Consider the following 45,492-nt stretch of genomic DNA (forward strand, 5'->3'; position numbering starts at 1 on the left):
AGCTCGCTTTGATACTCACAACGAACGGTAAGCACGTTTAACATCGTATCCTCTCCCTGTTCTCGGATCTGATTCCTGATCTGTTCTGATCTGCTCTCCGCTTCGTTACCCTTTAACAGCCCCTGCGGTCATACCTGCGACAATGCGCTTGTTGAAAAAAATGAACAGCACAAGCGGCGGAATCGTGATGAGCAAGATGTTCGTAAACAATAGATTAAACTGTGAGATGTACTGGCTCTGGAAGTTATAAAGCGTAAGCTGCACCGTTACATTGCTGGAGCCCGGCAGAAAATAAAGCGGATTGGTGAAATCGTTAAAAATCGTAACCGCCTGAAGCACGATGACGGTCGCGGTGACAGGCTGCAGCAGCGGCAAAATGATCGAGAAAAACAAGCGTGCGCCCCCGCTGCCGTCAATTACCGCCGCTTCATCCACCTCGCGTGGAATGGCCGCCATAAAGCCCTTATACAACAGCACAACAAATGGAAAACCGAGCGCTACCTCAACCATAATAAGTCCAAACATCGTTTTAAAAATGCCCAGACCGTCCATGACCCAAATGGTCGGCACGATCGCCGGGGGAATGATCAGGCCCGCCAAAATCAGAAAATTAAACAGCGGCGACAGCCTTCCCGTCCGGCGCTGAAGCACGTAAGCCGCCATCGCGCACAAAACGATCAAAATGACAATCGACACGACGGTCAGCACGGTGCTGTTCACGAAGGCGCGAAGGAGCATGTAGTCCCGGGCGGCAACGACCGTTTTCATATTTTCCCAGTAGTGCAGGGTAGAAGGCCAGGAAAGGCTGAGCAGCGACGACTCCTTCGTATCCTTGCCTGCGTTGACGATAATGAAATAAAACGGAATCCAGAACACGACAATCGACAGCAGCACGGCGACGACCTCAAGACTCCAGCTTCTGAGCGCTCTCATAGGTCTACCTCCCTGCGATTCAAGTAGGTATACAGCGGGAAAGCCAACGCGGATACGACGAGGAACAAAATGACGTTGCCGGCCGTCGCCAAGCCGTAGAAGCCGCCCTGGTATTGCTTGTAAATGATGGAGGCGATCAAGTCGGTTGTAAAGCCGGGCCCGCCCTTCGTCATCGCCCAGACGAGATCAAACGAGCGCAGCCCGCCGATAAACGCCAGCATAATGACCGTATTCGTCGCCGGGCGGCTCAACGGCACGATAATGTTCCAGAACTTGTGCCAGCTGCTGCCGCCGTCAATTTGCAGCGCCTCGTAATACTCGTCCGGTATGGACAAAATACCCGCAATATAGATGACCGTAGCAAACCCGACGCCCTTCCATACGTCGACCAAAGCGACTGAAAGCAACGCAATTCTCGGATCGCCAAGCCAATCCGGACCTTCGATCCCGAGGGCGGCAAGCGCCGTATTGATAACGCCCTGCGTCGGGTGCATCATCATGCTGAACGCGATGCCGACGGCGATTGTACTGACCAGCGTAGGAAAAAATATAACAGACCGCAAATAGCTTTTGGTCCTGATTTTCGAGGTTAGCAGCACGCCAAGCAGCAGCCCGAGCACCACCTTCAGCGAGCAAGTGACGATCGCGTAGATTAGCGTGTTTTTGAAGCCGATGCTTAACGACTGCTCCTGAAAAAACGTAATAAAGTTCTCCAGCCCGATAAACTGCCAGTCCGTCAGCGTCCATCTCGTCATGCTGAAGAAAAATGACATCGTCGTTGGCAATATAAAAATAACAACATAAATAACAGCGGCAGGCAGCAGAAACCAGTAGGAATAGGTTCGCTTGAAAATGCTGTTCATCCGGCATCTCTCCTTAACAGATTCGGCCCTGCGGGGCAGCAGGGCCGAGCTTTATAGCCTACCAGCCTGGCAGTCCAAGCTGCTTCGCCTGCTTCTCCACATCCTTGTCGTAAGCGGCCGCGCCTTCCTGCGCGTTTTTAATGCCTGCGCCAACTTCAACGGTAATCTGCTCCAGGCTTGGTCCTTTGACCGGAGACACAAATTCAAGCGCCGGCGCTGTGTGGTTATTTTTAAAGTACGGCAGCATATCCTTCACGAAGCCCGGCACATTGTCAGGAATGGCGGAGCCATTAACCAAATACGGACCGGTTGGGCTTGTGACCTTAGAAGCGATTTCAGTTCCTTCCACGGAGGCAATAAACGCCAGCAGCAGCTTGGCTTCCTCAATATGCTTGCTTTCCTTGTAAATATAGCCCGCTCCCGGCATCCAGATCGTCAAGCCGTTTTTGCCCGCATCGTCCCCCGGCTGAGCGAAGAAGCCGATGTCGTCCACCTTGTCAGGATAATTCTGGACAATGGCCGGGACAGCAAACGACAGCATCGGATAGTGGGCCCCCTTGCCTTCAGCCAGCATTTTCAACCCCGCGTCATAAGTCGTGGCCAGCATATCCTTATTCATGAAGCCTTTGTCGTACAGCTCCTTCAGCTTCTCGAAGCTGCGCAGCGTAGCCGGCGTACCGGCAATCGTCGCCTTGTGGGCGGTGAAGTCCTGCGCAAAGCCGGGAACCTGCGCCTGTACGTTGTAGTAATCCGCAAGCACGACGAGCTGTGACGTCCAGGTGTCCTTATACGTGCCAATGACCGGCGTAGCTTTGCCTGCCGCTTTTATTTTTTCGTTGTTGGCGATCAGCTCATTCCAGGTAAGCGGCACCTTCAGGCCAAGCTCGGCATATATCTTTTTGTTGTAAAACCAGCCGCCTGCGTTCGTTGAGCCGGTCGGCACGCCGAATACTTTGCCGTTGTAGCTGACGGTTGATTTGAACGAATCCATAATATTCGCCTGAAACGGCTCCTTCGTCAAATCAAGCATATTTTTTTCCGGCGTCAACGCCTGCATCAGGGAACCGGAATTATAGAAAAAGACGTCCGCCATGTCGCCTGTAGCCAGCCTCGTTTTGACGATGTTATCGCCTTCTGCGCCGCCTGGACGCGTCTCCAGCTCAACCGTAATGTTCGGATGCTTGCTCTGGAATGCCTTGATATACGCATTGGACAAATTAACCGTATCCTGCACGTTATCGACGAGCATCGAGATCTTTACTTTTTTGCCAGCTTCATTCGTTCCGCTCTGTGACGTCGAACTCGTCCCTTCGGTAGTGCCCGCTCCCCCGCTGCATGCGGCGAGCGAGCCGCTGAGCACAACTGTACCGAGCACCGCAGCAAATGATTTCCAGCTTTTCTGTTTCATTTTGTTACTTCCCCCTTTGCTGTTCTCGCTTGAGAAAGCTGCTGCCTTCTTCTGTGTTTATTGTAGATGCCGGAGGATCAACATGTAAGCGCTCTATTTTTTGGGTAAATGTCTGATTTTTTCAGGTTCGGTTAGGCGGCATAAACCGCAGCGTAATTCGGGTACCCGCGCCAGGCTCGCTCCAAACCCCAAGCGTGCTGTCCGGGCCGTAGTAGAGCGCCAGCCGCTCCTTCACATTACGCATGCCATAGCCGTGCTCCGTTTGCTCCACATTCGCCATGCCGACGCCGTCATCCTCGACGGTGAAGACAACATAAGGGCCTTCAAAGCGTCCCGTCAAACGAATCGTTCCGGCGCCTATCTTGGGCTCCAGTCCGTGATAAATCGCGTTCTCAACGAGCGGCTGCAGCAGCAGCTTCATCATTTCAAGCGGCTTGATCGACTCCTCCACGTCTTCGATGTACTGGAACCGATTGTTGAAGCGAATATTTTGAATCGTAAGATAACGCTCGATATGCTTGAGCTCGTTATAGACGAGGATCGTCTCCTTGCCCTTGTTCAAGCTGAGCTTGAAGCTCTCGGAGAGCGACACCGCCATCTGGGCCACATCGTGATTATTTTGCAGCAGCGCCATCCAATAGATCGAATCCAGCGTATTGTACAGAAAATGCGGCTTGATCTGCGATTGCAGCGCGCGAAGCTCCGCTTCCCGCTCCTTCAGCTCCGCATGCATAAGCCTGGCATTTAATTCCTCGTTTTCATGGGCAATCCGCTGAAATGTCTCGCCGATGACGCCCACCTCGTCCTGCGCAAATCGGGCCGGCACGTCCCGCTTGCCAAGCGTCCAGTCAATCATCATTTTCTTGAGCTGTAGCAGCGGCCGCGTGATGGAGCCGGACATCATATAGGAGAGCGCCAGCGCGATAGCCGCGAACACAGCGGCAATGACCGTTGTCGCCCAGCGAATGTTTTCGGTTTGTTTGAGCAGCTCCTTGGCTTTGACCAGATGGACAAAGGTCCAGTTTGTTGTCTGATTCAGAAACGGATTAACCAGAAACCCCGCTTCGCGCAGCTCGCTTAGCGTTTCCACGGTCGACCCGAACGCCGGCACGACCGCTTCCGTCTCGTTATAAACCGCCGCCGAGTGATTTTCCGAGCCGCTCAGCACCATAAAGGAGCCGCTTGCATTGCCGCTGCCGAACACCTTGTCGAAGATCGACTTGGATACGTTCACGACCAGCAGGCCGATCGGCTCCCCGCTGGAATCCCCTGCATCCCGAAACAGCTTCACCGTCGAGAAAGATTTATCCGTTTCCTGAAAAATATCCTTCGCATAAAAAACGACCTTGCCGTTGTTCTCGTACGCCTGCTTGTACCAGTCCGACCCGGCGATCGCCGCCGCCTTATCGGCTCCCTCATAGACGCCCGCGTCATCGGAGCGGCCGAAGCAGTACGTGCGCTGCTTCAGATCGAACAGGCAGACCGAGGTTACATATCTCGTATCCGCCGAGCTGCTGCTGATCAAATTTTGCAGCCTGTTCGAGGTGAGCCTCACCAGCTCCGGCTGCAGCTCGGCTGCCTCCCCGCTAAGCCGTAAATTATGCCTGATCTCATCGTTCACCACGATGGAGAAATGAAAGTTCGCAATATTGCGGAACAGCAGATCGGCTACCTCGCTGGAGGTGCGCAGATGGTCAAGATTCGTTTTTTCGTTCATATCGGTCAGCGTCGTTTTCGTCACGTTAAACGAGATATAGCCAAGCAGCATGATCGAGGGCAGCGTCAGTAAAATCATCGCCGCCAGAAATCGGCTTCGGATTCGCTTGAAGCGCAGCTTGCTGAGCCAGCGTCTATGATTCATAGGCTTCATCCTTAGGGCCCGTCTCCAAGCAGCTAACCTCCCGGTACTGCTTGGGCGTCATACCGACCTGCTTCTTGAACGTTTCCGTAAAATGCCGGTAGGTCAGATAGCCGACCCGCTCGCTGACATCGCCGACCAGCATGCCGCCCCGCAGCAGCACCTTGGCCTGCTCCATACGCCGGTTCGTCAAATGCTTGATGTAGGAAACGCCCATCTGCTCCTTGAACAGCAGGCTGAAATAAGTCGGATTCAGTCCTACCTGGCCTGCAATTTCCTGCAGCGAAATATCTTGCCCGTAATGATGTTCCATATAGGCAAGCGCCTGCTCCACCGCTGCATGCTTGGTCGACCGCCGCGCTTCGCTTAGCCGGAGCAGCATCGCCGTAAGCTTGCTGTTCAGCCAGCTGAACATTTCCTCGTACGTCTGCATGCCGCCAAGCTCCTGATGCGCGATCGTGCCCAGCTCGCCCAAGGCTCCAGTCGCTTCCTTGAGCACCTCCAGACTAAGGTAAAGCAGCCGCACCAGCTCCTGCTCGGCCTTGTCGGGATCAAGCTTCCGCTCCTCCATCCAGCTCTGCAGCTCTGCGAGCAGCCTGTCCAGCTCCGCCTTGTTGCCTGTGCGCAACGCAAATACAACCGCTTCCTCCTGCCCGGTCAAATTATTCGGAAGCCCGTCGTCACCGCCGATGTCCTCGATGCGCACCCAGCCGCTTTCCTCCAGAAACTTGCCGTACCTCAGAGCCCGCCGCGCCTCCGTGGTGCTTTTGGGCGCATCCCCCGGTGAAGGGTAGGTGCCTCCTGACGCAAATACGCTGCCCTGCCTATCCGCCGCCGCGAGCATTCCCCACAGCTCGTCCAGGCTCTGCTGATGCTGAAAGACGACGGAAAACCATTCTTCGCCGTGCGTCAGGTTGACGATCCGGAACGATTCATTTTCCGGCCATGCGAGCTGCCTCTCGGTAAAGGCCAGCACCGTAACGCCGCATACACGGCTCCACTGCGGCCCGTAGCACTGCTTCCATCGATCCAGCGCCTTATCGCCCGCCAGCAGCAAATCCAGCGTCGCCTTCTCCAGCAATTGCTCGCGGCTTGCCTCCAAGTCCGACTTCATCTCGCTGAACGCTCGCTGCTTCCGAATCCGCTCCAGCGTCTTGTCCATCGCTTGTTCGACTTTCTGCACCGTAATCGGCTTCTCCAAATAATCGACCACGCCAAGCCCGATCGCCCGCCGCACGTATTCAAACTCGTTAAATCCGCTGAGCACGATAAACATCGTATCCTTGGCCTCATCGGCCACCGTTTCGATCAACTGCAGCCCGTCCATGCCCGGCATCCGAATATCCGTCAGCACAATATCGGGACGCTGTTCCCGAAATAATTGCAGCGCGGCAAGCCCGTCGCCTGCCGTACCGACCAGCTCCACGCCATAGCGCTTCCAGTCAATCATTTTGCCAAGACCTTGGCAGACAATAAATTCATCATCAAATACAACCGCTCTCAACATAGCAAGGTCCCCTTCGTTAGATGATCGCAAGCACCTGTTAGCTCGTCTTGTATTCGACTCAGGAACCGACCTGAGCCTGACCTTCACTTGCTGTATGCAAACGGAATCGGGCAGCAACCAGAACGAGGATGAAAAGCAGCGCGTACAAGGAGACAAGCACGATGAGCGTCAGCCGGAGCGGCAGATGGTCCATGCACCAGCCCGTCAGCAGGGGGATCAAGGCACCTCCAACGCCGCCGGATGCAATCAGAATGCTGGTCACCCGCTCCTCGCGGCCGGGAAAGAACGAATTGGCGAATATAAGCGCTATGGCAAACATCCCGGACATGAGAAGACCCAGCAGCACGATAATTCCGAAGCCGATTCCGATGCTGAACGTGGAAGCAAGCATCGCCAACGCCAGCGTTCCCCCGGCACAACTTATGATCATGTACCGTACGTTTCCCCACTTGCCTGCGAGCCGAGCCGCAAACAGCCGACCGACCGCCATCGCTCCCCAGAAGCAGGTAACCGACAAAGCGCCGAGCTCCGGCCGGACACCCGACTGCTCCAGCAGGATCGAGGGCAGAAAGTTCGCAATGCTCATCTCGGAGCCTACATACAAAGCGAAGATCGCAATAAAAAGCAGCAGGCCAGACAAGTGCCGGCCTCTCCACAGCTCATCCGGCTTCCTGTCAGGCGCGGCGGCCAATGCCGGTTCATTCGTTTGCTTGTTCATAATCGCAGACATCCGGCCCATCGGCAGCAGGAGCCACAGCAGCAGCGCAGCGGCCGACAACGAGGCCAGCGTCAGGAAAGAGCCGCGCCACCAGCCCGCCGAGATCAGCCCTGATACGATTAGTGGCATCGCCAACGCTCCGACGCCAAAAAACACCTCCAGACGAGTCATCGCAGATGTTTTGCGGGACTCCTCCATAAAGCCGATCACGATGCCGCCGATAATCGTCTCTACCATCCCGAAGCCGAAGCCCGCGAGCGGCGCCGTCAGCAGCACCGCCGTCCACGGCGGCAGCGTAAAGAAAACGGTTTCGGCCGCAGTCAGGCATAACAGGCAAAGCAGCAGCGCTCCGCGTCTGCCAAGTTTGGCGGAGCACCAGGGACCGGCCAATACCCCTACCAGAAACCCGGAAAACTGCAAAGCCACAAGCTGTCCTCCGTCGCTATAATCTTTGCCGTAGTGAGCCAGCAGCTCCGGCAGCAGCGAACCGATGATGACATGCGCCAGTCCGATCAACAAATAAGAAAAACAACCTGTCCAAATAAATGCTCTCACGTCGGCGTCAACCTCCATTATCAAGCTGTGCATGCGCCAAGCGGCGCTTCATCCCGAATTCACTTTACGGGAACAGGCCGGAGATTGCAACAAGTAATAAGAAAGGCCCGTCTCAGGCATGCTATAGAAGCATCAGCTTGCTTCTATCCGAATTTACTTCCGGAAAGGGACGTGATCACGATGAGCCATGCCAAACGCCGACAGGAAAATGAATGGAAAATCCGCAAGCAGTCCCCGCATCCGCACGGCAAGGTCAAATCGCTTGCCGAATATTCGGATGAATACGATGCCCAGCATCGGAACAAGTGAATGCGCGAAGACCCTGCCGCACCCGGCAGGGTCTTCGCTTGCCTGCAGCACGGCTGCAGGGCTGTCCAAGAGGCTTGGCAGAGCTTGCCAATGGCTTTCATAATTTGCAGAGCTTTCAGAACTAATTACCGCTCCGTCTCCGCCCGGCCCTGTGCTATCAGACGACGGGCGCGCTCCACCTCGTGATCGGTTGGCGCAGGCACGTCCTCCAGCGGATAGCGGCGTCCGAGCTGCTGCCATTTGTACACGCCCATCCGGTGATATGGCAGCACCTCCAGCTTCTCCACTGCTCGCAGGGAGCCGATAAACCGGCCCAGCTCCAGCAGATCATGGGCGTCGTCAGTAATGCCGGGGATCAGCACATGCCTGATCCACATCGGCTTGCCCAGCTCGGACAGCTTGCGCGCAAAGCGCAAAATACGGTCATTCGGCTGGCTGGTCAGCGCCTCATGTTTGGTCCGGTCGATGTGCTTGAGATCCAGCAGCACCAGATCGGTTTGCGCGAGCAGCGCTTCCGCATGCTCCGGCTCGCAGAAGCCCGAAGAATCGAGGGCGGTGGGCAAGCCCCAGCGCTGCTTGACCTCCCGGAACAGCTCGGCGACAAAGGGAGCCTGGAGCGTAGGTTCGCCGCCGGTGACGGTCAGGCCGCCGCCGGAGCTCCGGTAATACGGGAGAAACGACTCGATTTCCTTCAGCACCGCAGGCACATCCACGATGCGGCCGCCGCCGGTATCCCACGTATCAGGGTTGTGGCAGAAGGCGCACTGCAGCGCGCAGCCCTGCATGAACAGCACAAACCGGATACCGGGACCGTCTACGGTGCCGAACGTATCGAGCGAGTGAATCCGTCCCTTCATCCGATCGAACCGTGGAAGGTCCGATTGACGACATCAAGCTGCTGCTCCCGAGTCAGCTTAATGAAGTTGACAGCATAGCCGGAAACACGTACGGTCAGCTGCGGGTATTGCTCCGGATGCTCCATTGCATCCAGCAGCTGCTCGCGGTTAAAGACGTTGACGTTCAGATGATGTCCGCCGCTCTCCGCGTAGCCGTCCAGCAGCGCGACCAGATTTTGCGCCCGCACCTCTTCCTCGCGGCCCAGCGCCTTCGGAATGATCGAGAACGTATTGGATACCCCGTCGAGGCAATGCTCATACGGAATTTTGGCGACCGAGCTAAGCGATGCAAGCGCGCCCTTCGTATCGCGCCCGTGCATCGGGTTCGCGCCCGGCGCAAACGGCTCTCCCGCCTTGCGGCCGTCCGGCGTTGTGCCTGTTTTCTTCCCGTACACGACGTTCGACGTAATCGTCAGCACCGACATGGTCGGCAGCGCGTTGCGGTACGTCCGGTGCTTGCGCAGCTTGTTCATGAACGCTTCGGCCAGCTGGACGGCAATTTGGTCGACGCGGTCGTCATTATTGCCGTATTTCGGATAATCGCCGATGATCTCAAAGTCCACCGCGATGCCCTTGTCATTGCGAATCGGCTTCACCTCGGCGTAGCGGATCGCGCTCAAACTATCGGCGACGACCGACAGACCGGCGATGCCGCAAGCCATCGTCCGTAAAATTTCCCGGTCATGCAGCGCCATCTCGATGCGCTCGTAGCTGTATTTATCATGCATGAAATGAATGACATTCAACGTGTTCATATACAGTCCGGCCAGCCACTCCATCACCTGATCGAACTTGGCGTACACGTCCTCGTACACGAGCCGGTCGCCCGTAATCGGAGCCGACGCCGGTCCGACCTGAACGCCGAGCTTCTCATCCACGCCGCCGTTGATCGCATACAGCAGCGCCTTGGCGAGATTCGCCCGCGCCCCGAAAAACTGCATCTGCTTGCCGATCCGCATCGCGGATACGCAGCAGGCGATCCCGTAATCGTCGCCGTAATGCGGCAGCATCAGGTCATCGGATTCGTATTGAATCGAGCTCGTTTCGATGGACACCTTGGCGCAGTAACGCTTGAAGCCGTCCGGCAGCTTCCGGGACCAGAGCACGGTCAAATTCGGCTCCGGCGCAGGACCGAGATTGTACAAGGTGTGCAGGAAGCGGAACGAAGACTTCGTTACCCGTGTCGTACCGTTCAGGGCCATGCCGCCGATCGACTCGGTTACCCACGTCGGGTCGCCGCTGAACAGCTCGTTATAATCCGGCGTACGCAGAAACTTCACGATCCGCAGCTTCATGACGAAGTGGTCCACCAGCTCCTGCGCCTGAGCCTCCGTAAGCGTCCCTTCCGCCAGATCCCGGTCGATGAAAATATCAAGGAAGCTGGAGACGCGGCCGAGACTCATCGCAGCGCCGTTCTGCTCCTTGATCGCCGCGAGGTACGCGAAGTATACCCACTGGATCGCTTCCTTCGCGTTGCCTGCCGGCTTGGAAATGTCCGCGCCATAGGAGCGCGCCATCGCCTTCAGCTCAGCCAGGCTGCGAATTTGCTCGGACAGCTCCTCGCGGTCGCGGATCACTTCCTCGGTCATCGGAGCGACCTCAAGCTGGAGCAGATCCTGCTGCTTGCCTGCGATCAGCCGATCCACGCCGTACAGCGCGACGCGGCGGTAGTCGCCGATGATCCGGCCGCGGCCGTACGCATCGGGCAGCCCGGTAATAATGCCTGCCTTGCGGGCAAGCTTCATCCCGGTCGTATACGCATCGAATACGCCCTGGTTATGCGTTTTGCGAATATCTGTGAACAGCTTGACGATCTCGTCAGGCACCTTGAAGCCGTAAGCCTCGCAGGCGTCAACCGCCATCCGGATGCCGCCGAACGGCTGGATGGACCGTTTGAACGGCGCATCGGTCTGCAAGCCGACAATTTGCTCCAGCCCCTGCTCGATATAACCGGGACCGTGCGAGGTAATCGTCGAGACCGTTTGCACGTCTACGTCCAGCACGCCTCCATTGGCCCGTTCCTTGAGCATCAGCTCGCGGATATGCTGCCATAGCTGCTCTGTCGCTTCAGTCGGCCCTGCCAGGAAGCTCTCGTTGCCTGTATAGGGCTTCAGGTTCCGGTCGATAAAATCCTTCACGTCGATATGGGATTGCCATTTGCCTGCCGAAAAGCTGCGCCATGAAGCCAAGTCTGCAACCCCCGCGCCAGCCGCAGCTGCCGTTTCCTGAATAGCCATCGTTACCCCTCCTGTCAGGTTGTACCTGAATGATGATGTTTGGACTTAAAATTTGCCGTAAAACGCGTTGCGGTAGACGTCAGCCAGCTCCTTGACCAGCGGCATGCGAGGATTCGCCGTTGTACACTGATCCTCGAATGCCCGATCCGCGAGATAGTCGACCTTCGACTCGAAGTCAGCCGGATCAAAGCCGATCGCCTGGAAGCTCTCCGGAATGCCGAGCGATTTGTTCAGCTTGCGGATCGCGTCGATCAGGCTGTTCACCCCTTCCTCCGTCGTGCGAGCCGGCAAGCCGAGCATCCGGGCAATTTCGGCATAGCGCACATCGGCGATAAAGTGGTCGTATTTCGGGAAGGAAGCAAATTTCGTCGGCTTTTGAGCGTTATAGCGAATGACATGCGGCATCAGAATCGCGTTGGTGCGGCCGTGCGCCGTATGGTATTGCCCGCCCCATTTATGCGCCAGACTATGGTTGATGCCGAGGAACGCATTGGCAAACGCCATGCCTGCGATCGTTGAGGCATTGTGCATCTTCTCCCGCGCCAGCGGATCGCCCGTCTGATACGAAGCCTCCAGGTACTGGAACACCAGCTGAATAGCTTTCATCGCCAGCCCGTCGGTGTAGTCATTGGCCATCACGGACACGTAAGCTTCAATCGCATGCGTCAGCACATCCATGCCGGTATCGGCGACCGCCGTTTTGGGCAGCGTGTACACGTATTCCGGGTCGATAATCGCCACATCCGGCGTCAGCTCGTAATCGGCCAGCGGGTATTTCGTGTTGCCTTGATTTTTATCGGTGATGACCGCGAAGCTGGTCACCTCCGAGCCTGTGCCCGAGGTCGTCGGAATGGCGACGAAGGTCGCTTTCTGGCCGAGACGCGGGTATTTGTACACGCGCTTGCGGATGTCCATAAACTTTTGCTTGAGCGCCTGGAAGTCGGTGTCCGGGTATTCGTAGAACAGCCACATCGCCTTCGCCGCATCCATCGGCGAGCCGCCGCCGAGCGCAATAATGCAGTCCGGCTGGAAGGAACGCATCATCGCAGTGCCGCGATTCACCGTATCCACGGACGGATCGGGCTCCACATCGCTGAACACCTCAATATGAACCGGCGTCCGGCGCTTGCGCAAGTAATATTCGACCCGCTCGACATAGCCCAGCTTGACCATCATCGGGTCGGTTACGATCATGACGCGGGTGATGTCCGGCATTTTCTCCAAATATTGCGTGGAGCCCTTCTCGAAATACACCTTGGGCGGCATCTTGAACCATTGCATATTGACCGTCCGCTCCGCGACCCGCTTCAGGTTCAACAGGTTGACCGCCGTGACGTTCGCCGTCGTCGAGTTATGTCCGTACGAGCCGCAACCGAGCGTCAGCGACGGCAGGTTGGTGTTGTAAATGTCGCCGATGGCGCCGTGCGTCGAAGGCGAATTGACAATAACGCGGCCGGTCTGGAGCTTCGCGGCAAAGGCTTGCACGACCTGATCGTTTTTGGAATGAATGACCGAGGAGTGGCCCATTCCTCCGAAAGCAACGACCTCGGCTGCCCGGGCGATGCCCTGCTCGGCGTTCTTCACCTTGTAGCAAGCAAGCACGGGACTAAGCTTCTCGGCCGACAGCGGATGCGCTTCGCCTACGCCCTGCAGCTCGGCGACGAGAATTTTCGTTTGCTCCGGCACCGTCAGACCGGCCATTTTGGCGATGGCGGCAGCCGGCTGGCCGACAATCACCGCGTTGACCGCACATTTCTCCGGATTAATGACCAGCTTGGAGACGGCTTCGGTTTCTTCCTTGTTCAGGAAGTAGCAGCCAAATTCGATCATCAGCTTCTTCGCCTGCTCGTAGATCGGCTCCTCCAAAATAACCGCCTGCTCCGAAGCGCAAATCATGCCGTTGTCAAACGTTTTGGACAAAATCAGGTCGGTGACCGCCTGCTTCAAATCCGCCGTCTTCTCAATAAAGCAAGGCACATTGCCCGGCCCTACGCCTAGCGCCGGCTTGCCGGTGCTGTAAGCCGCCTTCACCATGGAGGAGCCGCCGGTCGCCAGCACAAGCGCAACGTCCGGATGGTTCATCAGCAGTTGGGTCGCTTCGACGGAAGGATGCTCAATCCACTGGACGCACGCGGCCGGAGCGCCCGCAAGCACCGCTGCGTCGCGCAGCGTGCGCGCCGCAGCCACACTTGATTTTTGTGCGGACGGGTGAAAGGCGAAAATGATCGGGTTGCGGGTTTTGGCCGCAATGAGCGACTTAAACATCGTCGTTGACGTCGGATTGGTCACTGGCGTCACGCCGGCGATCACGCCGACAGGCTCGGCGACAAGCCGGTAATTCTCATAACGGTTTTCCTCAATCGTGCCGACGGTTTTCGCCGCCTTGATGCTGTGGTAAATATATTCCGTTGCGAAAATGTTCTTCGTAATTTTATCCTCGTACACGCCGCGCCCCGTCTCTTCAAACGCGAGCTTCGCCAGCTCCATGTGTCGATCCAGACCGGCCAGCGCCATCTGCTGCACAAGTTGGTCAACCTGCTGCTGATCCAGCTGCAAGTACGCCTGCTGCGCCTGCAAAGCTTGACTGACCAGGCGGTTCACTTCCTCTTGCGCCGAAATCGGATGTACCTGAGCCTTCGTTTCTTTCACAGCCATCGTTAATCTCCTCCTGAAATGGTTCGATTTCGAATTGAAGCTCGCCTCAGATTGCCGGATCGGGCTCCATGTTGCTTGCGGACTTGAGATGAAGCTGCGGGTCGTCTATGCAGGCTTGCAGCTTAGCCCTTACAGCCGGACAGGCTTGCCGAGGCTTCCGCCCCAGTTAGCGCAGTCCGTCCGACGTTCCGGGATCGGCTTCTTCTGCCGGAGAAACGCGGCAATCCTCGCAAATCCAGGCGGTGCCGGTATCTCCATGGCCGTGTACGTTGCCGCAGCAGGTACAAGTAATCGTGTTTTGAGGTTCGGATGTCATACGGATCGCCTCCAGATCGGGTTTGCGGGCCTAAGCCCGGACTTGGTTACAGGGCTATGAAAACAAATGGTCGATATCCTGCAAAATCTGATCGGCCATCGGGTAAACAACCTCTTCCTCCAAATTCAAATGCTCGCTCAAAATAAGGCAAGCCTGAACGAGATGTGAAGCCGCCGCCTTTATGTGAATTTTTTCACCTTCTAGGACAAGCTGATCCACTGCCTCGTAGAAAGACGTAACAAACATGTGCGCAAGCTCATGATCCTTCTCCATCACCCAGATTGACGGCATGATCGACGGCCCCTGCACTTTATTGAAATAACGGGTCAGCAGCGGGAATAGCTCCTGTTCCTCCCACCCGGCGTGACAGTCCAGCGCATCCATCAGCTGCCCCATGGAGCCGCGCAGCTCCTTGAGTCTGGTCACAGCCTCGGCGGTGGATCTCAGCCTGGTTACTCCCTCACCCTGCCGACGGATGTCAGTCAGTCGCACACGCAGGTTGTCGTGCTCTTCCTTCAACCGCTCTATCATCTCCATAAACTGAGTCGGGCGGGCGCTTTGCATCATTTCCACAGTCGGTAGCTCCATGCCGGAATCCTCCTTGATTTGGAATTATCTTTATTGTAATCCTGCGCTGCCGAATTCACTGTGAAAAATGTCACTCGTCGCAAATTCGACATATCCTTTCGGCGTCCATTCGGCGTCCGGCTCCGGCGCCGCTGGAAAACGGCGCCGGAGCTTGCGGATTCAAGCGACGGCATCGGCTGCAATCAGCCGCAAATCGGCGGTAAACCGCAGCTTGTGGCTCAGCCAGCTCAGCAATATGGCCGTCAGCGCCGCCGACGCCGCAAGAATAAACATAATGAGCAGCTGATAACGGACCGTTTCAATAGGGTCGGCGCCTGCAACGATCATGCCGGGCAGTCGCGCCGAGCGGTCTGCTCCAGCAGCCGTCCTTCGCCCATAAACCAGACCGTATCGCTGAGTAGCCGGCGCTTCATAACGCCGCTTGACTACCTGATCTAACGCTAGCAACAGGGTCACCTTCCCCGGACCTCCTCATCAAACTCCCGCTCTATTATATCGGGAATTCGCTGTCGCTGGAAAGCCCGCGTCCGATGATGAAGCTCACATTCGGTCATCGTTCCCGCCGCGCTCGACCGCTTTCATTTGGCGCAGCCGAAGCCGGTAGCCGAGCATAACAACGCCGAGAAACGCAGAATAAATCAGCAGCACAGCAGCGGCCTGACCCGGCTCGGCTGCCACGGTGTCGCCCACAATGGCAAATACGAGCATCACCGGCACCTTGCCGAGCACCGTCGCCGCGGCAAACAGCCAAACCGGAATAAGGCTCAACGCCGAATAAATATTGACGACCGGAGCGGGAACAAATGGCAGCAGACGCGCTACCAGCACCCCGATAAACGGATGACGCTCAAACATCACGGTAAATCGTTCCACCTGCCGAAACCTGGCCAAGTAGCTCCGTCCCTGCTCGCGAAACAAGAGGCGGACGAGCAGCAGCATCAGCACAGCGGCAATCGAGGACCCGGCTACGTTCAGCAGAGACCCGACCGCCACGCCGTACTTGGCTCCCATCACGCCGCCCACAACGCCAAACGGAATGACCGGCACAAGAGCAAGCAGCACCGACAACAGCAGCAGCAGCGGCAGGTCAGCGCTGTCGCCGGCCGCTAGCCAGGCCGCAAGCTCCTGCTTATACAGCAGGCCGGCGGCGATCAGCAGCACATAACCGAGCAGCAGCAGCACAGGCTTCACAAGCAGGGCTCCTTTCCGCCGCACTACAGCTTCATGCGCTGCAGCCGCAGCGCGTTCAGCACTACGGACACCGAGCTGAGCGCCATCGCTGCGCCTGCAAGCCACGGAGCCAGGAAACCCAGCGCCGCAATCGGGATGCCGACGACGTTGTAGGCGAGCGCCCAAAATAAATTTTGACGAATGTTCCGCATCGTCCTGCGGCTCAGGCCAATCGCATCGGAAATGCCTGTCAGGTCGCCGCGCATCAAGGTCACATCGGCCGCTTCCATCGCGATATCCGTCCCGGTGCCGATCGCCATGCCGATATCCGCCGTCGCCAGCGCTGGCGCATCATTGATGCCGTCCCCGACCATCGCCACCTTGCGCCCGGCGTCCTGCAGCTTCTTCACCTCCAGCGCCTTGCCCTCCGGCAGCACCTCAGCCAGCACATGCGCTATGCCCGCTTGCGCCGCAATCGCCCGCGCCGTCCGCTCATTGTCGCCGGTCATCATCAGTACCTCGATGCCTTCGCGCTGCAAGCGCGCCACGGCTTCACGCGAGGTATCGCGGATCGTATCCGCAACGCCAACCATCCCGGCATAATCGCCATCGACGGCAATCAGCATGACGGTCCGCCCTTCTTCCTCCAAAGCGCTCATGTCCGTATAAGCCGGTTGCGCGTCAACGCCAGCCTTCTCCATCAGCCTGCGGGTGCCGATCAGCAGCTCCCGGCCCTCCACGACCGCCCGTACCCCATAGCCGGGGATCGCCTCGAACCCGTCCGTATGTGCCGCCAGTTGAATACCGCGCGCCATAATACCTGCGACAATCGCTTCGGCAAGCGGATGCTCCGAAGAGCGTTCCGCCGCTCCTACCCAGGACAGCAGCGTCTGCTCGTCCTGCCCGCGGCTGATGCGAACATCCGTTAAGGCCGGCTTGCCCTTCGTCACGGTTCCCGTCTTATCCACGACAACCGTGTCGATCCGGTGGGCTGCCTCCAGATGCTCTCCGCCCTTGAACAAAATGCCCAGCTCAGCCGCCCGCCCTGATCCGGCCATAATCGAGGTCGGTGTAGCCAGACCGAGGGCGCATGGGCATGCAATGACCAGCACGGCAATCGCCTTCTCCAGCGCATCCGCAAACCCGCCTGTTCCAATGACAAAATACCAGCTGACAAACGTCAGCGCCGCGATCCCGACCACAATCGGAACGAAGATGCCGGAAATGGCATCGGCTACCCGTTGAATCGGCGCTTTGGAGCTTTGCGCTTCTTCGACAACCCGGATAATTTGCGCCAGCGCCGTATCCTTGCCGACCTGCGTCGCACGAATGCGAAGCGAGCCGTTTTTGTTGATGGTCGCGCCGATCGCCTTGTCGCCGGGCTTCTTCTCCACCGGAAGGCTCTCGCCCGTCAGCATCGACTCATCAATGGAGGAGGCTCCCTCCTCCACGATGCCGTCCACCGGAATTTTTTCCCCCGGCTTGACAAGCAGCCTGTCACCGACCACGACGTCGCCGATCGGCAGCTGCAGCTCCTGTCCGTCGCGGATGACTCGCGCTGTTTTCGCCTGCAAGCCCATCAAGGTACGAATCGCTTCGGATGACCGGCCCTTGGCCAGCGCTTCAAACAGCTTACCAAGCAAAATCAGCGTAATGAGCACAGCGCTCGTTTCATAATAATACCCGGCGCCGTGTCCGTGACCTGCCAGTGCGTTTTCAAACGTCAAATACAAGCTGTACAAATAAGCAGCCGAAGTGCCAAGCGCAACCAGCACATCCATATTCGCACTGCCGTTGCGCAGTGCTTTATACGCGCCCACGTAGAAGGGCCAGCCGATGACAAACTGAACCGGCGTAGCCAGCACAAGCTGGAACCACGGGTTCATAAACAGCTCCGGCAGCCAAATAAACGAGGTGAAGGCGAAATGGCTCACCATGGCCCAGAGCAGCGGCAGAGAGAGCAGCGCGGAGACGAGCAGTCTGCGCCTCTGCCGCCCGATTTCCGCCGCCTTGCGCTGCTGCGGCTCCTGCTCCTCCTGCTTGGGAGCTGCCTCATAGCCGAGCTGGGCAACCTTCTTCACGACATCGGATACTCCTGTCTGCGCCGGATTGTATTCCACGTAAGCTGTTTCCAGCGCAAGGTTAACCGTCGCCCGGTTTACGCCCGGCAGCTTATGCAAGCCCTTTTCGATCCGGGTCGCGCAAGCGGCGCACGTCATCCCGCCGATCTGAAGCTCGGCGCTCTCCTGCACCGTGCCATAACCAAGCGCTTCGATTTTCCCTTCCACCCGGCTCCGATCCGTAAGCGCAGGATCATAAGTCACCGAGGCTTGCTCCAGAGCCAAATTTACCGTCGCGACGGAAACCCCCTCCAGCCTCGTTAAGCCTTTCTCAATCCGGGTCGCACACGCAGCGCAGGTCATGCCTGTTACTTGCCACGTCTCTTGACGCTGTCCGGCGGTTGTCATCACTACCACTCCTATTTGCCCGGCTTTACTTGAATGATGACTTCATCATATTATACCCCCCACCCGTATGTCAACCGAAACGGCGACCAGCCCGGTACGACACCATCAGCCCAGAATACGCACAAGTTTAAGTACGACGTCCGGAAAACAGGGCAGTTTTCCAGCGCACCGTCTCTCATCGCGATTAAACGGACCGCTCCGCCGCTAGCTGCTAGCCCCCCGCCTGCACCGAATAAGCATGCACCTCGCGGCCGCCGCCATACCGCATAAAGTCGGCAAACAGCCGGTATTCGCCTGCTGCAGGCAAGATCACCTCCAGCTCATAACGTCCATTGCCGCGCTCAGCCGGGTGCAGATGGTCGTAATAGCTCAGGTCTTTGCTGACCACAATCAGATGCAGCGGCAGCTCATGGCGCAGCTCAAGCCGCCTGAGCGGGCGCTGCTGCCCGTCAAGCAGCTGTATGGTCACCTTCACAGCTTGTCCCGCTATCGGCCGCTCCGGCGCTAAACCCCACTGTACAGCTGCTCCCGTCAAGGAGCCGGTATCCGGACGATACCCGGCCCCCTGACCTTGCCCGGGCGGGTCAGACGGTTCCGCCGCGCGGCGGCTGCCCGTTTCGACGGCTTGCGGCCGATTCCCCGCCAGCCAACCTGTCAGCAGCCCGGCCAGTAAGCTTGCCAGCAAGCCTGCCAGGAGCACCGCAATCGTCAGCCGACTCCATCCCCATTGCCTCATAACGCGCCCCCTCGTGAACATGGTCTACGCTCCCAGTGTCGGCCAAATACCGTCAGCTCCATACGCGGACCGGCTCCTGCCCAATTGCCGTCAGCCCCATACGCGGACCGGCGCTAGCCAAATTCCGTCAGCCGACAGCCTGAGCCTGAGCCACCATGCCTCCGCTTCCTTCACACGCACGACCCGCGCTTTCCCCGTATACGTACCTTCTGCTTATTCCACACGCACGTTCCGCGCTCTCCCCGTACACGTACCTTCTGCTTCTTTCACACGCACAACATGCTCACCCCTGCGCACGTATCCTCTGCTTATTTCACGCGCCGCTGCACGATCTGCATCGTCTGCCGGGCCGCGCGCAGCATGGACTTGCGTTCAGCAGCGCTCATGGACGCCGGGAGCTCGCGTCCTGCGGTGATCAGCTCGCGCACCGGCAGCACTTCATAAGCCGTTCCGGCCTTCGTACGGACGCGGCGCACCCAGGTCGGCACGTAATCCAGCTGACGCAGCCGGGTGCCGATTTCATCCTTTTCCAGCGTAGCCAGCAGCAGCAGCCCATGGCGCGTGGCGGGACGGCCCATTAGCGTCGTCGAGACGAAATTGCCGAGCGAATAGGCCGCCGCCTGTCCGCCGGGAGCATGCACGACCGGCTGCACGACATGCGGGTGCGCGCCCAGCACCAGATCGGCCCCGCCCCGCTGCAGCATACGGACAATCCGCTTCTGCACGGCTACCGGCTCATGGGTATATTCCTTGCCGAAATGCGGACATACAATCGTATAGTCCGCCTGCCGACGGACGGCTGCAAGATCACGCAGCATCTGCTCCTCGTTCAGCAGATTGACCATCCACGCTTGCTCGCGCGCCAGCGGCAGCTTGTTGGTGCTTTTCGAATAGGACAGTATCCCGATCCTTATACCCTTCACGTCGAGCAATAACGGCTGCCTGGCCTCCGCTTCGCTGCGAAAGGTTCCGGTATGCGCCACACCCGCCTGGTCCAGCACATTCAGCGTGCGGATCAAGCCCTCGGTTCCCCGGTCCAGACAATGATTATTGCCCGTCACAAGCACGTCAAAGCCCGCCTCCCGCAAATCGGAAGCGAGCCGCTCAGGCGCGTGAAACGTATAAAACCCGGTACGCGGATGGCGGTACGTAAACCGGCTCTGCTTCCCGCCGAGCGGCACCTCCAGATTGCCGATCGTCAAATCCGCCTGCCGCAGCAGCGGCGCGACATAACGGAACAGCGGAGCGAAATCGTAACCGTCCGCATCCGTGCGACGGGCCGCATTCACAATGGACGAAGAGATCAAAATATCGCCGACAGCGGCAATTTGCGCAATGGTGGACATCAGGCGTTCCTCCTCCCGGCTTTATCTTATTCCGTTTCGGCAGCTCCCGTTCCCGCCATAGGCAGCAGCGAACAGCACACCAGGAACGCGCTGAAAAGCGGCGCCGCGGAAGCAGAAACAGCTGAAACGCCAAACAGCCTTCATCTCCGTCTACCCTGGAAATGAAGGCTCCTTCCGTTACTTATGCGCCATTACGGCCTATACTCCCCGAAGCCCACTAGACATCGAATTCCAGCTGCTTTTTCGCCTGGGCGATAAACGCGATCGGCGTCGGGATCGTTTCCTTGTCGTATTCGATCGCGCCGATTTTCAACACCAGCTCCACCTTGTATTTCTGCGCGTATTCCGTCGTATTCAGCACATCGACGCGATTTTTCAGCCGGTCGATAACAAAGTTGGCTCCTTCGCGGTCGGTGAACAGCAGCATCCCCCAGGTTGGATTTTCGCGGTTCAGCATGTAAAGCGAATCATTCGTCCGGATGCTCGTCTGGTTAATTTGCGACAGATCGTGCACCGCCTCCATCAGCTTCTCCTCGCTGATCATCCGCCTGATCTCGTCCCAATACTTGACACTAAGCACCAGCAGCGTCAGCGGCATGTTGTAGCGGACGGACAGCGCCATAAATACGGTCGCATCGTTTTGGAAGGACAACGTATTTTTCAAGCTCGTCGTCTCATCTACCGTCGCCAGCGAGGCGTTCGCTTTTTTGAGCTCCTCATTTTCCGTTTGAAGCTGCTTGTTCGCCATTGTAAACAACCATGTCGCAATCGTAAACAAAGGCGTCATGATCAGCCAGAAGTAGTTTTGCGTCGCAATCGTTCCTCCGGCCACGACAGTTTGGTACAACGTGAACGTCCCGTAGCCGAACACAAACAAAATATTCAGAATCAAGCCTGTCGTCACGCTGGTGAAATAAGTGATGACGGCGATCAGAAACGCCAGATTCAGAAAAATAATGTTCTGGATGTACAAATTCGGGTCCGCCGCTATAAACACGATGCTGATAAAGCAGGCGATGAACAGCAGCAAAAATGCTCCGTCCGATACCGTGCCGCCTTGCAACCGTCTCATCGTCTCCGCCCCCGCCTCGTCGTCGTATTCGTGTCGGTATTCGTTTTCGTACCCGTCTTCGGCTTCGACCTCGAAGTTCGCTTCCTATGCTTGCGGATCATCATAATCAGAGACACAAGCACCAGCACCATGACCAGCGCCGCTGCAATCGTGAAGCCCAGTACATCCTTGCGCGCCAGCACATCGCTCATCAGCGAAGACGGCTCGGCCTCGGCCAGCTTTTTGAACCGGAACGCCTGTGTATTGCCATCCTTGTCCGTGACGACGCCATCGCCGAACACCTTCCACAGCGTCCCCTCGGTGGCGATCAGCTTGGAGGCCAAATACGTATATTCCGGGCTGCTGCCCGTAACCGCCAGCAGCCCGTAGCCATTTTCATACGGCGAGTCGATCAGCTGCAGCGACCCGATTCGCTTCCCGTATTCCGTCTCGATGCTCATCTTTTCATTCGACAGAAATCCGGCTCCGCCTGCGCCATACCGGAAGTACAGCTTGTCGTTGGCCTCCCGGATCACCTTGTTGTCCTGGTAGCTGCCGATGGCCACGACTTGTCTGCCCTTCAGCTCCGTGGCCCCGGCTTCATCCCCATAAAAACGGACCTCGCCTGTATTCGTCTGCGCATATTGGCCGAGCAGGTTAAACAGGCTGGTCAGCGTCTGGTACGTATAGGTCTCGCGTTTGCTTGGCAGCACAACGGCAATCTGGTTATAGCTGCCGTCCCGCAGAAACGGATACGGATAGTTATTAAACAGCAGATCCGCCCGGTCCTTCGTATTCAGCTGCAGCATCGAGTCCTTTTCGACGAAGGCCCACGGCATCTGGTCCTGATTTTCAATACAGCCGCTATTATTCGGAATTTCCAGGTCAAACGCAACGGTTACCGAGAAATTGCCGGAGATGTTCAAATTTTTCGGCACCGGCAATGTCAGATGGTCCCCATCCGCCAGCTCGGCAGACAGCTTCTTGCTGCCAATCGGCGTCCTGTCGATCAGCACCGTTACCATCGAACGGCTCATATCGAGATTTTTCGCATAGCGGAAATTAAGGCTGAGCTTGCTGGCGTCCGCAACGGAACGGTTGCCCGGCAGCGCAACGAAATAAGTCTTTTCCCTGTGCATCGAGCCGGTCAGCTTATCGCCGATTTCGGTCAATGTGACATTGCGGCTGACATTGACCGCAGGCGTCGCAACCTCAGTCGTCGCATCCACAAGCTTCGTATTCGCACTCATTTGCTCCAGCAGCGACTGATTGGCTACGAGCCGTCCCGCCTTCGCCAGCATCGCCGCATCACGCGATGTCACGACCAGCGTCGGCTGCGCGCCCGCGTTCACCAGTTGGATCAGCGCCTTGTCCTGCAGCTCGGACGTGCTCAGCGGCGCCTTCAGCTCATTCGGCAGGTTGTCATAGAGCGCAAACAGCACAACAGCCTGCTTGCCCTTCACCTGCTCAGCGCCGTATTGCACCAGCGGGATCGTTTTCCCCTTAAGCTTGTTGGCCTTGGCAAAGCCGGACAATGCGTAGGTAGCTGCCTCCAGCTCAGCCACATCGCCGCGCTCCGACACCGCAACTGCATTCAGCCCTTCATCCACCGTATCGAGTCCGATAAAATGGCGGTTAAAGTCCTGAATGCTGTCCTTCATCGCTTCATTGGCATATTGGACCGCAATACGCGACGTATCGAACACCTGCAGCCAATTGTTGCGCATATCGGTCGGTAAACAAGCAAGCTGCGTTGCCGGATTCGTCGTCTCCAGAGAGCCTTGGATCGTCAGCGTATTGCCGCCTTCGATCAGCAGCGAGGTCGGCGCGCTGATCGTCAGCTGCTGCTTGTCCGCATCCCCCATCACCGGTCGGAAGGAATGAAAGGGGGTGCCGTTCAGCAGCAGCGTCACGCTGGAGCGTTCTCCGTTCGTCAGCTGCGAAGCCTTGTAGTCCAGCTGAATCTGGACCGCCTCCACCTTCCAGTAATCTTCGACCTGGAAAAATTGTTGCGCCGAGCTGCCCCCGCCAATGAGCGAAGCGGTATTCAGCATCGTACCATACGTTTTCCGGACGGCGGCCCCTGCCTCTGCGCCTTCCGCACGAACGCCCGGCGGCAGCAGCAAAGCGAAGCAGAGCAGAGCAATGGTCAGCAATCGTTTGTTCACAAGTCTTCTCTCCTGCCTTGGAAGCGATTTAGAAGCGCTCGGTTTTATACCACTTGGCTTCCCGTTTGAATATAACATCCTTGAGGTAAGTATACATGCCGTAAGCGGCTACGACCATCCACATCTGGCAATAGGAAATATACATCAGCATAATGATCCATACATTGGACAGCCGCATCTCGCCCTTCTCGGTGACAAGCGTAATAAACGTGCCGACAATAAACAGCGTAATCGCCAGCAGCCACAGAAACGAGCTGAAGCTTGCAATGGTCGTCGTAATATACCCGAGCGCGTTCAGCACAAGCAGCAGGTCCGATGTAATAAGCGAGGTCAGCAGCAAAAAGTAAATGGACAGAAAATACAAAATATCAAACCGGATCAGCCTGGCCTTCGGATCAAACAGCCGCGGGATATTTTTGACGATCACATAGATGTTGCCCTTGGCCCACCGTGTCCGCTGCTTGAACCAAACCTTGAGCGTCTGCGGCTCCTGCTCCCAGGTGACCGACTTCGGCTGGAATTTGATTTTGTAGCCCATCATATAAATCCGGAAGCTGATCTCGGTATCCTCGGCGATCGCCTTCACGTCCCAGCCGCCGATCCGTTCAATAATCTCGCGCCGCATAATGAAATTCGTACCGGGAATCGTGCACAGCTTGAACAGCTTCCAGCGGCCTGCTTGCGCCATCCACTGGAACGATAACGTCTCAATGTTGATAAACCGGGTCAGCAGATTGGCGTCGCGATTCCGCGTCCGGAACTTGCCGATCACCGCGCCCAGCTTGGCATCATGCGCAATTTCCGAGACGAGGTACAGCAGCGCCTTGCGCTCCGGCGTATTGTCGGCATCGTAGATCGCGATCAGCTCACCGCGGCTCAGGCCGAAGCCCAGATTGAGCGCGTTGGACTTCCCTTTGCCTCCGGTAACCGCGTCCGTGTTCAGCACGATCAGATTGCGCTCCGGGTGCTTCGCCTGCAGCTTGCCGAGCAGCACGCTGCTGTCATCCGAGGAGTTGTCGTTGATGACGATAATTTCGTAGCGGTCCCGCGGATATTGCAGCGCCAGCAGCGACTCCACCGTCTTCACGATGACCTTCGCTTCGTTATGCGCCGGCACCATGATCGACACAAACGGCGCCTCCCCCTCCAGCTCGGGGACATCCTGATTTTCCAACTGAATGTAATACAAGTAACCGGCCACAATCAGCACAACATTCACAAGCAGCAGTGACCAGATACACATGACGGAAACAAGCATAAACAAATCGGCAAGAGTCATAGTTTTCGCTCCGAGTGGATATATTTGCGTTTGTACAGCCGGTATCCGATGACGAGGAAGCCGGCAAAAATAACTAATGTCGATGCAATTAATGCAATAAAAATGTTATTTTGCACGGTAAACAGCTCATCCAGCGTGCGCGGCCCCTCCTGAATGTAGGTATGCTGCGCGTCCACCTCGTTAAACGCCTTGTTCAGCACGAGCGTCCGTCCGTTGATCTGCAGCGCGCCCTGCCGGGAGCGAATCTCGTAGCTGTCGGTACGGACTTCATGAGCGGCAAGCTTGTAATCGGCATACGCCCTCCAATCGCCCTTGAGCGCCTCCAGCGTCTCCTTCAGCTGCTGCTCGTCCTGCGGCATGTCAAGCACAAGCGCAGTATTCATCGGCAGCGGCTCGATCCGCGTAGTCGTCTGCCCGAAGCGCTTCAGCTCTCCGAAGGGCAGCGTGTACAACGTAGACGCCATCGCGCTTGACTTGTCCGTCCGCGCCTGATATAAAATCCGCTCATTCGGAAACATCAGCATTGAGTCAAAAAAAGTAAGGCCCCGCGTCGCATAGTGCTCGTCATACGTCCAATACATCTCCGCCCCGACCCCCAGCGGCGCAATCCCGTAATCGGCCAGCACCTGGATAAAGGTCGCCATCAGGCTTTTCAGCGTCTTGATATCATGGTTCAGGCTCATCGCCACAAACGGCGCGTTCACCACGATGCTGCCATTGCGGGACTGCACATACTTGAGCGTTTCCAAATATCTCCTTACGGCCGGATAGTCGAAGTTTTCCAGCACCGGGGCGGCGCTGACGATAAACGGAATGCCCGCCTCATACAGCTGGTCGGCCATCCGCTTGAGCAGCCCGAGGTCCGAGAACGGATAGACTTCCCGGAACGCCGCATAATAGCGGCCCTGCCCTTCGACGGACAGCCAGTCCTTCAGCAGGTAAGCGATGGCCAGCTCGCTCAGATTGCCCTTCTCCATCTGGGGCACATAGGCAAAGCGGCCGTTCAGCACGCCGTACGGCGATGTCTGCGACCGCAGACCGGAGGTCCACGTCCCGTACGCTTGGCCCGCGAAATGCGTGATCGACGGCATCGCCTCGACGCCAATCCCCGCCTGCGACAGCTGACCGATCGTCAGCTTCGCCGTGTCGCGGCCGCCGGGCTCCTCCTGCAGCTCCAGCGCCTGCGCCGCCTGCTCGGGCAGAAAGGCTCCGATATGCAGGTACTTGCCTGCATAGGCGGCAAGCTCCTGCGCATAGCCTGCCGGCAGCTGCGGCAAATCCCGCCGGTTGCGCAGCTCGATCACGCCGTCGAAGCCGCCGAGCATCCCGGGCTTGTACTGGTCGAACGAGTGCAGCGTCACCTGGGCCTGGAACGACGCAAGCAGCCGCTGCAGCGCCTCGATATTGCCCTCGGCTTTCGTGCCTAACGCCAGACTGTCATAGATGACCAGCACCTGCTTGGGCTTCTTCGCTTCGCTCCCTGCGGCGGCGCTGCTATTCCCCGCATTCGCCGCACCGGCGAGTTCAGCCGCCTGCACGGTCCGGCCCGGAGCCATCGGAGCGATAAACAGGCCGCACGCGAGCAGCAGACAAAGCATCGTTATCGTTCTGCGCAGCATACGCTCCCCTCCTGTCTAGTTGTACGCCTCCTCCGCTTCCTCCTCGTCCTCCGGCAGCTCCTCCGCGACAGGCTCCAGCTCCTCCTTGCTCCAGAGCCGCAGTCCGCACACATCGGCAGCGGTGACATAGGAAACCAGATCAAAGCAGGTGGTGAACAAAAATTCATGCTTGGACAAATCCGCGTCTCCCGCCCCGATAATCGACACGACGATGCCCGACAATCCGACCAGCATCATCATAGCCATCAGCGATAGCCGCAGCATATGGCGGCTGTGCCGCGCGCGAACGCCGGCGAGAAAGGACGGCATGTACAGCCCGAGCACCAGCAGCATCCAGAGCAAGATGAAGCCGAACGTTTTCGGCGCCAGCGCGTCCTTCAGGAGGCTATAGCCGGAGAAAAAAGACGTTTGCGCCCCGAACGGCTTCCCCGCCTCCAGCTCGTAGTTGCCCATCGCGGGCGGACGGATCGTAAAGCCGTGCTGGGCGGCCAGATTGAGCATTTTCCCAGCCTGATCCGGATGCGTAATGTAATAAGCGAGTATCGAAACAAAGCCATACCGGCTGTAAAATTCCTTGTCCAGCAGCTCGGAGTCCATATCAACCGTTGCATACGACCGAAAGTAAATACTGCCATTCAGCATCGCATATTGCTTGTCAATTCCGAACGATTTCAGCGTCGCCTCCGGGTCGTGCGAATCCAGCAAAATCCCGCGCGTCATCGCATGGTATTGGTTCATATGAACAAATTCCTTCGGGATGAGCACATAGGTCGCGATTCCAGCCGCAAGCATACTCGTCAGCATGCAAGCCGCCAGCAGCCGGTACGTGCGGCTTGTGCGAATAAAGATCAGCAGCACGCCCATCACCGCAATGACCAGGCCGACCGGCGCATTTTGCTGCTTGCTCATCGTGAGGATCAACCCGCTGACCGCAAATACGGCAAGCATCGCATAATCATTGTAGCGTCTACGGTACAGCAGCAGCCCGGAAGCCAGGACAAGCAGCGCCATGATCAGCACAACGCTTTCACCGAAAAAGGAGTTGAAATACGACGTGTACGCCGTATCGGCAAACAGGAATACGGCCAAGGCAGCCAGCGGGTAGCCCACCTTCCAAGACAATTTCCAGGTTGCAGCCTCCACCAGCAAGTAAACCGCTATCGTGTACAGCATGGTGTAGACGAACGCCTGAAAGCGAATATCAAACGCCGTTGAGCTGTACAGCAGCTTGTTCAGCAGCAGCGATACATAAATAAACAAGCTCTGCGAGGAAAATAAAGCGTCTCCGTACTCGTCATAATATTGAACAATGCCATAATCCTTGACAAAATAACCAAGGAACCGGCTTTTATAATCCGGCAGGCTGAAATAAAGACCATTGCCATATAAAATCCGTGAAAAATCCCCGTTGTCGGCCATGCCGATATACGGAGGAACCAGCAGCGCCATGATCGTAATCAAGAACACCCCGGCAGCCGCAGCTGTCGCAGGCGACACCCTGCGGGCGAGGAAACGCAAAATCGAACCCGGTGACATGGAGCAAGCCCTCTTTCTCTTCCTTATCACAGATTAGACCATTTTACCATACACGCCGACTTTTCTCAGGTGCCAATATTTTGTTTCGCCAGCTGCGCATCCTCTTCATCTTCATAGTCCGCTTCAACCTCGTCCGGCTCCTCTTCGGGGACCGGCTCCAGCTCCTCCTTGCCCCAGAGCCTGCGCCCGAGCACATCGGCAGCAACGATGAAGGTGATCAGATCGAAGCAGGTCGTGAACAGAAATTCATGCTTGGACAAATCCGCGTCCCCCGCCCCGATGATCGACACCGCGATCCCCGACAGTCCGACCATCATCATCATCGCAACCAGCGACAGCCGCAGCATATGGCGCATATGCCGGGCGCGGAACCCCGCAAGAAAGGACGGGGTGTACAGCCCAAGCACCACCAGCATCCAGATGAGAATGAAGCCGAACGTTTTCGGCGCCAGCGCGTCCTTCAACAGGCTGTAGCCGGCGAAAAACGACGTTTGCGCCGCAAACGGCTTGCCCGCCGATTCCTCATAATTGCCCATGGCGGGAGGACGAATCGTGAAGCCCTGCTGCGCGGCCAGATTCAGCATTTTCCCTGCTTGATCCGGATGCGTTAAATAATAGGTCAAAATCGAGACAAAGCCGTACTGGCTGTAAAACTCCTTCTCCAGCAGCTCCGAATCGACATCAATTGTCGCATGCGGAGCAAAATAAATGCTGTGGTTCAGCACGGCGTACTGCTTGTCAATTCCGAACGTTTTCAGCGTCGCTTCCGGATCATGCGAATTCATCAAAACTCCGCGCGTCATCGCATGGTATTTATTGATATGTACAAACTCATGCGGAATCAGCGCATAGGTGCCAATACCTGCCGCCAGCAAGCTGGCCAGCACGCCGGAAGCCACGGCCCGGTAGGTGCGGCTCGACCGGATCAAGATCACCAGCACGCCCATCACCGCGATAATCAGGCCCACCGGAGCATTTTGCTGCTTGCTCGTCGTCAGGAGCAGACCGCTGACCGCAAATACCGCCAGCATCGCATAATCGTTGTACCGTTTGCGGTACAGCAGCAAGCCCGAGGCGATGACCAGCAGCGCCATGATCAGCACAACGCTTTCGCTGAAAAACGAGTTAAAAAACGCCGTATACGCCGTATCCGCAAACATAAACACCGCCAGCGCTGCGATCGGATAGCCGAGCTTTGCAGGCAGCTTCCAGGTCGCAGCCTCCACCAGCAAATAGACAGCCGCTGTATACAGCAGCGTATAAATGAAGCCCTGGAAGCGGATATCAAACACCGTCGTACTGTACAGCAGCTTATTCAGCAGCAGCCCCAGATGGAGAAACAAGCTTTGGGAGGAAAACAACGCCGCCGCGTTTTCATCATAATATTGAAGAATGCCGTATTCCTTGATAAAGTAGCCCAAATACTTGCTCATATAGGCCGGATCACTGAAATAAAGCCCGTTGCCGTATAAAATCCGAAAATAGTCTCCGTTGTCGGCCATACCGATATACGGAGGCACGAACAATGCCATAACCGTAATCAAGAACACCCCGGCAGCCGCAGCTGCCGCAGGCGACACCCATCGGGCGATCAAACGAAAAACCGTACCCGGTGACATGCGGCAAGCCCTCTTTTCTCTTAATATGCAAATGCCAGCGAAGCCATGAGATTATCGAAGGAATACGCCTGGCCGGAGACCGGATCAGCGAAGCCGCCATACAATGGACTCGCGTCGTCCAGCACCTGAAGCTCGCCCATCCGGCGAATGCTGTCCTCATATAAAGCCCGGTCCTCCAGCTCCGCGCCGATCATCGCCGTGATCGCATAGATGGCCGTTGAACGAATATCCGTCGCCGGCTTGCCCTCGCGCGTGTACTTTCCGTACAGCGTACCGGCGCTCACCTGCTCCTTCACAAACCGGATGCTGGCCGGCTCATGTCCCCTCACCTCAGCCAAAGCAAGGATCGTCAGCAGCGATTCAACCGTATTGATTTGCTCTGACGCATACCGCTCCGTCTTATAATCATAACGGGTTTCATAGAACGGAAAGCTGTCGCCCAGATACCCTCCCTTACTAATACCCAACATACGGGACATCAACGCAGCCTTGGACTTGGCGTTTGCCGGCAGCAGTTCAAGCGACCTCAAATCAATGTAACACAACGTAATAAATGAATTGGTCACCTGCGCCTGGTAGTCATGAAAATCAACAAGCCGCCCGTCCTTCACATTGTGCGCATAGAAACGCTGTCCGTAAGTCTCCGCTTCCGCCGTGTAGGCCGCATCCTGAAACTTGCTGCCCGCCTCATGCAGGCTGCGGATGATTCGCAGGTCATCCACGGCCGCGTTGACGGGATACGTTTTGTTATGCAGCGGGCTGTAGCGGTAGCTGAACCCGCTCGGCAGGTCAAAAATCCGCTTCGCGCGCGCCCACTCCGCATCAAACCTCTGCCGCTGCCCGGTCCGTGCATAATAGCGCATCCGGAAGCCCGCCGATTCACTGAGCACCTCATGCCCGGTCGCCGCCTCTGCCGACTGATCCGTCTCCAGCAGGTTCGTATAGACCCCGTAAGGTCCTGTCAGCCTCCCTTGGATAAATGCTTCCAGCGCATCGCGACGCGTCTGCAGCAGAGGGTCGTTTCCATACGACTGACCGGGGAGGAGCGGCCTGACCTCCGTCCCGGATTTCTCTATCTCAGGCTTCTCTATCTCAGGTTTCTCTATCCCGGACTTGCCGGTACCGGCCGCCTCGCACGCCGCCAGCGTGAGTACCAGCAGCACGCTGCACAAGCCGGCTACGATCCGTTTGCCCATGTTCGGCCTAGCTCCTCCTGGACATCCTCATTTTGTCGAAATATAGATCTTTAGTCCTACAAATACAGAATACACCAAGTTTCGAATTTTATCGATTTGTCGATTATTATTTTAGAGTCAACTTTTCAGCGCATGTATGTTATGTTTAAATACACCTAATATCCAGTTTACCATACATTCCGGATTTTCTCAGGTGCTAATATTAGGCATGGGAAAGCGAACCCGCCAATTCACGCATTTTGTCGAATTTTATCCATCTCATTCATCCAAAGGAGCATTTGTCGCTGTGCTGATCTCATTTTTCACATCGAGTTTATTCCGCTTTCTGCTCGTCGGCTTGCTGAATACTGCCGTTGGTTTGTCCGTGACGCTGCTGCTGCTTCATCTCGCCAAGCTTGATTACTGGACCTCAACACTGATCGGCACCGTCTTCGGCGCATGCGTCAGCTATGTGCTGAACCGGGCCTTCACCTTCCGCAGCCAGGCTCCGCACGCTACAGGCATCGTGACATTTGCCGCAGTTCTGTCGTGCTGTTACCTGCTTGCCTACTCCGGCAGCAGCCTGCTGACCGGCTGGCTGGAGGAAGGGCTGCCAGCCTGGGCGGCCATCCACAGCCACACCGTCGCCGTGATTCTGGGGAATGTGCTGTATACCGTGCTGAATTATGCGGGGCAGCGGTATGTGGTGTTTCGGGTGGGGAAATGACGCGGGGGAACTCATGATCTACTCTCCCGGTAAGGGACCCTTCGGCTCCTGCATGGAACGCCTAAGCTCCGGAACCAGCTCCTCGTAACGATCTTGAGCCGACAGGCAGGTATCCATCAAGTACCCTTTCTCTGAACGGTATTCCTTCAAACCACGGTAGTAAAACAATTTGTGCTCATGGTCAATAATAAAGGGCACCAGGTTATGCTTCAGACATTCCTTAAACATGATGATCCGGCCGACCCGGCCGTTGCCGTCCATATCATTTCCTCCGACAAATCTTCATGTGCAAGTTTCAACATATAGTCAAAGCATGCAAAGTGGTTTACCGTCTCTACAATACCGTCAACACTTGCTGCTTCTTCTTGCCTTACATTTATCGTGTTGGTTTCAAAAATGTAACGTGTCTGTTCCTCCGATAACCGACTGCCTTCGATGCGGTTGGAATTATAAGCCAGCTTAATTTGGGTCTGATGATACAGCCCCCCCCTTAAGCCCCATGTTCATCTCTTCAGATAGAAGACTCAATAGTGTTTGGTTGATCATCGCACTTCTCCTGTTCATAAGCAATTACACTTCTATTCCTCTATAAGTGCCATGATCGGCGTTTCCGTAGTCAATTCGTTCCCCGTATAGTCGTGTAAGCACCACCGCTAAAATTATACCATGGCTGCTTCCTTATTACCCAGTTGGTGAATGAAACGGCAGCAGGGGGCATTCCGTTTGTACCATTACACCCCCTTACCCGTCCCCTTTACTTCCTCTCTTCCCCGCCCCGATGATACTGCTCGACCAGTTTGTCCAGCCGGCCGATCTGGTAGCTGTAATCATACAAGGCTGAAGCGACGATATGCAGTCGCAGCCTGTCGTCCGGCTGCTCGGCGGAGCTGTGCAATTGCTCGCGCAAAAAGCGGGAGCTTTCGGCTTCCATCAGCTGGGCCTCGGGCGGATCGGTTTCCTTGAGCTTCTCGTCAAATTTCAGGAGCACATGCTCATGGAATTTGCTTAGCCGCTCCATCTGGCGGTCGAACTCGGCGTCATCCTGCTTGTCGCGATCGGCCTGGAAATAGTGCTCCTCCACGGCATTCAGCACATCCACGCCTTTCCGCAGCGCGATAAGCATCTGGTGGTAAACGACGAGGTCGCGGATTTTGCTGAACTGGTTGCCCTTCAGCTTCTTGTACTCCTCCTCCACAAGCTTGAACTTCTCGCCGAGCGACTTCAAGGAATCCTCCAGCTCTTTTTTCTCATCCCGGAAAATATTTTCCTTGATTTCATTCGAAATCGCGGTGCGCAGCAGCAGCGACAGCTTGGTAAAGACGCTCTGAATCTGGGTGACGAACTGCTCGCGGGGACGCGGCGGCAGGAAAAAAATGTTAACGACCGACGCCGTGGCGATCCCGATGAGAATTTGCACGAAACGGCTCAGCGCAAATTCCCACTGCCCCGACGCCTCCATGACCGCAATGACGGTGACCAAGGTCAAGCCGATGCTGTCCCGCATCTTCAGCTTCAAGCAGATCATAATGACCAGAATACAGACCAGGCCGATCGCAAACGGGTCCTTGGAGAAATACATCCCCGCCACCATCGCCAGCACCGCGCCAAGTGTATTCGCCTGAAGCTGCTCCAGGAAATGCCGCCACGAGCGGTAAATCGTCGGCTGCATCGCGAACATGGCTGCGACCGCCGCGATGACCGGAGACGGGAAGTGAAGAAAAAAAGAATTAAAATATAAGGTCAAGGTAACGGCCAAGCCGGTCTTGAGCATACGTGCGCCGAACGCCACGCCCATCTCCTCCTGCGTCTACATCGTTGAGCCGGCATCGCTGCAATCGTAAGGATTACGCAGCGTCTGTCGGTATTCGGACGGTGAAAGTCCGTAGCTTTTTTTGAATTGCTTGGAAAAATACAGCGGGTCGGTAAACCCGGTAGAGGATGCTACCTGCTCAATCGGCAGCGCCTCCTGCAGCAGCAGCTTGGCCCGCTCCATCCGCACCTTCAACAAATATTGCATCGGCGACAGGCCGGTATGCTGCTTGAACATTTTGGACAAATGGGTGCGGTGATAGCCCAAGGAACGGGCCATGTGCTCGATGGAGATCGGCTGGTAATATTGCATCGTCAGCCAGCGGATTGCCTGCTCGATTTGCCGCTCCATCACGGAGCCTTCTTCCTTACGCACCTCGCCCATCGAAGAAGCCGACAAATATTCAGCCAAGATCAGGCGCAGCACGCCACCGGACGCCAGCTCCTTCTGCATCTGCCCCTCCGTCCGCAGCGATTGCTCCAGCCGCCGGTACAACCCCAGCATCCTTCGGGGCCGCGCCGACAAAGCCGTAGGCGCATGGCGGGTCAAGCCGCAGGAGCTGAGCAGCTCCTCCGCGCGCGGACCTTTAAATGCAATCCAGTGGTACTTCCACGGATTTTCATCCACGCAATCGTATCGAACCAGCTCGCCGGGGAAAATAACAAAGCTATGTCCGGGTCCGAGCAAATAGTCCGTATGCCGGCAGCGAAACGTCCCCTGCCCGGCTGCAACCGTGTGAACCAGGTAATAGTCCAGCACCTGGGGACCGACCCGATGGCCGGGCTGCGTCTGGGCATGTCCGCTGAACAGCACCGTCAGCTCGCCCTTGCCTGGCGAGGGGTTAAAGGCTACATCGTATTCGATATGGGACATGTGCAGAAAACCTCCTTTTGTCCATAAGAATCCTCCAACTGTCTCTTGCGATTATACCTGCCTTTTTTTCGGGTAGCAATAAGACATTACAGCGGTGAACGCCAATGGATCAAACGTGAATTATCCTACAAATGTCCGTATGCAAGTGGCTTCTCTCCATATACCTCTCCCGACGAATCGGCTATAGTCAGAAGCAAGACGTATTCCTGTCATTCCATAGCGAGAGGACGTAATCATGATGGACAAAATTACATTTATCGGCGCAGGCAGCTCCGTATTTGCCAAAAACGTGCTTGGCGATTGCATGCTCACCCCTTCGTTGCAGCAATTTGAGCTGGCCTTGTTTGATATTGACGCCGAGCGGCTGAAGGATTCCGAGCTCATGCTGAATAACCTCAAGGCCGCAATCGGCAGCGGCTGCACGGTGAAGGCTTACAGCGACCGCAAGGAAGCTCTGCGCGGGGCGAAGTACGTGATCAACGCGATCCAGGTCGGCGGCTACGATCCTTGCACCATTACCGATTTTGAAATTCCGAAAAAATACGGCTTGCGCCAAACGATTGCGGACACGCTCGGCATCGGCGGCCTATTCCGCAGCCTGCGCACGATTCCGGTCATGCTGGACTTCGCCCGGGATATTCAGGAGGTATGCCCTGACGCCTGGTTCCTGAACTATACGAACCCGATGGCTGTGCTGACCCATGCGATGACTACGTATGGCGGCGTCAAGACCATCGGCCTCTGCCATAGCGTTCAGGTGTGCATGCCGCATCTGTTTGCAAGCCTGGGGCTTGACCCGGCTGGCGTACGGACGAAAATTGCCGGAATCAACCACATGGCCTGGCTGCTGGAATGTACCCGCGACGGCGTCGATTTGTACCCGGAAATTAAACGTCTCGCCGCCAAGAAGCAGCAGGAGAAGCATGCGGATATGGTCCGCTTCGAGCTGATGTTCCGCTTCGGCTACTATATGACCGAGTCAAGCGAGCATAATGCGGAGTATCATCCGTATTTTATCAAGAAAAATTACCCGGAGCTAATCGAGCAGCTGAACATTCCGCTGGACGAGTATCCGCGCCGCTGCGTCAACCAGATAGAGCGTTGGAGGACGATGCGCGAGGAGCTTGTTCACAACAAGTCGTTGCAGCATACACGTTCGAATGAATACGCTTCCTACATGCTGCATGCGATGGAAACCAACGAGCCGTTTAAAATTGGCGGCAACGTCATGAACACCGGGCTTATTCCCAATCTGCCGAAGGAAGCTTGCGTCGAGGTGCCGTGTCTGGTGGACAGCAACGGTGTCACGCCGACCTATGTAGGCGACCTGCCGCCGCAGCTGGCTGCGTTGAACCGGACCAATATCAACACCCAGCTGCTTACGCTGGAGGCCGCCATCACACGCAAAAAGGAGCATATTTACCATGCGGCGCTGCTCGACCCGCATACGGCCGCCGAGCTGTCCATCGACGAAATTGTCGCGATGTGCGACGACCTGATCGAAGCGCATGGCAGCTGGCTGCCCAGCTACAACTAATCACAAGGCGTAAGCGGCAAACTTATAAATTCTATATCTTCAAGCAAAAACAGCTGCGGCGCTGCCTCTGACGAGGCGCTGGCCGCAGCTGTCTTTCTAAGACAAGCGAAGCTCACATGATCGCATGCAGAGCTTCGCTTGCTTCTATTTCCCTTACTTGCTATGCGTTTTCCTGTAAACGGGCGCCTTCCTTACCGCTGCAGCTGCTCCCGTGTTTGCAAATACCGGAAGAAGGCCGTTGCCGCCTGGGCGCGCGTTACCTCCTCCGCCGGCTTGAAGCTGCCGTCCGTCAGCGACATGATGCCGAGTCCGACCACAATCGCCGCCTGACCGGTATGCTCCATTGACGCCGCGTCGGCAAAGCTTGTATTAAACACATCCTTGTACTCCGCAAGCTGCTTGTAGCCAAGGGCGCGGACGATCAGCTGACTCATATCCTCGCGCGTCATCTTCTCGCTCGGATTGAAGGCTGCGCCCGGGTCAATCAGCCCCCGATCAACCGCGTTTTCCACATAAGCAAACAAAGCCGAGCCATTGGCCACATCAGCGAAGGAAGCTTTGCGCTCCGCTCCGTAAAAAATGCCGCGGTTGCCGCCGTTCATCGCAATAATGAGCATTTTGACCATTTCACCGCGCGTCATGGCCAGACCTGGGTTCACCTTTCCGTCAGTCAGCTCCAGCGCCTGGTAATCCAGCATCAGCTGCAGCTCGCGGGCTGCCCAATGACCTTCAAGATCCGTCGCCTGCACCGGCTCAAGCGTCGTCAGCTCGCCGTTAGACGCCTGGCGCCATTGTCCGGTCTGCGCGTCGAGGAAATACGGCTCGCGGGCATATTTGGACTGCAAGGAGTAAACCTGCTTCGCTTCCAGCTTGCCGCCGGCAGCAGGCAATATTTCTCCGGCTGCAACCATCACTTTGTACTTTTCAATAGGCAGCCAGCCGCCGGACGGATCGTTTTGAACAAGCACGTAGGACAGCTTTACCTCATACTGCGAAAACAGCAAATCCTTCGCTTTCGCTTCGTCAATGACCTGCGGCTTCACAGCCGGGTACTCAAACGGACTCAGCATCCCGTAATAGTTCAAGACTTCTCCGGTTTCACGGTCAATGCTGACGTTGATTCGCTCCTGGTTCGCACTAACGCCGTCAATGATCCGACTGAAGGTGAAATCCCACGCCCGTAACTCCTTCAGCCTCGACTCAGGCAGCTGACGAAGCTCCGCATCGTTCAGCACAAGCTGGTGCGTATAGGCAGGCAGCTGCTTCTGTACGAGGTCAACCGCCGTTTTCTTCGCTTCATCTAGCGACACCTTCGGTTCAACCTTTTTCTGTTCGTTATACATGTAAAGCTGGTTGTTGTTAAAATTTTGCACCTCACCCGTTTTCGCATTCACGCTGGCCCAGACGCCGCCTGCTCTCTTGATTGCGTCTGCTTCGGAAACAGGCTGACTCCAGCGGATACTCCAGCTTGCCTGAACCTTGCCGCTGCTGGAATCGCGCTGCTCGTTATAGTCCGCATTGTCGAGCTTATATGTCTTCACAACCGGGAACGCCGCCGTGACGCGGGCAATGGCCTCTTCCTTCGTCAGGTTCAGCTCTTCCGCCGGCAGCCCGGCGAGAGGCTTGTCAGTCAACGGCTGCTTGTTGGCAGCAGCTGGCGGCAGCGCTCCGTTCGGGCTCCACGGCTCTCCCTTCGCCGCATCCAGCATAAAGGTGTTCATCGTATAAGCAATGATCGGCTTGCTGTCGGAGCGGCGCTCATAAGGAATTTCGTAGGACAACGCAATGTCTGACTTATCACGGAACGCCTGGATGGCCTGCTCCGGTCCAATCGGCGTCACGCCTTGCTCGAAGCCGACGCCATCCGTCCATTGGAATTGGTAGCCTGTCACTTCGCCTTCCCCATTGACCTCGATCGACACGCCGTCCTGCGGGAACACGACACCATTTACAACGCGGTCATAACGAATCAGGTATTGATAATTGCCGTTAAGCGGAGTGCGGAATGATTTCTCCGCCTGATCGTTGTAGGTTACCGCTTCATTCGGATTCAGCTTCTGCAGCCAGCCCTCCGCAATTCCCTTCGCTCCCTGAAAATCCACCTTCGGCGGGTAGCTCGGCTTGTTTTCCGGATCGCGGTTGTACAGATTGTAGGAGATCAGCCTGCCGTTTAAGCCATGAATGCTCACGCTTAAGCTTCCTTGAACATGCTCCTTGATTTTCTTCGTATAATTCAGCGACCAATTCGGGACATATCCTGTCCCGCCGGCATAATTGTTCAGACTGACCGACTCCAGCGTGTAGCCGTCAGGAATAGCTACCAGCTTGCTCGCCAGCGCAATCGCCTGCTCCTTGGTCACCGTCGGTTCGACCATCGTCTCACTTTTCGGTTCCTGAGACAGTAGAAACGTAAGCTCACTGGAGGAGCTGGTTGGCCCTCCAGACATACTTTCCGCCCATGCTTGCGGGGCGGTGGACAGCAGAAGGGCAGAAGCAACCGCCAGCGGAGCGGCCTTTTTAATCAATTTCATCGGGGATCGTCCTCTCTTCATTTCTAAGATTTTCATGAGCTATCCCCTAGACGCGCGGCTTTTCCAAAAGGTTGCTTCTCTCCGGCTCGAAAGTTAAATATCCATCGCCATGCGGAATCCCATATTGCCGGTGCTGCTGTCCGGTGTGTTTTTGCTGCGCGCCGCCAGCCGGTACCGGTTGCAGTAAGAGCGATGGCAAAGGTAGGAGCCGCCCCGCAGCGAACGCAAGCCGCTTCCAGGCGCTCCTGCAGGATCAACCGCCGCCGAGCGCGTATGATAGTTGCGGTCAAACCAGTCGGCGCACCATTCCCAGACGTTGCCGGATACGTTGTACAGCCCGTACCCGTTCGGCTCGTAAGCGTCTGCCGGAGCGGTGCCGACATAGCCGTCCTCGCCGTGATTGACGGTCGGAAACTTGCCCTGCCAGATGTTGCAGCGGTGACGGCCGTCCTGCTTCAGCAGATCGCCCCACGGGTACGTCTTCTGCTCCAATCCGCCGCGAGCGGCATATTCCCATTCCGCTTCCGTCGGCAGACGCCCGCCGGCCCACTCGCAATACGCCTGCGCATCGTGCCATGACACATGGATAACCGGATGATTCAATCGGTCGTCGATGCTAGAGCCCGCTCCCTCGGGCCTCGCCCAATAAGCGCCGCGCACGCCAAGCCACCAGGGCGTCTCACGCGGCGAGCCTTCCACATCCGAACGCAGCTCCTCCGGCACAAATAAATGAAACACATACGACCAGCCGAAGCGCTCAGCTTCGGTCACGTAACCGGTTGCCTGCACAAATGCGCGAAACTCGCGATTGGTGACCGTATGCGCCGCAATGCGAAACGGGCGAACCGTCACTTGGCGAATCGGGCCTTCTCCGTCATCCGGAAAGCCGTCGGCCGCCTGCGTCCCCATCAGGTACGTTCCGCCCTCCAGGGTGATCATCTGCGGACGGGGCGCGGCCTCATCCAACGCTTTTGACTTGTCTGGTGCGACTGCCACTCCCGCAGCTTCTTCCACAGCGTCAGCCCGTGCGTCCTCGTCTCCTGGCAGCTGCGGGGGTTCAGACGAGACGGTCAGCGCCTGACGTGCTGCAGAGCAGCATGATTTCGGTTGCTCCTCGCTCATAAGCTTTCTCCCTTCATCTTCGATGTCGGCCTATACAGACTGCGGCTCACATTAGCCCGGCTGCAGCCGCGACGGCAACAGGCTTCACGCAAACAGGCTTGGACACCGTCAGGCTGTGTCCGGTCGCCGTTAACCTTCCGGTCGCTGCATCCACCTTGTACGTCGCCACGTTGTTCGTATCCCGGTTGGCCACGATCAGCAGACGGCCGCCCGGCGTCAGTGCAAAATGGCGCGGATGCTCGCCCAGCGCCGACACATGCTCCACCAGCGACAGCAATCCCGTCTCTTCGTCTGCCGCAAATACAACGATGCTGTCGTGGCCGCGATTGGACCCGTATACAAAGCGGCCGTCCTCGGAGATGGCGATTTCCGCGCACCCATTTTCCCCGGTAAATCCTTCCGGCAGCGTCGACACCTGCTGGATCGTGTGAAGAAGACCTGCCTCCGCTTCGTAACGGAACGCCACGATCGTGGAATCCAGCTCATTGATCACGAAGGCAAACTGCTCGTTCGGATGAAAGGTCAGATGACGAGGTCCTGCGCCGGGATGCACTTCCGTATCGGCATGCACATGCAGCTTGTGCGACTGCTCATCCACTGTATAAGAGCGGATCAGGTCAAGCCCGAGATCCGATACAAACACAAATCGTCCATCCGGACTGAAAAATGCCGAATGCGGATGCGGCCTGTCCTGACGCTCCGGATTCACACTGTGGCCGGTATGCTGGCTCAAATCAAGCTGCTCGCCGATCTCGCCGTCCTTCGTCATCCCAACCAACGCCACATGCCCGCCGTGATAGCTGACCTGAATAAAATAATCCGCCTGCGCCTTCCGTTGAATATGGCAAGTAGGATCAGGCGAGGTAAACGCCCGGTTCAGCTCGGTCAGCCGATCGCTCGCTTCGCCCAAGGAAAAAGCTACAGCCTCGCCCCGTCTTCGGCCTGCATCATCCAATCCCTCCGCGATCGCATACAGCTTCCCGCTCTCTCGATCGACGTTCAGAAACGTCGGATTTTTCAGTCCTGACGCCTGCTCAAGCAAGGTCAGCTCCCCTGTTTCTTCATTTAATTCGCTGACATACACGCCCGGCTCGGACGCCTCCGCGTAGGACCCGATATAAACAAGCAAACGCTGCGGTGCAGCAGACATAAGTAAAACCTCCCGGCAGATAAAAGTAGATAGGTATTGTTGCATTCTCTTCATCTTACAAAGTGAACGGGGGAACTGCAAGTATGGGTAGAAAATTGTTATTTTCGAGAAAATTTCTCAAATTCAGAGTATTTTATGGCGAAAACAGCATAATAATTATGATATAGTTAGCTAGATAACGATATAATCAGAGTTGAACCATCTCTTCCACGTAACCACAACATTACTAAACACCACTATTTGTGAAGAAAGAACCCGATTACCTAGCGGAAATGAGGTAACCACTATGCTTATTGAATTCAGTGTTGAAAATTTCTTGTCCTTTAAAAATAAAGTAACACTTAGTATGGAGGCCGCTTCGATCAGCGAGCATACCGATACGCATGTGTTCGAGACCGGTTCGTTCAAGCTGCTGAAAAGCGCTGTCCTTTATGGTGCCAACGGAGGTGGAAAAAGCAATCTGTTTGCCGCAATGCAAGCGATGAAGAAGCTTGTTATCCATTCATCTAAAGAGTCGCAAGCGACTGAAGATTTGGAGCTGGTGCCGTTCAAGCTAAGCACGGCTACGGAACAAGGTCCGAGCATGTTCGAGATCGTGCTGCTCCACCAAGGCGCTCTGTACCGATACGGCTTTGTAGCAGACACAAAACGGGTGCTCGAAGAGTGGCTGTTCCAACGCCCGGACTTTCATAAACCGAAGGAAGTAGCCTTGTTTCTTCGCGACGCCGAAGGCATTGAAGTAAAATCCAGAACGGCCTTTACAGATGAAGCCAAGGGACTTGAGAAAAAAACACGGCCAAACGCCTTATTTATTTCAGTCGTAGCCAATTTTAACGGTGCCATTGCCACCGCTATGCTGGAATGGATGCAAAACTTGAACTTTATGTCGGGCACAAGCAACAGCTCCATCAGCTATACAGCAGACATGCTGGAGCAACCGGAGCTGAAAAAAAACATTCTGAATTTCGTGCGTGCAGCCGATTTCAACATCGAGGATCTGCAGGTGGAAAACATCTCGATGGAGCATTTTCAAACCAAGGTTGCTTTGCCGAAGGAGGTGCTGGATAAAATCTCCACCATCCAGACTGTCACCAGCCTCAAGAAAAAATACGATGACTCCCTTCATCAGGCCGGAGTTGCCGTGTTTGATGTCGGTGAAGATGAATCCGAAGGAACGAAAAAGTTTTTGAGCTTGGCGGGTCCTGTGCTGGAGAAGCTCCGGAATGGCGGTATTCTCGTCATTGATGAGCTGGACGCCAAGCTTCATCCGCTGCTAACGCGAAAAGTGATCGACATGTTCCATTCCTATGATGTTAACGCCAGCAACGCCCAACTCATTTTCGCAACTCATGATGTAACCAATTTGAACAAGGAAACGTTCCGGCGCGACCAGGTCTGGTTTGCCGAGAAGGACCCATATGGTGCTACTGATCTGTACTCGCTTGTCGACTATAAACTGGATGCCGAAGGAAAAAAAACAAGGAAGGATGCCTCCTACGGCAAAGATTATTTGTTAGGGAAGTATGGAGGAATCCCGAACCTCGGCAACTTGCACCAGTTTCTGGAGGAGGTTGCCCATGGGAACGGATAACCTTCATCACAAGCGAAAACGGGAACGGACCGAGGGCTACGGTCGAAAAAATGCCAATAGCCGGAAGGTGAGAGACCGTTTTCTTATTGTCTGCGAAGGTGAGAGAACCGAGCCCTATTACTTCAAAGCCTTCCCCGTCAACTCCGATGTCATTGAGATGAATATCGAGGGCGAAGGAAAAAACACAGTCAGTTTGGTACGGGAAGCCATTCGGCGTAAGGAGGAAGCCATTCAGCGGCGAGCTCCGTACGTTCAGATATGGTGTGTGCTGGATAAGGATTCATTTCCGGATGAGCATTTTAACGAAGCGCTTACTTTATGCCGCGACAACCAAATCAGATATGCCTATTCCAACGAAGCGTTTGAGCTGTGGTACCTGCTTCATTTTAATTATTTGGATACGGCGATCTCCAGAGATCAGTATCAGGCCATGCTAAGCGGTTATTTGAATGAGGAATACGTTAAAAATGACCCCACCTTGTACGAAAAGCTGCAAAAGCTAGGCGATCCCGCCCTAGCCGCCCATTGGGCTAAAAAATTGAAATACGAGCATTTTCGCCGGGATGGGCGGTACGATCCGTGCCATCAAAATCCATCAACCAACGTTTATGAGCTTGTTGAAGCGCTGGAGCCTTATTTAAATATGTAAGTTAGCGAAGGGGTACCTCGTCCCTGTCGTTCTGACAGAACGGGATACCCCTTCGTTACTTCTCTCGCCTCTTCAATCCAAGCCCTAGATTAACCCGGAGCGTTTCAGCAGCCTTTCCATCATCACCGCCACCTCGGCACGTGTCATCATGGCCTTCGGCATAAGCTCAGCCTCGCCTCGACCCGATACGATGCCGGACTGCAAGGTGTCTGCGACGAAGGCCTCTGCCCAATCAGCCACATCCTCTTCATCTGTAAACGAGCGCAGAAGCTCATCGGCTTCGCTCGCGGGAAGCTTGGCCTTCAGACCGGTCAGCTTCATCGCTTTCGCGATCATCGCCATGCCCTGCTCGCGCGTGATGCGCTCTGCGGGACGGAAGGTTCCATCCTCGAAGCCCTCAACCAATTGGTACGCATGAGCAGTTGCTACCGCACGGCTGTACCAATCCGCCGGCTGGACGTCGGAGAATGTCGGCGCTTGCTTTTCCAGCCTCAACCCCAAACCTTTGACCACAATCGCTGCGAACTCGGCGCGCGTAATCGCTGCCTCAGGGCTGAACCGATCCTCGGCCGTTCCGTCCACAACCATCCGGGAGCCCATGTTATTCACGCTATCCTGGGCCCAGTGCCCTTTCGTATCGCTGAATTCCAGCGGGTGCCACACGATCGAATAAACGCTGTTGGTCAAGCTGTTCACTTTGGCGTAATAGCTGCCTTCGATTTGCGTCACCTTGGTCGGTACATGGCGCACACCGCCATCCGGCTCGACAACTACGCCGGTCGTGATTTTGTTCGGATCTACTCCGGCCGGAATCGGGATCGTCCGTTCCACATAGGCGTTGAACTTCGTCACCTCGATCACCTTACCCTCGTGCACCGCCTTCACGGTGAACTCCACCGGCTGCAGCATCAGCTCAAAGGCGCCCCGCACAGACGCGCTTTGCACGATTTGAAGCGAATCCGAGGTCGGCGCGGCGATTTCAATCCGAATCTTGATATCCTGCAGGTCAACCGACCGGCCAACCTGGCTTGAGATCGCATCAATATTGATTTGCCCGGCCGGCAACGTGTAGGTCGCCCGTTCGGTGCGCAGCTCCAGAATCGCTTGCTTGTTCTCCATATGTTTGACCATCTGACCGTTCAGCTCGCCAATGACGGCATCCGATTGCGAGTTCACTGGAATGGTGACGACCGCGCCTTGTCCTTCGGACGCCAGCTTCGCATCCAACTTGCTTTGATCGACGCTGATCGTGGTAACGGTCTGGCTGTCGCGTTTGCTATCCGTTGCGGTCCCCGCGTTCTCCACCTTCCCGTTGACCAGCACCTCAACGACGTTCGCAGGCGCTTGCGGCGTTGGGACTGACGTCGATCCGCCGGTTGGGCCGTCTCCGCCGTCGCTAGACCCGGAGGAACTGGACGCTGCCTCCGGCACTACCGCGTTCGAAAGCGCCGAAGCTTCGCTTTTGCCGACGGCGTTAATTGCCTTTACCGTGAAGGTGTACCGGGTCCCGTTGGCAAGACCTGTCAGCCTTACCGGGCTTCCGTTCGCCGTTATCGTGCTGCCTCCCGGATAAATGGTGATCTCATACCCGGTAATCGCGCTGCCTCCATCCCGGGCCGGCGGCATGAAGGTAAGCATCGCATAACCGTCTCCGGCTGTGGCCGTTACCCCGACTGGAGCTGCCGGCACCGTAGCCGGAACAACCCGGAGCTCATTGGACGGAGCGCTCAAGCCCCCTGGGCCGCCAGCCTTGACGATAAAGTAATAAGCTGTGCCATACTGGAAATCTGTCACCGTATAGGTGGCCTCTGTCACCGTTGCGATCGGTACTCCGGTATATGCGTTGGAGACTGTCCCCATATAAATGTGATAATAGGTCGCCCCGGTCACCGTGTTCCAGCTTAGCTTCACCGCACCGCTGCCGCTTTCCGCGCTCAAGCCTTGCGGATTGGCGGGAGCGTCCGGCAGATTGACAGATTGGGTTACCTGGAAGGCTACCGGCTGGGCGCCGTTTGCCGTAATCGTCACAACCGCGGTATAAGTTCCCGCACCCAGACCGTTTTTCGCGCGAACCGTCAAGCCCGTGTCCGAAGCTCCTGCTGCCAGAGCGGAAGCCGGCTGCGTCAGCTCGAAGTCGCCGGCATTCGGGCCGCTCAGGGACGCCGACAGGTTGGTCAGCACGCCCGTACCCGTATTGTGGACGGACACGGCACGTGTTTCTTGAGTGCCCGCAGCGTAGTCAAGCAGCAGAGCTGCCGCATGCTGATCCGTGATCGGCGCAATCACATACGTTAAGGCCATGTTGACCGTCACCTTCACCGCGTCGCTTGTCAGCGTCGCCGTTTTTGTGCCTGTCGCACTGCTGTTCGTGTTCGTGATCACGACGTAATAGTACATCTCTCCTGCCGCTGTCGTCGGCGGGTTATAGGAGGCTCCCGTCGCATTCGCAATCGCCGTGCCGCCTGTTGTGCTGTTCGTCGCGCTGCTGTACC

The 45,492-nt window shown here is 56.5% G+C and carries 35 protein-coding genes; 5 read left to right on the forward strand and 30 right to left on the reverse strand.

The genetic code is table 11. The features are described 5' to 3' along the window. Window positions 1–105: 105 nt before the first annotated feature. From AC6ROY_RS23215 to AC6ROY_RS23240, 6 genes are all read right to left on the reverse strand, one after another. Window positions 106–933: a carbohydrate ABC transporter permease gene (locus AC6ROY_RS23215; RefSeq protein WP_500102950.1), complete on the reverse strand. Its 828-nt coding sequence runs from the start codon at window positions 931–933 to the stop codon at window positions 106–108. Next, window positions 930–1,796, reverse strand: a complete 867-nt coding sequence (locus AC6ROY_RS23220) for a carbohydrate ABC transporter permease (protein ID WP_500102951.1) — start codon at window positions 1,794–1,796, stop codon at window positions 930–932. Before AC6ROY_RS23220 ends, AC6ROY_RS23215 begins: the two co-directional genes overlap by 4 nt. Window positions 1,797–1,854: 58 nt before the next feature. After that, a complete protein-coding gene (locus tag AC6ROY_RS23225; protein ID WP_500102952.1) occupies window positions 1,855–3,204 on the reverse strand; it encodes an ABC transporter substrate-binding protein in 1,350 nt (449 codons plus the stop codon). A gap of 121 nt (window positions 3,205–3,325) precedes the next feature. Further along, window positions 3,326–5,065, reverse strand: a complete 1,740-nt coding sequence (locus AC6ROY_RS23230; protein WP_500102953.1) for a sensor histidine kinase — start codon at window positions 5,063–5,065, stop codon at window positions 3,326–3,328. Continuing rightward, complete coding sequence (locus tag AC6ROY_RS23235; protein ID WP_500102954.1) at window positions 5,055–6,569, reverse strand: response regulator; 1,515 nt, start codon at window positions 6,567–6,569, stop codon at window positions 5,055–5,057. Before AC6ROY_RS23235 ends, AC6ROY_RS23230 begins: the two co-directional genes overlap by 11 nt. Window positions 6,570–6,627: 58 nt before the next feature. Then, window positions 6,628–7,842, reverse strand: coding sequence for an MFS transporter (locus tag AC6ROY_RS23240; RefSeq protein WP_500102955.1), 1,215 nt, complete (start codon window positions 7,840–7,842; stop codon window positions 6,628–6,630). 180 nt (window positions 7,843–8,022) lie between these two features. Here AC6ROY_RS23240 and AC6ROY_RS23245 point away from each other — a divergent pair, with 180 nt between their 5' ends. After that, on the forward strand, window positions 8,023–8,151 hold the full coding sequence (locus AC6ROY_RS23245) for a DUF6254 family protein (protein ID WP_500102956.1): 129 nt from the start codon (window positions 8,023–8,025) through the stop codon (window positions 8,149–8,151). A 125-nt stretch (window positions 8,152–8,276) separates the two neighbouring features. Here AC6ROY_RS23245 and pflA read toward each other — a convergent pair whose 3' ends face one another. The 17 genes from pflA to AC6ROY_RS23330 form a co-directional block, all read right to left on the reverse strand. Next, window positions 8,277–9,008, reverse strand: coding sequence for a pyruvate formate-lyase-activating protein (pflA, locus tag AC6ROY_RS23250; protein WP_500102957.1), 732 nt, complete (start codon window positions 9,006–9,008; stop codon window positions 8,277–8,279). Further along, on the reverse strand, window positions 9,005–11,284 hold the full coding sequence (gene pflB / locus AC6ROY_RS23255) for a formate C-acetyltransferase (protein ID WP_500102958.1): 2,280 nt from the start codon (window positions 11,282–11,284) through the stop codon (window positions 9,005–9,007). The genes pflA and pflB overlap by 4 nt, the downstream gene beginning before the upstream one ends. Window positions 11,285–11,329: 45 nt before the next feature. After that, window positions 11,330–13,939: a bifunctional acetaldehyde-CoA/alcohol dehydrogenase gene (gene adhE / locus AC6ROY_RS23260; RefSeq protein ID WP_500102959.1), complete on the reverse strand. Its 2,610-nt coding sequence runs from the start codon at window positions 13,937–13,939 to the stop codon at window positions 11,330–11,332. 166 nt (window positions 13,940–14,105) lie between these two features. After that, window positions 14,106–14,255 (reverse strand): hypothetical protein, encoded by a 150-nt coding sequence (locus AC6ROY_RS23265; protein ID WP_500102960.1) that lies wholly within the window; start codon window positions 14,253–14,255, stop codon window positions 14,106–14,108. A 54-nt stretch (window positions 14,256–14,309) separates the two neighbouring features. Next, a complete protein-coding gene (locus AC6ROY_RS23270; RefSeq protein WP_500102961.1) occupies window positions 14,310–14,843 on the reverse strand; it encodes a hemerythrin domain-containing protein in 534 nt (177 codons plus the stop codon). Between the two features lie 159 nt (window positions 14,844–15,002). Next, a complete protein-coding gene (locus tag AC6ROY_RS23275) occupies window positions 15,003–15,299 on the reverse strand; it encodes an ABC transporter permease (protein ID WP_500102962.1) in 297 nt (98 codons plus the stop codon). 84 nt (window positions 15,300–15,383) lie between these two features. Further along, window positions 15,384–16,034 (reverse strand): TVP38/TMEM64 family protein, encoded by a 651-nt coding sequence (locus AC6ROY_RS23280; RefSeq protein WP_500102963.1) that lies wholly within the window; start codon window positions 16,032–16,034, stop codon window positions 15,384–15,386. Between the two features lie 23 nt (window positions 16,035–16,057). Next, window positions 16,058–18,481, reverse strand: coding sequence for a heavy metal translocating P-type ATPase (locus AC6ROY_RS23285; protein ID WP_500102964.1), 2,424 nt, complete (start codon window positions 18,479–18,481; stop codon window positions 16,058–16,060). Window positions 18,482–18,692: 211 nt separating this feature from the next. Further along, the gene (locus tag AC6ROY_RS23290; RefSeq protein ID WP_500102965.1) at window positions 18,693–19,217 is read right to left on the reverse strand and encodes a DUF8832 domain-containing protein; all 525 of its coding nucleotides are present in this window, start codon (window positions 19,215–19,217) and stop codon (window positions 18,693–18,695) included. A 308-nt stretch (window positions 19,218–19,525) separates the two neighbouring features. Continuing rightward, window positions 19,526–20,563, reverse strand: a complete 1,038-nt coding sequence (locus AC6ROY_RS23295) for a CapA family protein (RefSeq protein WP_500102966.1) — start codon at window positions 20,561–20,563, stop codon at window positions 19,526–19,528. A gap of 217 nt (window positions 20,564–20,780) precedes the next feature. After that, on the reverse strand, window positions 20,781–21,635 hold the full coding sequence (locus tag AC6ROY_RS23300) for a diguanylate cyclase domain-containing protein (RefSeq protein WP_500102967.1): 855 nt from the start codon (window positions 21,633–21,635) through the stop codon (window positions 20,781–20,783). Then, window positions 21,632–23,782 carry a cellulose biosynthesis cyclic di-GMP-binding regulatory protein BcsB gene (locus tag AC6ROY_RS23305; RefSeq protein ID WP_500102968.1) on the reverse strand — a complete coding sequence of 717 codons (2,151 nt, stop codon included), beginning with the start codon at window positions 23,780–23,782 and terminating at the stop codon, window positions 21,632–21,634. The genes AC6ROY_RS23300 and AC6ROY_RS23305 overlap by 4 nt, the downstream gene beginning before the upstream one ends. 28 nt (window positions 23,783–23,810) lie before the next feature. Continuing rightward, complete coding sequence (locus tag AC6ROY_RS23310) at window positions 23,811–25,061, reverse strand: glycosyltransferase family 2 protein (RefSeq protein ID WP_500102969.1); 1,251 nt, start codon at window positions 25,059–25,061, stop codon at window positions 23,811–23,813. After that, window positions 25,058–26,680 carry a hypothetical protein gene (locus AC6ROY_RS23315; protein ID WP_500102970.1) on the reverse strand — a complete coding sequence of 541 codons (1,623 nt, stop codon included), beginning with the start codon at window positions 26,678–26,680 and terminating at the stop codon, window positions 25,058–25,060. The genes AC6ROY_RS23310 and AC6ROY_RS23315 overlap by 4 nt, the downstream gene beginning before the upstream one ends. 15 nt (window positions 26,681–26,695) lie before the next feature. Continuing rightward, a complete protein-coding gene (wsfD, locus tag AC6ROY_RS23320; RefSeq protein WP_500102971.1) occupies window positions 26,696–28,216 on the reverse strand; it encodes a glycan biosynthesis hexose transferase WsfD in 1,521 nt (506 codons plus the stop codon). A 65-nt stretch (window positions 28,217–28,281) separates the two neighbouring features. Further along, entirely contained in the window at window positions 28,282–29,835 is a 1,554-nt protein-coding gene (gene wsfD, locus AC6ROY_RS23325) for a glycan biosynthesis hexose transferase WsfD (RefSeq protein ID WP_500102972.1), read from the reverse strand. Between the two features lie 20 nt (window positions 29,836–29,855). Further along, window positions 29,856–31,031 carry a hypothetical protein gene (locus AC6ROY_RS23330; protein ID WP_500102973.1) on the reverse strand — a complete coding sequence of 392 codons (1,176 nt, stop codon included), beginning with the start codon at window positions 31,029–31,031 and terminating at the stop codon, window positions 29,856–29,858. A 208-nt stretch (window positions 31,032–31,239) separates the two neighbouring features. Here AC6ROY_RS23330 and AC6ROY_RS23335 point away from each other — a divergent pair, with 208 nt between their 5' ends. Then, window positions 31,240–31,737: a GtrA family protein gene (locus AC6ROY_RS23335; protein WP_500102974.1), complete on the forward strand. Its 498-nt coding sequence runs from the start codon at window positions 31,240–31,242 to the stop codon at window positions 31,735–31,737. Between the two features lie 18 nt (window positions 31,738–31,755). Here AC6ROY_RS23335 and AC6ROY_RS23340 read toward each other — a convergent pair whose 3' ends face one another. From AC6ROY_RS23340 to AC6ROY_RS23350, 3 genes are all read right to left on the reverse strand, one after another. After that, complete coding sequence (locus tag AC6ROY_RS23340) at window positions 31,756–31,998, reverse strand: hypothetical protein (RefSeq protein WP_500102975.1); 243 nt, start codon at window positions 31,996–31,998, stop codon at window positions 31,756–31,758. Between the two features lie 493 nt (window positions 31,999–32,491). Continuing rightward, window positions 32,492–33,526, reverse strand: a complete 1,035-nt coding sequence (locus AC6ROY_RS23345; RefSeq protein ID WP_500102976.1) for an FUSC family protein — start codon at window positions 33,524–33,526, stop codon at window positions 32,492–32,494. Window positions 33,527–33,544: 18 nt separating this feature from the next. Further along, complete coding sequence (locus tag AC6ROY_RS23350) at window positions 33,545–34,420, reverse strand: AraC family transcriptional regulator (RefSeq protein WP_500102977.1); 876 nt, start codon at window positions 34,418–34,420, stop codon at window positions 33,545–33,547. A 238-nt stretch (window positions 34,421–34,658) separates the two neighbouring features. Here AC6ROY_RS23350 and AC6ROY_RS23355 point away from each other — a divergent pair, with 238 nt between their 5' ends. Then, window positions 34,659–35,957, forward strand: a complete 1,299-nt coding sequence (locus AC6ROY_RS23355; RefSeq protein ID WP_500102984.1) for an alpha-glucosidase/alpha-galactosidase — start codon at window positions 34,659–34,661, stop codon at window positions 35,955–35,957. Between the two features lie 191 nt (window positions 35,958–36,148). Here AC6ROY_RS23355 and AC6ROY_RS23360 read toward each other — a convergent pair whose 3' ends face one another. The 3 genes from AC6ROY_RS23360 to AC6ROY_RS23370 form a co-directional block, all read right to left on the reverse strand. Next, window positions 36,149–38,488 (reverse strand): S-layer homology domain-containing protein, encoded by a 2,340-nt coding sequence (locus AC6ROY_RS23360; protein WP_500102978.1) that lies wholly within the window; start codon window positions 38,486–38,488, stop codon window positions 36,149–36,151. A gap of 93 nt (window positions 38,489–38,581) precedes the next feature. After that, complete coding sequence (locus tag AC6ROY_RS23365; protein WP_500102979.1) at window positions 38,582–39,610, reverse strand: formylglycine-generating enzyme family protein; 1,029 nt, start codon at window positions 39,608–39,610, stop codon at window positions 38,582–38,584. A gap of 46 nt (window positions 39,611–39,656) precedes the next feature. Then, entirely contained in the window at window positions 39,657–40,760 is a 1,104-nt protein-coding gene (locus AC6ROY_RS23370) for a lactonase family protein (RefSeq protein ID WP_500102980.1), read from the reverse strand. A gap of 286 nt (window positions 40,761–41,046) precedes the next feature. Here AC6ROY_RS23370 and AC6ROY_RS23375 point away from each other — a divergent pair, with 286 nt between their 5' ends. Continuing rightward, a complete protein-coding gene (locus AC6ROY_RS23375; RefSeq protein WP_500102981.1) occupies window positions 41,047–42,351 on the forward strand; it encodes an AAA family ATPase in 1,305 nt (434 codons plus the stop codon). Continuing rightward, complete coding sequence (locus tag AC6ROY_RS23380) at window positions 42,338–43,000, forward strand: RloB family protein (RefSeq protein ID WP_500102982.1); 663 nt, start codon at window positions 42,338–42,340, stop codon at window positions 42,998–43,000. Before AC6ROY_RS23375 ends, AC6ROY_RS23380 begins: the two co-directional genes overlap by 14 nt. 84 nt (window positions 43,001–43,084) lie before the next feature. Here the strand turns inward: AC6ROY_RS23380 and AC6ROY_RS23385 are convergent. After that, the coding region (locus tag AC6ROY_RS23385) for an S-layer homology domain-containing protein (protein WP_500102983.1) at window positions 43,085–45,492 on the reverse strand (2,408 nt) is incomplete at its 5' end.

The organism is Paenibacillus sp. sg306046, assembly GCF_059821225.1.

What these genes read in the sequence shown, in the direction of transcription:
- AC6ROY_RS23330 (WP_500102973.1), bottom strand. Translation starts at nt 31,031, where the DNA reads ATGGGCAAACGGATCGTAGCCGGCTTGTGCAGCGTGCTGCTGGTACTC.
- AC6ROY_RS23370 (WP_500102980.1), bottom strand. Translation starts at nt 40,760, where the DNA reads ATGTCTGCTGCACCGCAGCGTTTGCTTGTTTATATCGGGTCCTACGCG.
- AC6ROY_RS23270 (WP_500102961.1), bottom strand. Translation starts at nt 14,843, where the DNA reads ATGGAGCTACCGACTGTGGAAATGATGCAAAGCGCCCGCCCGACTCAG.
- AC6ROY_RS23360 (WP_500102978.1), bottom strand. Translation starts at nt 38,488, where the DNA reads ATGAAATTGATTAAAAAGGCCGCTCCGCTGGCGGTTGCTTCTGCCCTT.
- wsfD (WP_500102971.1), bottom strand. Translation starts at nt 28,216, where the DNA reads ATGTCACCGGGTTCGATTTTGCGTTTCCTCGCCCGCAGGGTGTCGCCT.
- AC6ROY_RS23225 (WP_500102952.1), bottom strand. Translation starts at nt 3,204, where the DNA reads ATGAAACAGAAAAGCTGGAAATCATTTGCTGCGGTGCTCGGTACAGTT.
- AC6ROY_RS23265 (WP_500102960.1), bottom strand. Translation starts at nt 14,255, where the DNA reads ATGACATCCGAACCTCAAAACACGATTACTTGTACCTGCTGCGGCAAC.
- AC6ROY_RS23245 (WP_500102956.1), top strand. Translation starts at nt 8,023, where the DNA reads ATGAGCCATGCCAAACGCCGACAGGAAAATGAATGGAAAATCCGCAAG.
- AC6ROY_RS23230 (WP_500102953.1), bottom strand. Translation starts at nt 5,065, where the DNA reads ATGAATCATAGACGCTGGCTCAGCAAGCTGCGCTTCAAGCGAATCCGA.
- pflA (WP_500102957.1), bottom strand. Translation starts at nt 9,008, where the DNA reads ATGAAGGGACGGATTCACTCGCTCGATACGTTCGGCACCGTAGACGGT.
- pflB (WP_500102958.1), bottom strand. Translation starts at nt 11,284, where the DNA reads ATGGCTATTCAGGAAACGGCAGCTGCGGCTGGCGCGGGGGTTGCAGAC.
- AC6ROY_RS23220 (WP_500102951.1), bottom strand. Translation starts at nt 1,796, where the DNA reads ATGAACAGCATTTTCAAGCGAACCTATTCCTACTGGTTTCTGCTGCCT.
- AC6ROY_RS23355 (WP_500102984.1), top strand. Translation starts at nt 34,659, where the DNA reads ATGGACAAAATTACATTTATCGGCGCAGGCAGCTCCGTATTTGCCAAA.
- AC6ROY_RS23340 (WP_500102975.1), bottom strand. Translation starts at nt 31,998, where the DNA reads ATGGACGGCAACGGCCGGGTCGGCCGGATCATCATGTTTAAGGAATGT.
- AC6ROY_RS23300 (WP_500102967.1), bottom strand. Translation starts at nt 21,635, where the DNA reads ATGAGACGGTTGCAAGGCGGCACGGTATCGGACGGAGCATTTTTGCTG.
- AC6ROY_RS23215 (WP_500102950.1), bottom strand. Translation starts at nt 933, where the DNA reads ATGAGAGCGCTCAGAAGCTGGAGTCTTGAGGTCGTCGCCGTGCTGCTG.
- AC6ROY_RS23310 (WP_500102969.1), bottom strand. Translation starts at nt 25,061, where the DNA reads ATGACTCTTGCCGATTTGTTTATGCTTGTTTCCGTCATGTGTATCTGG.
- wsfD (WP_500102972.1), bottom strand. Translation starts at nt 29,835, where the DNA reads ATGTCACCGGGTACGGTTTTTCGTTTGATCGCCCGATGGGTGTCGCCT.
- AC6ROY_RS23290 (WP_500102965.1), bottom strand. Translation starts at nt 19,217, where the DNA reads ATGAGGCAATGGGGATGGAGTCGGCTGACGATTGCGGTGCTCCTGGCA.
- AC6ROY_RS23285 (WP_500102964.1), bottom strand. Translation starts at nt 18,481, where the DNA reads ATGACAACCGCCGGACAGCGTCAAGAGACGTGGCAAGTAACAGGCATG.
- AC6ROY_RS23315 (WP_500102970.1), bottom strand. Translation starts at nt 26,680, where the DNA reads ATGCTGCGCAGAACGATAACGATGCTTTGTCTGCTGCTCGCGTGCGGC.
- AC6ROY_RS23380 (WP_500102982.1), top strand. Translation starts at nt 42,338, where the DNA reads ATGGGAACGGATAACCTTCATCACAAGCGAAAACGGGAACGGACCGAG.
- AC6ROY_RS23375 (WP_500102981.1), top strand. Translation starts at nt 41,047, where the DNA reads ATGCTTATTGAATTCAGTGTTGAAAATTTCTTGTCCTTTAAAAATAAA.
- AC6ROY_RS23350 (WP_500102977.1), bottom strand. Translation starts at nt 34,420, where the DNA reads ATGTCCCATATCGAATACGATGTAGCCTTTAACCCCTCGCCAGGCAAG.
- AC6ROY_RS23295 (WP_500102966.1), bottom strand. Translation starts at nt 20,563, where the DNA reads ATGTCCACCATTGCGCAAATTGCCGCTGTCGGCGATATTTTGATCTCT.
- AC6ROY_RS23365 (WP_500102979.1), bottom strand. Translation starts at nt 39,610, where the DNA reads ATGAGCGAGGAGCAACCGAAATCATGCTGCTCTGCAGCACGTCAGGCG.
- adhE (WP_500102959.1), bottom strand. Translation starts at nt 13,939, where the DNA reads ATGGCTGTGAAAGAAACGAAGGCTCAGGTACATCCGATTTCGGCGCAA.
- AC6ROY_RS23235 (WP_500102954.1), bottom strand. Translation starts at nt 6,569, where the DNA reads ATGTTGAGAGCGGTTGTATTTGATGATGAATTTATTGTCTGCCAAGGT.
- AC6ROY_RS23335 (WP_500102974.1), top strand. Translation starts at nt 31,240, where the DNA reads ATGGGAAAGCGAACCCGCCAATTCACGCATTTTGTCGAATTTTATCCA.